This is a genomic window from Petrimonas sulfuriphila (assembly GCA_038561985.1).
Lineage (GTDB): Bacteria > Bacteroidota > Bacteroidia > Bacteroidales > Dysgonomonadaceae > Petrimonas > Petrimonas sulfuriphila.
This window is the reverse complement of the sequence record CP073276.1, coordinates 807,401-865,071: the sequence shown is the minus strand read 5'-3', so window position 1 is coordinate 865,071 and position 57,671 is coordinate 807,401. Positions and strand designations below refer to the sequence as shown.

Annotated in this window: 43 protein-coding genes (2 of these 43 running past the window's edge); 15 read left to right on the top strand and 28 right to left on the bottom strand. The window is 46.4% G+C overall.

Annotated elements, in window-relative coordinates:
* On the top strand, window positions 1-1,091 hold the 3' portion of the coding sequence (locus KCV26_03465) for an RNA methyltransferase (GenBank protein WZX38311.1). Its footprint begins 346 nt before the window's first position; only the last 1,091 of its 1,437 coding nucleotides appear in the window; the start codon falls outside the window, past its left edge; it ends in the stop codon at window positions 1,089-1,091.
* Here KCV26_03465 and KCV26_03460 read toward each other — a convergent pair.
* The 13 genes from KCV26_03460 to KCV26_03400 form a co-directional block, all read right to left on the bottom strand.
* Window positions 1,088-2,173 carry an AMP-binding protein gene (locus KCV26_03460; protein WZX37459.1) on the bottom strand — a complete coding sequence of 362 codons (1,086 nt, stop codon included), beginning with the start codon at window positions 2,171-2,173 and terminating at the stop codon, window positions 1,088-1,090. The genes KCV26_03465 and KCV26_03460 overlap by 4 nt on opposite strands.
* On the bottom strand, window positions 2,166-3,218 hold the full coding sequence (locus KCV26_03455; protein WZX37458.1) for an o-succinylbenzoate synthase: 1,053 nt from the start codon (window positions 3,216-3,218) through the stop codon (window positions 2,166-2,168). Before KCV26_03455 ends, KCV26_03460 begins: the two co-directional genes overlap by 8 nt.
* Window positions 3,219-3,230: 12 nt before the next feature.
* Window positions 3,231-4,052 (bottom strand): 1,4-dihydroxy-2-naphthoyl-CoA synthase, encoded by an 822-nt coding sequence (gene menB / locus KCV26_03450; GenBank protein ID WZX37457.1) that lies wholly within the window; start codon window positions 4,050-4,052, stop codon window positions 3,231-3,233.
* Window positions 4,049-5,725, bottom strand: a complete 1,677-nt coding sequence (gene menD, locus KCV26_03445; protein ID WZX37456.1) for a 2-succinyl-5-enolpyruvyl-6-hydroxy-3-cyclohexene-1-carboxylic-acid synthase — start codon at window positions 5,723-5,725, stop codon at window positions 4,049-4,051. The genes menB and menD overlap by 4 nt, the downstream gene beginning before the upstream one ends.
* Window positions 5,726-5,735: 10 nt before the next feature.
* Window positions 5,736-6,809: an isochorismate synthase gene (locus KCV26_03440; protein ID WZX37455.1), complete on the bottom strand. Its 1,074-nt coding sequence runs from the start codon at window positions 6,807-6,809 to the stop codon at window positions 5,736-5,738.
* Window positions 6,806-7,219, bottom strand: a complete 414-nt coding sequence (locus KCV26_03435) for a PaaI family thioesterase (GenBank protein ID WZX37454.1) — start codon at window positions 7,217-7,219, stop codon at window positions 6,806-6,808. Before KCV26_03435 ends, KCV26_03440 begins: the two co-directional genes overlap by 4 nt.
* A 72-nt stretch (window positions 7,220-7,291) precedes the next feature.
* Window positions 7,292-9,604 carry a glycoside hydrolase family 3 C-terminal domain-containing protein gene (locus KCV26_03430; GenBank protein WZX38310.1) on the bottom strand — a complete coding sequence of 771 codons (2,313 nt, stop codon included), beginning with the start codon at window positions 9,602-9,604 and terminating at the stop codon, window positions 7,292-7,294.
* A gap of 170 nt (window positions 9,605-9,774) precedes the next feature.
* Window positions 9,775-11,139 (bottom strand): beta-glucosidase, encoded by a 1,365-nt coding sequence (locus tag KCV26_03425; GenBank protein WZX37453.1) that lies wholly within the window; start codon window positions 11,137-11,139, stop codon window positions 9,775-9,777.
* Window positions 11,140-11,141: 2 nt separating this feature from the next.
* Complete coding sequence (locus KCV26_03420; protein WZX37452.1) at window positions 11,142-11,954, bottom strand: LamG domain-containing protein; 813 nt, start codon at window positions 11,952-11,954, stop codon at window positions 11,142-11,144.
* 23 nt (window positions 11,955-11,977) lie between these two features.
* Window positions 11,978-13,516 (bottom strand): RagB/SusD family nutrient uptake outer membrane protein, encoded by a 1,539-nt coding sequence (locus KCV26_03415; GenBank protein ID WZX37451.1) that lies wholly within the window; start codon window positions 13,514-13,516, stop codon window positions 11,978-11,980.
* A gap of 103 nt (window positions 13,517-13,619) precedes the next feature.
* Window positions 13,620-16,676 (bottom strand): TonB-dependent receptor, encoded by a 3,057-nt coding sequence (locus KCV26_03410; GenBank protein ID WZX37450.1) that lies wholly within the window; start codon window positions 16,674-16,676, stop codon window positions 13,620-13,622.
* Between the two features lie 214 nt (window positions 16,677-16,890).
* Window positions 16,891-19,764, bottom strand: coding sequence for a sigma-70 family RNA polymerase sigma factor (locus KCV26_03405; protein ID WZX37449.1), 2,874 nt, complete (start codon window positions 19,762-19,764; stop codon window positions 16,891-16,893).
* A gap of 60 nt (window positions 19,765-19,824) precedes the next feature.
* Window positions 19,825-20,550: a hypothetical protein gene (locus tag KCV26_03400; GenBank protein WZX37448.1), complete on the bottom strand. Its 726-nt coding sequence runs from the start codon at window positions 20,548-20,550 to the stop codon at window positions 19,825-19,827.
* 177 nt (window positions 20,551-20,727) lie between these two features.
* Between KCV26_03400 and dut the strand changes: the two genes are divergently transcribed.
* From dut to KCV26_03365, 7 genes are all read left to right on the top strand, one after another.
* A complete protein-coding gene (gene dut / locus KCV26_03395) occupies window positions 20,728-21,162 on the top strand; it encodes a dUTP diphosphatase (GenBank protein WZX37447.1) in 435 nt (144 codons plus the stop codon).
* A gap of 89 nt (window positions 21,163-21,251) precedes the next feature.
* Complete coding sequence (locus KCV26_03390) at window positions 21,252-22,982, top strand: tetratricopeptide repeat protein (protein ID WZX37446.1); 1,731 nt, start codon at window positions 21,252-21,254, stop codon at window positions 22,980-22,982.
* On the top strand, window positions 22,979-23,824 hold the full coding sequence (locus tag KCV26_03385) for a DUF4292 domain-containing protein (protein ID WZX37445.1): 846 nt from the start codon (window positions 22,979-22,981) through the stop codon (window positions 23,822-23,824). Before KCV26_03390 ends, KCV26_03385 begins: the two co-directional genes overlap by 4 nt.
* Window positions 23,824-25,185 carry a peptidoglycan DD-metalloendopeptidase family protein gene (locus KCV26_03380; GenBank protein ID WZX37444.1) on the top strand — a complete coding sequence of 454 codons (1,362 nt, stop codon included), beginning with the start codon at window positions 23,824-23,826 and terminating at the stop codon, window positions 25,183-25,185. Before KCV26_03385 ends, KCV26_03380 begins: the two co-directional genes overlap by 1 nt.
* A gap of 56 nt (window positions 25,186-25,241) precedes the next feature.
* The gene (locus KCV26_03375; GenBank protein WZX37443.1) at window positions 25,242-26,528 is read left to right on the top strand and encodes a nucleoside permease; all 1,287 of its coding nucleotides are present in this window, start codon (window positions 25,242-25,244) and stop codon (window positions 26,526-26,528) included.
* Between the two features lie 55 nt (window positions 26,529-26,583).
* Window positions 26,584-27,102 carry a helix-turn-helix transcriptional regulator gene (locus tag KCV26_03370; protein ID WZX38309.1) on the top strand — a complete coding sequence of 173 codons (519 nt, stop codon included), beginning with the start codon at window positions 26,584-26,586 and terminating at the stop codon, window positions 27,100-27,102.
* Window positions 27,103-27,186: 84 nt separating this feature from the next.
* Entirely contained in the window at window positions 27,187-29,397 is a 2,211-nt protein-coding gene (locus KCV26_03365; protein ID WZX37442.1) for a copper-translocating P-type ATPase, read from the top strand.
* 61 nt (window positions 29,398-29,458) lie between these two features.
* Here KCV26_03365 and KCV26_03360 read toward each other — a convergent pair whose 3' ends face one another.
* The 5 genes from KCV26_03360 to KCV26_03340 form a co-directional block, all read right to left on the bottom strand.
* Window positions 29,459-32,257, bottom strand: coding sequence for an insulinase family protein (locus tag KCV26_03360; protein ID WZX37441.1), 2,799 nt, complete (start codon window positions 32,255-32,257; stop codon window positions 29,459-29,461).
* Window positions 32,258-32,301: 44 nt separating this feature from the next.
* Entirely contained in the window at window positions 32,302-33,168 is an 867-nt protein-coding gene (locus KCV26_03355; protein WZX37440.1) for a nucleoside phosphorylase, read from the bottom strand.
* A gap of 40 nt (window positions 33,169-33,208) precedes the next feature.
* On the bottom strand, window positions 33,209-34,201 hold the full coding sequence (floA, locus tag KCV26_03350; GenBank protein WZX37439.1) for a flotillin-like protein FloA: 993 nt from the start codon (window positions 34,199-34,201) through the stop codon (window positions 33,209-33,211).
* 77 nt (window positions 34,202-34,278) lie between these two features.
* Window positions 34,279-34,770 carry an NfeD family protein gene (locus KCV26_03345; GenBank protein WZX37438.1) on the bottom strand — a complete coding sequence of 164 codons (492 nt, stop codon included), beginning with the start codon at window positions 34,768-34,770 and terminating at the stop codon, window positions 34,279-34,281.
* A gap of 11 nt (window positions 34,771-34,781) precedes the next feature.
* Window positions 34,782-36,200, bottom strand: coding sequence for a PD40 domain-containing protein (locus tag KCV26_03340; GenBank protein WZX37437.1), 1,419 nt, complete (start codon window positions 36,198-36,200; stop codon window positions 34,782-34,784).
* 227 nt (window positions 36,201-36,427) lie between these two features.
* Between KCV26_03340 and guaA the strand changes: the two genes are divergently transcribed.
* The gene (guaA, locus tag KCV26_03335; GenBank protein WZX37436.1) at window positions 36,428-37,948 is read left to right on the top strand and encodes a glutamine-hydrolyzing GMP synthase; all 1,521 of its coding nucleotides are present in this window, start codon (window positions 36,428-36,430) and stop codon (window positions 37,946-37,948) included.
* Window positions 37,949-37,977: 29 nt separating this feature from the next.
* Here the strand turns inward: guaA and KCV26_03330 are convergent, their stop codons facing one another.
* The 6 genes from KCV26_03330 to KCV26_03305 form a co-directional block, all read right to left on the bottom strand.
* On the bottom strand, window positions 37,978-40,059 hold the full coding sequence (locus KCV26_03330) for an HDIG domain-containing protein (protein ID WZX37435.1): 2,082 nt from the start codon (window positions 40,057-40,059) through the stop codon (window positions 37,978-37,980).
* 36 nt (window positions 40,060-40,095) lie between these two features.
* Window positions 40,096-41,628 (bottom strand): glutamate--tRNA ligase, encoded by a 1,533-nt coding sequence (locus KCV26_03325; GenBank protein WZX38308.1) that lies wholly within the window; start codon window positions 41,626-41,628, stop codon window positions 40,096-40,098.
* 50 nt (window positions 41,629-41,678) lie between these two features.
* A complete protein-coding gene (locus KCV26_03320) occupies window positions 41,679-42,275 on the bottom strand; it encodes a WbqC family protein (protein WZX37434.1) in 597 nt (198 codons plus the stop codon).
* 8 nt (window positions 42,276-42,283) lie between these two features.
* Window positions 42,284-43,798 carry a S26 family signal peptidase gene (locus KCV26_03315; GenBank protein WZX37433.1) on the bottom strand — a complete coding sequence of 505 codons (1,515 nt, stop codon included), beginning with the start codon at window positions 43,796-43,798 and terminating at the stop codon, window positions 42,284-42,286.
* Between the two features lie 63 nt (window positions 43,799-43,861).
* On the bottom strand, window positions 43,862-44,584 hold the full coding sequence (dapB, locus tag KCV26_03310) for a 4-hydroxy-tetrahydrodipicolinate reductase (GenBank protein WZX37432.1): 723 nt from the start codon (window positions 44,582-44,584) through the stop codon (window positions 43,862-43,864).
* 114 nt (window positions 44,585-44,698) lie between these two features.
* On the bottom strand, window positions 44,699-45,712 hold the full coding sequence (locus tag KCV26_03305; protein WZX37431.1) for an NAD(P)-dependent oxidoreductase: 1,014 nt from the start codon (window positions 45,710-45,712) through the stop codon (window positions 44,699-44,701).
* 238 nt (window positions 45,713-45,950) lie between these two features.
* Here KCV26_03305 and rnr point away from each other — a divergent pair, with 238 nt between their 5' ends.
* The gene (rnr, locus tag KCV26_03300) at window positions 45,951-48,095 is read left to right on the top strand and encodes a ribonuclease R (GenBank protein WZX37430.1); all 2,145 of its coding nucleotides are present in this window, start codon (window positions 45,951-45,953) and stop codon (window positions 48,093-48,095) included.
* Window position 48,096: 1 nt separating this feature from the next.
* On the opposite strand, the gene KCV26_03295 is transcribed toward rnr, so the two are convergent.
* Together KCV26_03295 and KCV26_03290 are read right to left on the bottom strand one after the other, a co-directional pair.
* Window positions 48,097-48,804 carry a hypothetical protein gene (locus KCV26_03295; protein ID WZX37429.1) on the bottom strand — a complete coding sequence of 236 codons (708 nt, stop codon included), beginning with the start codon at window positions 48,802-48,804 and terminating at the stop codon, window positions 48,097-48,099.
* Window positions 48,801-50,252, bottom strand: coding sequence for a lipopolysaccharide biosynthesis protein (locus tag KCV26_03290; protein WZX37428.1), 1,452 nt, complete (start codon window positions 50,250-50,252; stop codon window positions 48,801-48,803). The genes KCV26_03295 and KCV26_03290 overlap by 4 nt, the downstream gene beginning before the upstream one ends.
* Window positions 50,253-50,389: 137 nt before the next feature.
* Here KCV26_03290 and queG point away from each other — a divergent pair, with 137 nt between their 5' ends.
* Together queG and ruvB are read left to right on the top strand one after the other, a co-directional pair.
* Window positions 50,390-51,325: a tRNA epoxyqueuosine(34) reductase QueG gene (gene queG, locus KCV26_03285; protein ID WZX37427.1), complete on the top strand. Its 936-nt coding sequence runs from the start codon at window positions 50,390-50,392 to the stop codon at window positions 51,323-51,325.
* A gap of 35 nt (window positions 51,326-51,360) precedes the next feature.
* Window positions 51,361-52,386, top strand: coding sequence for a Holliday junction branch migration DNA helicase RuvB (ruvB, locus tag KCV26_03280; GenBank protein ID WZX37426.1), 1,026 nt, complete (start codon window positions 51,361-51,363; stop codon window positions 52,384-52,386).
* A gap of 129 nt (window positions 52,387-52,515) precedes the next feature.
* On the opposite strand, the gene KCV26_03275 is transcribed toward ruvB, so the two are convergent.
* Together KCV26_03275 and KCV26_03270 are read right to left on the bottom strand one after the other, a co-directional pair.
* Window positions 52,516-53,898, bottom strand: a complete 1,383-nt coding sequence (locus tag KCV26_03275; GenBank protein ID WZX37425.1) for a DUF4270 domain-containing protein — start codon at window positions 53,896-53,898, stop codon at window positions 52,516-52,518.
* A gap of 141 nt (window positions 53,899-54,039) precedes the next feature.
* Window positions 54,040-54,858: a glycogen/starch synthase gene (locus KCV26_03270; protein WZX37424.1), complete on the bottom strand. Its 819-nt coding sequence runs from the start codon at window positions 54,856-54,858 to the stop codon at window positions 54,040-54,042.
* Window positions 54,859-55,071: 213 nt separating this feature from the next.
* Between KCV26_03270 and KCV26_03265 the strand changes: the two genes are divergently transcribed.
* The 3 genes in view from KCV26_03265 to ligA are tightly spaced (at most 38 nt apart) and all read left to right on the top strand, a layout consistent with a single transcriptional unit that may run on beyond the window.
* Window positions 55,072-56,394 (top strand): MATE family efflux transporter, encoded by a 1,323-nt coding sequence (locus KCV26_03265; protein WZX38307.1) that lies wholly within the window; start codon window positions 55,072-55,074, stop codon window positions 56,392-56,394.
* Window positions 56,395-56,432: 38 nt separating this feature from the next.
* Window positions 56,433-57,500, top strand: a complete 1,068-nt coding sequence (locus KCV26_03260) for a hypothetical protein (GenBank protein ID WZX37423.1) — start codon at window positions 56,433-56,435, stop codon at window positions 57,498-57,500.
* A 29-nt stretch (window positions 57,501-57,529) separates the two neighbouring features.
* Window positions 57,530-57,671, top strand: the beginning of a protein-coding gene (gene ligA, locus KCV26_03255) for an NAD-dependent DNA ligase LigA (GenBank protein WZX37422.1). It continues 1,928 nt past the right edge of the window; only the first 142 of its 2,070 coding nucleotides appear in the window; it begins with the start codon at window positions 57,530-57,532; its stop codon lies beyond the right edge, outside the window.

Below are 57,671 nucleotides of genomic sequence, written 5' to 3'. Positions count from 1 at the left end.
GGTTTTCTGAAAGATACGAAAAACGTCCGTCGGTGAGTGTGACCAATCCCGATATTGTTTTCAATATTCATATTGCACACAATAAATGTACATTATCGCTAGACAGTTCGGGAGAATCGCTCCACAAACGGGGCTATAGGATTGCGCAAACCGAAGCGCCTCTGAATGAGGTGCTGGCTGCCGGCATGATTCTCAAGTCGGGCTGGCGCGGAGAAAGCACTTTCGTTGACCCCATGTGCGGATCGGGTACATTGTTGATTGAGGCGGCCATGATCGCTTTGGGAATTCCTCCCGGCATCCACCGGCAGAGTTTCGGGTTCGAAAAGTGGAGCGACTTCGACGAAGACCTCTTCAGTGACATTTACAACGACGATAGTGGTTCGCGTGACTTTCCGTACAGGATTGTGGGTTCGGATATTTCACCTAAAGCGATTTCCGCTGCAGAAAAAAATATAAGGAACGCCGGATTGAAGAAACAGATTGATCTAAGTGTAAAGCCTTTTCAGCAGTATGTGGAGCCACCTGCCCCGAAAGGAGTTTTGATCACGAATCCGCCGTACGGGGAAAGGATAAAGGTGGATGAGCTTACGGAACTGTACGCCATGATTGGGGAGCGGCTGAAGCATGTCTTTACCGGATACGACGCCTATGTGCTGAGTTATCGGAAAGAATGCTTCGACAGTATCGGGTTGAAACATTCCAAACGTTTTTTTCTTTTTAACGGTGCGCTGGAATGTGAAATGCGGGGATATGAAATTTTTTCAGGAAAAAGGGATGACCGTCCTAAAAAAGAGGGATACCGCCATTCCAGGACTGCCGGGGAAGGGAATGAATTCAAACCAAAAGGCGAGTTTAAGTCCAAACGTGAGTACGATAAACCGGAGAAATCATTCACCCCGAGCAGGCGTCCCTCCGGAACAGAAAGCAAAACCGGAAGACCCCTCTTTGAGAGGGATGATAGGCCGGCTAGACATATGCCAGAGAGACGTTCTTCCGGTACTGAAAGCAGAAGCGGGAAACGTACGTATGGAGACGATAAAAAACCTCGGAGTTTTAATTCTTCCCGCGGTGAGAAAGGGAGGAAATCCTAAGATATACCTGGCATTGGAATCCGTTTCGATGCCATTCTTTTTGCTGCAGCCCGATCAGTTTTTCCGTTTCCGGTTTGTGGAATTGCCTCCACCATAAGAATATGCAACGGTTGTTGCAAGCGGGGTAAGTGGCGCGAGCATATCTCCCTGGCCCGGGCAATAGCTGATGCTGGTGTAATCAGCAACACCAATGCCTCGCCCAGCTTCGGGTGTGGTACGGAGGTAAATACAACCGGCCCGTCTATATGTGGACGCAATGTCGCTTCTACCGCTTCTATCTGTATTTTGATACCTCCGCTGATGACTACATTGTCTTTTCTACCCAGGATGCGGAAAGTTCCCGTTGTCCCTATCTCCGCGATATCGTTGGTAGTTAGTGGCTTATCGGCTACCCGCGGGGCATTGATCACCAGCGTTCCTTCGTCCGACAGTTTCACCTGAACGCCCGGTAGAGGAGTATACCGATCGTCGGCCTCTTTGCCGCTGATTCTGCGCAACGCAATGTGTGATACCGTCTCGGTCATTCCGTAGGTGGAGTAGATGGCGTTGGGGAGATCTTTCAGCGCTTCTTCCAGTTGCGGGTCGATAGCCCCTCCGCCAATAATCAGCCTGTCGATTCTTGTGAGCCGTTCTTTCTCCTCTTTCCTTTGCAGGGAGTTGTATACCTGCAGTGGAACCATTGCGGCAAAGTTGATCTGTTGCCTGTCTTCCGTAAGCGGATGGCCGGACGGATCTGCTACCAACAAATTGAAACCACCGTAGAGCGCGCGCACCACCATCATCTTCCCGGCAATGTACTCCAACGGCAGGCAGAGCAGTGCCGTGTCACCCGTTTTCAATCCCAGGTAATCGCAGGTGATCGCCGCGCTCTGCAGCATCTGATCCTTACGTACTATTATCTCTTTCGGTTTACCGGTGGAGCCTGATGTATGCAACGTGAGCAGTAGAGAGGGAGAGTACCACTCTCTCAGAAAAAGCGAGAGTTTATGGTGGAAGGGCGACCGTGTGGCAAACCTCGGAGGAGTTTCACTAACTAACTCTTCCCGGGGATAGCGGATCCCCTCAATCGTTATGCTATCCATACTCCTGCAGGGGTTTGTCGGGAAAGTTCCCTGACGTTTTAAACCATAGACTGTCGTCCCTGATCTCCAATGGTAGGGGGAGGTTGTTGAGGTATAGCGAGCCGGTGCCGAGTCCCTGAGGCAGGGGGTTGCCGAGGGTGGCGCACCACTGGGCGATGCTGTTGAGCCCGATATTGGATTCCAGGGCGGAGGTAATCCACCAGCCGATTCCCAGCTTTCGAGCCAGTGCGATCCATTCGTTGCAGCCGCTGATGCCGCCATGCAGTGAGGGTTTCAGGATGATATACTGCGGTTGTATCGTTTCCAGCAGTCTCCTCTTCTCATCCGGATAATGGATACCGATGAGCTCCTCATCCAACGCGATGGGCAGGGGTGTGGCATTACAGAGCTGGGCCATCTCCTCCCACTGCCCCGCCCGGATGGGCTGTTCGATGGAGTGAATTTTCAATGGAGCCAGCCTTTGCAGTTTCTCCCCTGCCTCCTGGGGTGCAAATCCACCGTTGGCATCCACTCGGAGGGTTAGACTGGGATGGCTGATACGGATATAACGAAGCAATTCAAGCTCCTGATCGAAGTCGATGGCCCCAATCTTCAGCTTGATGCAGCGAAACCCCTTCTCAAGCAGGTTCTTAGCCTGCTGCTTCATCCTGTCAAAGCTTCCCATCCAGATCAGTCCGTTGATGGGAATACCCTCCTCGCCGCGGCTGAAAGGGCTATTCCACAGTTGCCATGAATGTTGCAGGTAATGCCGTAGGGCTGTCTCCAGTCCGAAGAGGATGGAGGGGTAGCGGCGCAGCAGTTCAGTTTCCACCTGCTGCTGTTCCTCCGTGATCCGACAGAAGCGGCTGAGTGTCTCTGCGTAGTTGTCGTCATAGTCGCAACTCAGGTCCGGTAACGGTGCACACTCGCCGATACCCATGTGGGAAGGGTCATTGTTGTTACGAAACAGCACATACCAGACCCGGTGCTCGCGGTATACGCCGCGTGAAGTGCCGGCTGGTTGTTTGAACCGAAGTGTGTGAGGGATGATCTCGGTAGTAAACACGGTGTAAACGGATCAGGGTAGTTTGGGAAACTTTTTGAAATCGGGTTTCCGTTTTTCCAGGAACGCTTGTTTCCCTTCCTGTGCCTCCTCGGTCAGGTAGTAGAGCATGGTGGCGTCTCCCGCCAGCTCCTGGATGCCTGCCTGTCCGTCCAGTTCGGCGTTGAGCCCGGCCTTGATCATGCGCAGCGCCAGGGGGCTGTGTTGCATCATTGTCTCGGCCCATTCCACCACCTCATCCTCGAGGCGGTCGAAAGGCACTATCTTGTTCACCAGTCCCATATCGAGCGCCTCCTGTGCGTTGTACTGGCGGCAGAGAAACCATATCTCCCGTGCTTTTTTCTGTCCCACGATGCGGGCCAGGTATGAAGATCCGAAACCGGCGTCGAAGCTACCCACGCGGGGGCCCGTTTGTCCGAAGATGGCGTTCTCGGAAGCGATAGTCAGGTCGCACACTACGTGCAGTACATGTCCTCCGCCGATGGCGTAGCCGTTTACCATGGCGATCACCGGCTTGGGAATGGAGCGAATCTGTTTCTGTACATCCAGCACGTTGAGGCGTGGAACACCGTCCTTGCCGATATAGCCTCCCTTACCCTTTACGTTCTGGTCGCCACCCGAGCAGAAGGCTTTGTCACCCGCACCGGTGAGCACCACTACACTTACCTCTTCCATCTCACGACAAAGGCGCAGGGCGTCGCTCATCTCTCCGGTCGTGGTTGGGGTGAAGGCGTTGCGGTATCGCGGCCGGTTGATGGTGATTCGTGCAATTCCGTTGTAAAGATCAAAGAGGATATCTTCGTATTCTTTGATGGTAATCCATTCTCTCCGTATCATTTTCTGTTGTTTTTAAGTTGTTGATAATAGGATGCGATATGTTTGCTGTTCTCCTCCATAGAGGTGAACACCTCCAGTAGAACAGGCCGGTCTCCCTTATGGTTCATGAAGAGTGGCAATTGTTGCTGCAACTCTTCTGTGTTGCGGGCCGTGAGGCAAAGGAAGCCCCTCTGCTCTGCCCATGTTCGGGCCTCTGTAGTGTGCGCAGCAGCCACAAAACCATCCAACGCTTCTGACCGGTTGAGTCCGGGCAAGGTGTGGAAGATACCTCCTCCACCGTTGTTGTTCAGCAAGATGCGCAGGTGGGGTGATAAATGCCGGTTCCAGAGTCCATTCATATCATAAAAAAAACTCATATCACCTGTCAATAGAAAGGTGAGCCTTTCCGATGCGGCGGCATAACCCACGGCAGTAGAGAGCGAACCCTCGATACCGTTGGTGCCTCGGTTGCAGAAGAGGTCAACACCGGCTGGGAGGTTAAACTGCTGCGTCAGGTAGACGGCCTGGCTGTTGGCTAGGTGTAGGGCAGATCCTCCCGGTAGTTGTCGTAGGAAGTGACCGGTTATGCCGATGTCGGAGTAGGTCGCTTCCGGAGGTGTGATCGTCACTACGGCGTTCTCCCAGCGTTCCCGGTAGCGGTTTTCTATGCTTTCGGCCGACAATGTTGCTAGCCGTTGCAAGAAAGCGGCAGGGTCACACCGGATGACGTCAGTCAGTTTCTGGAAAGTGTCGCTCACTTCACCCGATGGAGTAACCTGCCAGAGTGCGTTGACGCCGGTTTTGCGGATAAACTGCTTCAGCCGTTTGGAGACAATGTGGCCTCCCAGCATGATTACCAGTTCGGGAACCAGCTCCAGCAACTCCTCTTCATCCGACGTACGAAGCATTGCGTCGAAACGGTCAAAAGGGCCGGTAGGTATATTGGAGAGCCGATCGGCCAGCACCACCACCCCCTGCTCATCCGATATTTTTTGCAGCAATTCTGCGAGTCCGTGGCCGGGAGGCAACTGTCCTACGATAATCATCTTTTTGGTTGCCAGTCGGTAACGGGTTGTGTAGGACTCTTCCTCCTTCTGTGGAAGGGTGAGTATTCCCTTTGAGCGGCGGATCACCCTTACTTGCGGGAGTTGTTTGTACCCAAACGAGAAGAGCGGCTCAGAGAGGGGAATATTGATATGCGCCGGACCGAAGATGCCATTATTGTCGAGGGACAGGATTGCCTCGTTGATTAGCCGGTTGCAGTGCCACTCCTCTTCTTCATCCTTAACCTCCGGTAGTTGTACCGACCGGAGTACCATCCCTTCAAACATGCCGCTTTGGGGAATGGTCTGTCCGTCGCTTTGGCCGATCCATGCCGACGGTCGGTCGGCAGAGATTACCAGCAGCGGTAGTTGCTGATAGTAGGCTTCTGCCACGGCAGGGCCCAGGTTGAGCGCTGCCGTGCCGGAGGTGCAGCATACCGCCACCGGTTGTTGCCGTGCCTGTATTATTCCCAGGGCAAAGAAGCCGGCGCTTCGTTCATCTACCACACTGTAGCAGGTGAAGTCGTTGTCTGCTGTAAAGGAGTGGATCAGCGGTGCGTTACGTGATCCGGGAGAGAGCACAAGTTGGGTAATGCCGTGAGCTTTAAGCAGGGCCACCAGTTGTAATACGCTCTTCTTGTCTGAATACATTGCGCTGTTTTTATTTAACGATGCTTGCCATTGTCTTGAGTTTCTGTTCCGTCTCCTTCCATTCATCCCGGAACGTTGAGGAGGCGAGCAGTCCGCTGCCAGCAAATAATGTGAGCCAGCTTCTTCCAATCTGCATGCACCGGAGGTTGACGTACAGGTTTGTCTCTGCCGACGGATCCAGTATGCCTAAAAAACCGGTGTAGTAACTGCGGTCGTACCCTTCATGATCCGCTATGAATTCAAAAGCTTTCTCTTTGGGAAGCCCGGATACTGCGGGAGTAGGGTGGAGCGCCTTTAACAAGGTTCCAATTTTCCGGTTGTCGGGAAGTGAGAAACTGAAGTCAGTCCGCAGATGGGCCAGGGCCCCTGCTTTGATGGTGTATGGGCCGTTTATTTCCGGAGCCAGTTGAAAGGACGTCAGTTGTTTCAAGATGTAGGATGTGACCAGGTGTTGTTCACGGAGATTTTTGTCGTCCCACGATACTTTTCCTGAATTGGGGTATCGCGTGCCCGCCAGGGCAACTGTTTTCCACTCGTTTCCTGAGCCTGCCAGAAGTATCTCCGGTGAGCTTCCCAGCCAGGTGCCGCTTTGGGGGGTATGGAGCAGGTATACAAAGGAGTGGGGATACTTTTCTGTCGCCCTGAAAAAGGATCGTCCCGGTGAAAAAGCCTCTTCCCTCTCCATCGTCCGATTCCTTGACAGGACCAGTTTTTCCATTTCACCGGTAAGAAGTGGTTCATGAAACCGCTGAAAAATAAGGCTGTAGTCGGATTTTTTGCTCTTTTTCTGTAACTCTGTATCTGTCTTCCCCCACTTTTTGTTCCTAAAGTTGGTGTTTGCCTCGCAGAGATCCGTACAATCGGGACGTATTAGGATGAGCGGCGACGAGGCCGTTATCCGGAAGGGTGCGATGACAAACCCGTGCTGACCGTTCAACTCTTCGACGTCGTTCAACAGCAGGGCATTTTCGCCGGTCTGCATCGCAAAACGGGGAGCCTGTTCTCCAGGTAGCCGGTATATTGCAAAGCAGGCATCCTGTTCAATCAGTGCATCCAGAGTCAGGTATTTCTCCTCTCCGCTCATTTTCGCTTCAGTATGCTATTCACCACACGGACAGTTGAAACCAACCTGCCTGCTGAAGTGAAGATGTCAATATTCCAAATGTGGGAGGAGCGTCCCTGGTGAACGAGCGTTCCTACGGCGTGCACCTGGTCACCTTCCTTTGCCGGTGAAATATGGTTGCCGCTGACTTGTATGCCTGCCGCCATCTCGTCCGGCGCACAAAGGGTTAACGATCCCTGTCCGGCCACCGATTCCGCAAGGGCCAGTGTGGCGCCTCCGTGCAACAAACCGAACGGCTGGCATACTCGTTTATCGACCTGCATTACTGCCTCCGTGCGGCCGGGAGACAGGTGTGTGAAGGTGATGCCCAGCGTATCCATGAGTGTACCCCGGTACGCGGCATTTATCGGATGTTGAGTCTTATCGTCCATGCTTTAATCTTTGTAACCTACAAAAATAGTGAATTCATTCGCATGAACATCTTAAGATTCATTAAAATGATGTTATCTCGCGTTATCCGGGGTGTTTGCAGAAAAACGAATTCTATTGCTGTTGTCTGCCGAACTCTGGGCTACCCACAGTACAAAATCGCCAGCCTCTGTCTTCTTCTTTCCGTCGGTACCGTAGAAAGCCAGGTCTTCGGATTTCAACTCGAAATTAACCTGCTTGGTTTCACCGGCTTTGAGGGCTGTCTTCTGAAACCCCTTCAGCTCTTTCACGGGACGGGTGACGCTGCCCACCAGATCGCGCACATAGACTTGTACCACCAGCTCTCCGTCAATGTCGCCTGTGTTTTGGACATGAGCCGTAACTACCATCTTGTCTCCGGTTGTCCTTATCGATGATTTATCTGCACTCACGTTGCTGATGGAAAATGTGGTGTAACTCAATCCGTAACCAAAGGGATAGAGGGGGGTGATGGAGGTGTCTAGGTAGTTCGACTTGTAATCGGTCGATTCGTTTGAAAGGTCTACCGGTCTGCCGGTATTTTTCTGGTTGTAATAGATGGGGATCTGTCCCACGTTCCTGGGGAACGACATTACCAGCTTTCCTGAGGGGTTGTAGTCGCCGGCTATCACGTCGGCAATGCCGTGACCGGCCTGTGTTCCCGGGAACCATGCCTGAAGGATAGCATCCATATTTTCATCTTCCCAGGACAGGTCGAGAGGGCGTCCGCTCAGGGAAATCAACACAAGGGGTTTCCCGGTCGCCTTTAACGCTTTTAACAGTTCACGTTGCGGCTCCGGCAGGCGGATGTCGGTTCGTACGGCGGCTTCACCCGACCAGTTGAAATCTTCTCCCATCGCGGCGATCACCAAGTCTGCTCTACGTGCGACGGACACCGCTTCGGCAATCTTGCCGGGCGTTGTTCCGGTGATGGAGGATCCTTCTGCAAAGAGCAACTTTACCGAAGTGTCTCTATATTTTTCCATGAGCCCTTTGAGAATAGGGACACTCTTATTACGGTCCCCCAGGCCGGCCCATTCACCGTTCAGGTTGATGGAGTCGTTCATCAGGGGGCCAATCAGCGCAACCGTCTTTCCGCTCTCTTTTGTGATGGGCAGTAGCCGGTTGTCGTTTTTCAGGAGCACCACCGAAGAGGTAACGGCCTTTCGTGCCGTTTCCATAAATTCCGGAGTCATTGTATTCTGTTTAGCGCGCTCTTCATCAAGATAGCGGTAAGGATTATCGAACAGTCCCAACAGGAACTTTATCTCCAGGATACGCCTTGCTGCGTTGTTGATCACTTCTTCTGATACTTTTCCTTCCCTCACCGATTGAGAAAGATATTTGATAAAGGTAGCACCGGTCATGTCCATGTCGATACCGGCGTTGACGGCCAGCTCTGCAGCCTGCTTCTCATCTTCGGCAACCCCATGAGGCACCAGCTCATTTATACCGGTGTAGTCGCTTACCACAAAGCCGGTAAAGTCCCATTCTCCGCGCAGTATGTCGGTCATCAGCCACTTGTCTGCCGTTGCCGGCACACCGTTGATTTCGTTGAAGGATGCCATCATCGTGCCCACCCCGGCATCTATTGCGGCCTTATAGGGCGGGAGATAAATATTTCTGAGGGTGTGTTCCGACAATTCGGCAGGGTTGTAGTCCCTGCCCGATTCGGCGGCACCGTAAGCTGCCAGGTGTTTTCCCGTGGCCAGCAGGGTGTGTAGCTCTCCCAGTGCCTTGCCGTCCGCTCCCCCCTGAAATCCGATGACGCGTGCTTCAGCAATCCTGCTGCCCAGGTAGGGATCTTCACCGGCACCTTCCATTACACGCCCCCAACGCGCATCACGAGCAATATCCACCATCGGGGCAAAAGTCCAGTTGATTCCGTCCGAAGCCGCTTCAATAGCAGCAATTTCTGCGGTTCTACGCATCATTTCCAGATCCCAGGAACAGGCTTCCGCCAGTGGAATGGGAAAGATGGTCTTGTATCCGTGGATTACATCCTGCCCGAAGAGGATAGGGATACCTAATCGTGTTTTTTCAACGGCAACTTCCTGCATTTTCCGTATACCCTCTACCGAGGTAGCATTGAAAATGCTGCCTACAAGTCCTTTTTCAAGGTAAGGCTTGAAGTCGTCCGACATAACCGGGCCCGTGATGGACCAATTAGCGGAGAACTGTGTCATTTGTCCGATCTTCTCCTCCAGGGTCATCAGGGCCAGAACCGAATCGACTCTTTTCTCTACATCTTTGTCGCCGCTGTAGCTCACCCACCTTCCTACACCTGATTTTCCGGCTGAGGGTGATCCGCAAGATGCGAACAGAATTACCGCCAACACACCTGTCATTGAAATAACGCTTAGCTTCATGATCTCTCCTTTCATCAATGTTACTAGTCTTGTATCTTATTCATTCAAGTTTTGCATATTTGTATGCAGCTGAATTTTCAACCGGCAATGTCTCTCAGAATGAGTTTCTCTCGAAACATTTACAGGTCTTAACTTTAACTGAATACGTTTCAATAAGAACACACGAAAAGTCAATTATTCAAAAATTCAAATCCCAGGTTTTGAAGGCCTTTTTGTATCTCAGGGGCACCCATGAAGAGGTTCCACAGCAGTCCGCTGCGGTGGTTCTCAATCATCGGGGCAATGGTCAGTTGGTCGATGGCCAGGTACCTCTGCGGATACCAATTGTCCTGGATGCTGAATGCATCGTAAAATCCGTATTTTCCCCAGATACTGTCGCCCAGTTCAACATAGAAATGTTTTAACGCTTTCATCGATTCTTCGGGCGTATAAGGAAAACTGGATAAAGCCGCCGTTGGTGTTATGACGCCCAAATCATTCTTTACAGGCATATGCGCCGAGTATCCGTTCACCGAGTAGCTGGCGGTCAACCCCCAGCAATTCTCCCCGTATCCCTGGAATCCTTTGGGATTTTGTTTACAATAGTTATAATTGATACGTGCCTGGTTTGTATTAACCTCCCAGTAATCGGCGTATTGGTCTTTTAATCCTTTCGGGTTCAGTCCTATATACGAATAGTGCGCCCAGAAAAGAGGGCCGCCGTACTCTTCAGCACCGTTGTGTTTGAGAATAAGTGGCAACCCGTAGGCCACGGCACTGCTCCGGATAGCTCCACCACGGGCCCAGCCGTTGTGATAGGCCGAAGCGGAGATCGGGTGTGTAGGTGAGGATGCGGCCAGGATATAGGTAATGAGGCACTCGTTGTAACCCTCCAGCGGAAAATTCATCTCCCATCCGTATTCGGGACTCCAATGCCAGTATAATACATCTTTGCCGTTGAGGTACCAGTTCCATTCCATCTCCCGCCAAAGTCCGTCGATTTTGGTGGCCAGTTGCTTCTCATTCTCACTCCCGTCCTTGAAATACTCCCGGACGCAAAGCAATCCCTGCATCAGAAAAGCACTTTCCACCAGGTCGCCACCGTTGTCTTTTAGCCCAAACGGTTTCACTTTGCCGGTTGGGCCATGAATCCAATGAGGCCATATGCCGTGGAATCGGTCGGCTTTTGCCAGGTAATCGACAATTCGGTGTAACCGTGCTACGCCGTCGGTACGTGGAATAAACCCCCGCTCAATCCCGACAACAAGTCCGGCAATTCCAAAACCGCTGCCTCCGGTGGTAATTACATCGGCATCGTTTTCGGGATAGTTCCCATCAATATGCATGCGTTCCGGAGCTAATCCTGAAGTCTTTTCCGCTCCGTCCCACATATAATTGATGTGCGCTTGCTGGATAAAGTCGAGAAACGCCTCATCGGAAGCGAAAGTGAGCGGGCGTGTTTCCGGTTTGGGAGTTTCGTTTTGTTCGTTCTTCTTGTCGGAACATCCCGACAAGAGGATGAGCAGAGTGATAAGGGGTAAAAATATTCTGATCATGACTATTCCGTATCGTGATTTACAATTTCCTTGATCTGTGATGCAGTCAACGCCTTATTGTATATCCGCAGCTCATCGATCAAACTGTTGTCCGAGAGGTGCCCCCATTCGTTGAAACGAGGTTCTCCCGATCCGATAGACATTATGTCGCATCCGGCCCAGCTTACTTTTGATAAATCGGATGAGGCTACTTCCTCCCCGTCGATATAGAAAAACGCTTTTCCCTCAGTCAATACCAACGCAAGGTATTTCCACGGGGAGATGGTGGGATCGATGTCGGCTTTATCCCCTCCGTCAAGCCAGCCGTCTGCAGTTCCGTTGCCTACATTGGCTTTGATTCGTTGTTTTCCCCCTGCATTTTCGCGGAATATCCGGAAACCCGATGTCCTGTTGTTTTGCGCATTTGCAGGCGCTCCTTCCGATACAGGACCGATCACGATGATACCTGCTCTGTCGGGACTGGCATTTACTTTATACCAGAATCCTACTGTTACAGCGGGTCCAAGCGCTGCCGGCATATCGGATAACTTAAAGGTGAGGTAGCTGTCTTTAGCTCCGGCATAGGCTTTTTCAACCTTTCCCCCCGCAAATCCGGGATTTCCTGTTATGGAAGCCTCTTTATTACTTCTAGCATCCTTATAATTGTCGTTGAATGTCATGTAAAATAGTTGTCCGTCTTCACTGATGGGCGGTTTCGGAGGCTCCTCAGGATAGTCGAACGGTGGATTTTGGCCCAAGTCCTGGAAACAGGAAGAGATCACCAATCCTAAAACGGTTATCAATACAAGTTGATAAATAAATGTTCTTTTCTTCATAATCGTGAGATATTATTTTTAGGTTAATAATTGGGGTTTTGTACCAACACGCCGTTCGACTTATCCACTTCTGCCTGTGGCAAAGGCAACAGAGCGTGTTTATCCTGATAATTCGTCTTCCCTGCAGCATGCAGTACCTCCCTGGCAATACCCCAGCGGACAAGGTCATAGAAGCGGTCCCATTCCATGGCGAGTTCCACTCTCCTTTCGTGGCGTATCGCATCGCGCATTTCTGCTTGGTCCATCGTGGTTATCTTGGGTAAAATATCCGCATTTCCGCCGCGGGCACGGGCTCGAACCATTTCCAGGTACTCCATGGCGTCGCCGGTCTGACCGAGCTCATTGGACGCTTCAGCCGCAATCAGGTACATTTCAGACACGCGTATCATGCGAATGTTCATCCAATAGCCAAACCGGTTGAACTGCGTGCGTTTAGCCGGATCAGTATATACTTTTTTGTTGTAATAGCGGTTCATCACTTCCTGAGCTACCGGCTTTTCACCGTAAGGCTTATTGGCCTGAATAGAATTAGGATCTTCTCCAGGCTTGAGAAAATAGAGCAAGGTTTCGTCTTTTCTCGGATCTCCGGCCTCAAAGGTGCTGGCCAGGTTGGGAGTAGGACAATTCCATCCCCAACCCAGGTCCCACATCCCAGCACCCCTCACGCCTTGTACCTGTGCATACTGACTCCCTATATCGGTGCTGCCCGGTAGTGCTGCTGTAGCGGTGCACTGCAATTCGAAAATGGATTCGCTTGAATTTTCACCGCTTTCCCGGAATATTCTGTCGAAAGGCGTGTTCAGGTCGTACAGGCCCGATTGGATAACATCGGATGACGCCTGGAGCATGTTAGACCAATCATTCCTTTGCATATATGTTTTAGCGTGCAGGGCACGGGCTGCCCCCCATGTGACACGTCCCAGGTATTTCGATTCCCATTGTTCCGGCAACAGGCTCTCCGCTTCGGTTAAATCTGCATCGATTTGAGCGTATATCTCCGCCTCCGTCGATTTGGGGATATTTGTTTCGGCGGCATCCTTGATCTTGAAATTTATCAACGGAACCTGGCCGTATGCTCTTATCAAATTAAAATAGAGGAATGCGCGGAAGAAGTAAGCCTCGCCTCTGCAGGCCAGATCGATTTCAGTCAACTGGATGCCGCCCTCTTCCGCCTCCTTAATGTTTGCAAGAACAGTATTTGCCGTGTGGATAAGGGCGTAGTTGCTCGAGTAATAACTGGCTAAATTGCCGTCTGAAGCGTTGTAGTTAAAATTATCGTACATGGAGGCCACGTCGGAACCATCGGAAAGTGTGCTTCCCTTCTCCACGTCCTCGCTACGAATGCTGTGTACGGCAAATGCTGGTATGCCGCCGGTTACTCCCCATCCTTTCATGCGGGCGTACAACGAAAATACATCCGTTTGAAAGGACCCGCCCGGATTATCCCCGTCAACCCATTTCCCCTGCGGCTCCTGATCCAACAGGTCGCTGCAACCGATTTGCGTTAATGCCAATAATCCCATAACGCAAACAGCTATTGATTTTTTTATTCTATTTTTCATACGATTCGTTTTTATTTCTTGTTTAAGTCTTGCGGGACTTGCGGTGACCCTTTGCACGGAAGCAACTGATTTACTCGCACGTTCCCTAATGTCCTGTTGTAGTTTAGAATGTTAGGTTTAATCCGAATGTATAGATTGCCGGCATTGGATAAGTGCCTCCATCAATTCCCGATCTTACAGCGCTTCCTCCAATTTCCGGAGTATATCCCGTATTTTTGTGCCAGGTCTTCAAGTTCTGGACATTGGCATAGATACGCAGTGATTTCAGGTAAAGCTTGTCCAGTAAAGATCCAGGAAAGGTGTATCCCAGTTGAAGGTTACGCAGGCGGAAGAAACTACCGTCTTCGATGTAGTAACTTGAATAGGCCCGGTTGATAGCTCTGCTTGGATCCAAAATGGGTTCCCAGTTGGACGTCCCTTCACCGTTCCACCTGTTCATGCGTTTAGTCAGATAATTGAATTGAGCAAACGATGAGGTGTCCCAATCGCGGTAGACCTCATTTCCGTAGACACCCATCATATCAACCCCAAAGTCAAAACCCCTGTAAGCTAGATTAACGTTCAAGCCGTAGGTATAGTCGGGAGTCGGCTTCCCAATCATGGTCCTGTCATCCTGATCAATTTTTCCATCTCCGTTTACGTCTTTAAATTTTAAATCTCCGGGTTTTACGGCAAATACATTGTTCGGTTCTGACTGCCTGATATCTTCGTTGTTTTGATAAATACCGTTTACCTGATAGCCATAAAAATAGGCAATGGGGTATCCGGCGACCGTTCTTGCCATACCCTCATAAATGGCATCCCCTTCATCACGACCAAGGGACAGAACCTTGTTTTTGATGCTGGTAAGGTTAGCACCGACGGAATAGGTAAATCCCGATTCTCCGATCTTATCGTTCCACAAAGCGGTTAACTCCAGTCCCTTGTTTTCGATATCTCCCAGGTTTTCCAACGAGTTAAAGGCTCCTCCACGTGAATCGAGCAATACAATAATATCCTTTGTCCTCTTGTTGTAGTAAACCGGCTCGATCCTCAATCTCTGGTTGAGCAGATTTATTTCAATCCCTGCTTCCCAGGAATAGGTTTTTTCCCATTTTAAATCCTGAACATTGTAGATTTTCGTGTATCCAGGGATTATGTTTTCGTTTGGACCAAACACAGCGCTCCCCACAGAAGTGAGTTCCGGATAAGTAGGATAAACACTCCTCCCGGTATTTTCTGTTCCCAAGACTCCCCAGGAGCCTTTCAGTTTCAGGTAGTCAATAACCCGTTGCTCTTTCATAAAATCTTCTTCAGACACTACCCATGCGGTTCCGAAGGAATAGAAGTTTTCCCACGTATTTCCCACTCCGCGGAACACCGATGAACCGTCGCGCCGGAAAGAACCGTTCAATAAATAGCGGTTGTCGTAACTGTATAATCCCCGCAGGAGATAGGACATTGTGAACCGTCTCCATTGATGGTTCTTATCGGTGTCGTATTGATTTTTAGCTCCATCTGAATTTAATGCCGTCAACCACCATTTGTCGTAATTGTCGTTGGGTACCGAAAAATATATTTTATCCAGTAACTCGCTGCGTTCACCCTCCAGCAATGAAAATTCACGATAATTGGTCGTTATACCACCCATCACAGTCAGCGAATGTACGTCGTCAAATGTGTTCTGATACGTCAAGATATGATCACCTTGCGCGGCATATTCCGTTGACTTTACTTGTGAGATGGATTGCCTGTCCTGAACATTTTCCTTGCCTGGAATATCGGGATTATAAAAATAGACGACCGGTGAAAAAGCACGCGCTTCGTTTATCGCATAATCCAGAGACAACGTTGTTTTGAAAGTGAAGTTCTCAAGGAGTTTCAATTCACCGTAGATATTTCCCGCCACCCTGTGGTTCACCCCCAGGTTGTGATTGCCTCTGATGTATGTCTCCACCAGTGGATTCCACAGTTGAGCGCGCTGAAATTCTGGCATGGTGTGCAGCAGACGCTCTGTCTTGTCGGTCAACGGATCTGTATAGTCGTAAAATGTTGGAGCAATGGGAGCTGCTCTTACAATGGACCCTACTCCCTTAGCGTCGGGAGTCTTGCTCTTCGCGCCGTTTACCTGGAACCCGAACTTCAGAAAATCGGTAACGTTGTATTCGCTGCTGAGGTTTACGGTGATTTTCGAAAATTTCTCCGTTTGGATGGAGCCTTCTTCCGAAGTGTATCCCAATCCCATGTAGAACCTGCTCCTATCTCCGGATCCGGTTATACTGATGTTGTTGTTCGTGATAAATCCGGACTGAAACATTTCATCCTGCCAGTCTGTGTCTGCACCCCAATAGCTGTAGTTATAAGGCTGCGCACCCTGATTATTTCGTTGCTCATCATACAGCTCCTTAAACTGAGCAGCATTTGTCAGATCGATTCTATCGTAAATCTCTTTGAAACCGAAAGAAGTATTCAGGTTGACAATGGTTTGACCCGCCTTTGCCTTTTTCGTAGAGATTATAATAACTCCATTGGCGCCGCGTACTCCAAAAATGGCCAGCGATGACGGGTCTTTTAATATCTCCATAGATTCAACGTCCGATGGATTAATATGGCTGATGTTATCCGAAAATAGCCCATCTACAATGTATAGAGGTTTGTATCCGTTAATGGAGTTTGTCCCTCTGATGCGAATTTCAGGATCTTGTCCAGCTCGCCCGGTGTTTACAATTTGCACTCCAGCAACCTTTCCTTGCAGCGATGCTAATGGATTTGCCGATGGTCTGTCTGCTATTTCACCGGCGCTCACACTGACAATTGAGCCGGTTAAGTCCCTTTTACGTGCGGTGCCGTACCCGATTACCACTACTTCGTCCAGGGCCTGAACATCTTCCAGCATCGAAATGTTGATGACGGATCGTCCGTTTACACTCTCCTCAACGGTCAACATACCGATATAACTGAACATTAACGTCGCATTGGCGGGTACATTAGACAGCGTATAATCTCCACCGATACCGGTAACCGTTCCGTTGGTTGTACCTTTCACCAATACGGTAACCCCTATCGCAGGGTCGCCTGTAGCTCCTTCTGTTACTGTTCCCGAGACGGTAATTGGCTGTTGGGCGGATAGGCCAACAAGGAATAACAGAAAGCAAAGAATGAGGATAGTTTTTAATTTCATGGATTCAAATGCTTTTAATTTGTTATTTAAATAATCAAGTTTCTGAACCAAATTAACGTCATTTTTATGCGCATACATAATAAAGCACCTCATTTAAATTACGTTATGTTGTATAACATGTTTTTAAAGGGTACTGTTTATATACGTTTTCATACATAAAATACAGTATATGAGCAGTATAAATAAGTGTTATTAATACGATAAAACGAAGTGGTTAAGTGAAATTAATCACAAAAGATACCAGGTTTTCTTCTTCTTCGAGGTTAAGTTTCTTTCTTAAACGGTATCGGGCGGCTTCAACTCCACGCAATGTCAGATTCAGCATCTTTGCAATTTCTTTTGATGAGTAGTTAAGGCGGAGAAGGGCACAAAGGCGTAAATCACCCGGTGTTAATACGGGGTATCTTTCGGTTAATTTGCGAAAGAAGTTTTCGTGGATAAGGTCAAAATTTTCTTGGAAAAACGCCCACTCGTCTTCTCCAGACAGGTTACTGTCGATCATTTTAACGAGACTGGAGCCGTTGGAGCGATATAATTTTCCGGTTCTGATGTTTTCCTGTATTTCCTTTTTCAGTTTATTGAGCAGTTCCTGGTGGTTGATGACCATCAGGGTGGCATTCGCCAATTCTTTACTCTTGTATATCAGCTCATTCTGTAGTTTTTCGCTTTTCATCTCTGCAATAAGTTTTTCCTGGCAAGCCAACTGAGCGATTCTTTCTTTTTCCCGTTGTGCAAATATTTTATTCTTTCTCTTGATAACCATCCGGATGTATATCCGGATAAGATAAGTGAGCAACAATCCGGCCAGTGTCAGGTAGACCATAAGAGCCAGCGTAGTTTTGTACCAGGGATTTTTAATTTGAAACGGAACGGAAAGAGTTGAGAGAACTTCTCCCATATCATTTAACACCCTTGAATTCAATATATAGGAGTTAGCTGGCAAATTGGGATAGGTAATGGTGAAATCCGGAGCGGTTGCTATCCAACGGGTATCGTAATTTTCCAGAAAGCACTCTATGGTGAATTTTTTTTTGCTGTAATCGGGATATTGAAACTCGAACGTAAGGTTGTTCTCTGAAAAATTAATAACATTCCGCTTGTTGACCGGCAGGTTGTTCGGAGTATCAATCTTACGGTTGTAACTCTGAATCTTTGAAATCTCTAGACCGGGCAAGTTAACGTGAAATTTGTCGAATAGATTGTATTTCCCGATGCCGCCGTTTAAACAGAAATAGGATACGTTGTTTTTATCCACGTACATGTTCCCTCTTCCGGTGTTGGGAGGGTTGTTCAGAATGCTGAAGGGAACTTTGTCGGATATGTGGTATTTTCCAGTTGAAAATTTAACCAGCGTGTATTCTTCGGGCCTGAGAAACCAAAATGAGGTATCGTTAATGGTGACGATGTTCCTCGTGTCGGTAAGCTGTGGAAGTTCCTGATTCAATGGATCAAAAGGAGTGATTTTTTGTGCAATATCATCGTACGTGTAAAAAGAGTTACCATTAGTAAACACCATCCTTCCCATTAATTTCATGGTGCGGATGGGTTTTGTTGCCGTGGCGGTGCTGTCCAAGGCCGGATAAAACTCCCGCAATACTACCCGTTGTAACCGATCATCGAGCCGCAATCGGTAAAGACCCTTGTACATATGGGTTGCCCAAATGTTTCCGGCATGATCCTGTTCGACCTGATTGATCAGGTCGAAGAAATTATCAATCTTGTGGCTGTATACCCATTGGCCTTCAGTATTCCGGAGGTAGACCTGAAGGGCTGTATAGGTTGACTCCAACAAAAAATCCCTGTTGTGAATTCTCATGGCCTTTATATCCGTACCGCCGGTACTTTCTTCAGGAAGTTCTTTTTTTCTATTGTTTACGATAAAGGCTGTTCCTGTATTGTTACCGGTAATTATCTGGTTATCAAAATTCCGTATAAACCATGATTGGATATTGAAATCGGGAAGCAGGTAGATTTTTTTTTGTTCGTTAGCATAGGTGTAAATACCCTGATTGGTGGCTACATATAATTGATTGTCTTTTACAAGAATATCTTCCACGAGCCCTATATGGATATTTTTTGGTTCAAAAAAAGAAAGAGGGGAACTGGTCCGGATATGGGAAACGCCGTTGTCCAGAGCTGCCCAAAGGTTTTTATCTTCGTCGGTAAACAAACCCAATACCGTGTTGTTGTAAAGTCCGTTGTCCCGATTTAGTTGCCAAAGCAGGGATCCGTCTGTTTTCAAAGCATAAAGGCCATGTTTCAGCGTGCCCAACACAAGTACTGAATCTGATAATGAAGTTACCCGGTTTACGGTTTCACTTTTTAACTCATTGTCTACGGTCGTTTTTCGGCGGGATAGTTTTTGGGTCGTGAGGTTGAAAGAAAAAATCCCGCTTTTTGCAGTTGTCAGGTAAATTTCTCCGTTAAAAGGCAAAACCGAGACAACCTGGTCGTTATCGAATTTGTCTTTTGTCAAGAGTAAACGGAACCGGGTCCCATCGAAAACATAGAAGTGCTCGTCGATGAATTGCGCGTAAAGCGTATCCTCTGCCGTGAAAAAGTAGAGAGGAGCCGGAAAGGGTTTCTCAACTGTCAGAGAGTTGTCGGATTCGTTGTAAATAAAATAAGACGAGAACGTCTGAAAGAAAATGCGGTTTCCTACCTTGTTAATAGTCCAGACTTCATCGTTGTAAAACGTAAAGTCCTTTATCAAATGTTTCAGGGAGTGGTACAGAAGTTCGTTTTTTTCGTCTCTTTGAAAGAATCCGAATTCTTCAAAAGACCCTACATAAATCTTTTCCTTACCGGACGCATGGTCTATAAATATAGATTTAACAGACAAATGACTGGGCAACGGGGTCAGTTTCCAGTTCGCGCCATCAAAGCTCAGCAAGCCGTAATCATTGCCGACGTAGATCACTCGGTTTCTCCCCTGTGCGACAGCCCAGTTCTGATTCCCGGCGTTATAGTTATGAGTTGTGTAGTTAAAAGCCGGAGGAACAAAGGGTATGTCTTGCGCGAAACATGCCTGGAAGGTGCTTATCGTAATGAGCAGCAGCGCAAGTTGTTTGACAAGAAAAAATTTCATATTTTTCGCGCATAATTAGTTCCTTACTCGTTGCAGTCGGGAATAACCAAGGTGTATCGCCTATTTTTTCTCCAGTAACTGCTCTATTTCGCTGTCCGACAGTATTTTTACGTTTGTAAATAAAAATTTAGGATCAAGGAAGTTGCCGTATTGGTTTATTTCGTTTACGGCGGCGTTAATGCCTGAGCGAACGTCGGAATCGAGAGGAAAAAGCATTAACAGAGTGAAATAGTTATCCTTCATGTCGAATCTCTCAATTTCCACATCAGCCAACTTAAGCTGGAAGCGAAATTCCCGGTCCACAATCTCTTTTTGCAAATCGGTCAGGGGACGACGGTCGGTTGTGGTAAACAAGCCAAAGAAACGAAGTTTTTTCTCGTGGCCGCCCAGTCCCGAAGAGACATAGATTTGTTGTTGTCCGGACAGGTCGGAACTTAAGATTATCCGGCTGCCTACCAACGACATCGATGACCAGTTGAACAATTCCGGCTCGAGCGGGCTGCTGTGATAGGTCTCTATTGCCCGGTACGCGCCTACATCAGGAATGGATGCTAGCCTCGACAAGCTTTTTTTCTTCCTTTCAATGGTTTCATCGGCAGAAAAAAGAATAGCAATCTCTTCATCGCGTACAAAAGGAGTATTCTCCCGCCTCAACCGGTCGAAGTAACGGAAATACTCCATCTGTTCTTCAATAGGAACCAGGTCTTCCAGCACGTGAAACGACTCAATACCTTGTTCGCTGAGCGTCTGGCGTAAATTCTTCAATAAATCGTCTTGTTGGCTCATAGCGTTACAAAGATATGCAATTTTTTACTCCACGAAAATAATTGCTCCAAAAATTAAACCGTTTTTTGAAGGCCCAATTTCCTTAAATTTTATCAATTCGACAAATATTTGCGCATAAATGACTAAATTCGCAGGTTTAAACAAAATCCGTTTTGAGAGTCTATTCCTTAGGATATTATGCAGGTTAAAATTGTCAATAAATCGAAGCACTCATTACCCGAATATGCTACGGCTTTGTCTGCCGGCATGGATTTGCGGGCAAACATAGACGAACCGGTTACGTTGAGGCCGTTGCAACGGTCGCTTATCCCCACCGGGATATACATTCAGCTTTCCGAAGGATATGAAGCACAGATCCGTCCGAGAAGCGGACTGGCAGTTAAACACGGAATCTCCATTGTAAATTCTCCGGGGACGATTGATGCCGATTATCGGGGTGAAATTCGGGTGATCTTGGTGAATTTATCGGACGAAGACTTTATCATTAACGACGGAGAGCGTATTTGTCAGATGGTAATCGCCCGGCATACCCGGGTAGAATGGTTGCAGGTGGATGATTTAGATGAGACTGAAAGAGGCTCCGGCGGATTCGGACATACAGGTAAGCATTAGATGATTTGTAATAAGGATCAAAACGCGTGTTATGCGGAGGCACAATGTCTTGTGCCCTGCAATAGAGGGACATTATCAGATTAAAAAGAATGAATTACAACAAATACATAAGCGGTATCATCGTTTCTCTTGTGCTTTTTCCGGTAAGCCTTTTTTCGCAGGTAGAAGGATTGATCCTGGATGAGACAAGCCGGCGGAAGTTTGATTACTTTTTTTATGAGGCGGTCAACGCCAAGACCCTGGGTAAATATGCCGAATCTTTCGATTTGCTTCAACACTGTTATTCCATGGATTCCACTAACGCCAGCGTGCTGATAGAATTGGGTGCTTACTACAGTTCCCTGGAGGAGAAAAACAAGGCGTTGGATTTTTTTCGTAGAGCAGTGAAACAGGATCCGGCCAACTATTACTACAACATGATTCTTGCCGGATTGAGCAAAGAGCTAGACCTGAAAGAAGAGGTCATAGAAATTTACAACTATTTACTGAAAACGTATCCCGAAAAAGTAGAACTCTACTTTGAGCTTGCCAATGTATATGGCGATAACGGAGAACTCGACAAGGCCATTCAGTCGCTCGACTCGCTGCAAAAATATACCGGAGTTTCGGATGCCATAACGCTCAATAAGTTCCGATTGTACAACATGATGGATAAAAAGGATCGGGCGTTTGAAGAAATCCAGTCGGTTATTGACAAAAACCCCGATAATATCCGCTACAAACTTCTTATGGGCGATTTGTATTTACAGGATAATCAGGCAGATAAAGCATTGGACTATTACCAGCAGGTAAAGCAGATTGCTCCGGATGAGCCTTCGTTAATTCTCTCCATGGTGAATTATTACGAAAAAACCAACAATAAACCGGCTGCTGTAGAGGAATTGCAAAAAGCCATCACGAGCAGTAAGATGGAGGTGGAGACAAAACTACAACTGTTGGCCCGTTACATTACTTTATTACGCCAGAGTCAGCAGGATATTAAAACGGCCAATCCGCTTTTTCAATCGATGTTTGAGCAGCATCCCAACAATACCCGCATCAACATGATGTACGGTGATGTGTTGTTGTTGCAGGAAGATAAAAAAGGAGCGATGGAGCAGTTTGAAATTTACACCAAAGACAATCCAGCCGATCCTGCCGGATACGAGCAAATGCTTCGCATCGTTTTACCGGACACCCAGGCGCTTGAAAAAGTGGTCGAAATTACCCTGACTGGAATTGAGCATATTCCGACTGCCCCGCAGTTCTACTTTTACCTGGGACTGGCTAAGTTTCAACAAAAAAAATACGGGGAAGCATTGAGTATCTACGAACAGGGCCTGGCGAATGCCGAATTTCAAAGTCCGGTGATCGAGTCGGACTTTTACGGGCAGATCGGAGACATCCACCATTTCCTGAAAAACAACGATACCGCTTTCGAAAATTATGAAAAAGCCCTAAAGCTGAATCCGCAGAACCTGCCGGTACTTAATAATTACAGCTATTATTTATCGCTGGAGCGGAAAAGTCTGGATAAAGCAGAACAGATGAGCGGAATAACCATCAAGGCTGAGCCTACAAACCCCACCTACTTGGATACTTACGGATGGATTCTGTTTGAACAGGGTGCCTATACGATGGCGAAAATATATATAGAGAAGGCGATTGAATATGGGAAGGAAGATCTTACGGCAGAAGTTCTTGAGCATTATGGCGATGTGCTTGCCGTAACGGGTGAAAAGGAAAAAGCCGTGGAACAATGGAAAAAAGCCAAAGAGTTGGGAAGCGGTTCCAAAACATTGAATAAAAAAATTAAAAGAAAAGAATACATAAAAGAATGAATTTCAGAAAACAGATCATTATCTTTCTGCTTGGCATAACTGTTGTTATTCTGGGATTGCATTCGTGCAAATCCAAAAAGCAAATTGTTGCCGCTGCTCCTGTCGAAGAGAAAGTGAATGTCGATTTGTTTACCGATATTTTAAACAATCAGTTCAGTTTCAAGACGTTTTCATCGAAACTCAACCTTAATCTTTCATCGGGAACAAAGTCGCTGAGTTCCAAAGCTAGCCTCCGGATAGTGAAAGACAAGGCCATCCAACTCTCTGTCCAACCGTTGTTCGGCGTGGAGATGCTGCGCTTGTATGCTGACAGGGACAGCCTTGTGCTGTTGGACAGGATGAACAAACGTTATGTAAAAGAGTCCATCGAGGATGTTAAAAGAATGTATCCTGTGGGGTTTGATTATAAGACGTTGCAATCGCTTTTAACCAATCAAGTGTTTGTTTCGGGACAAACGGACGTTATTTATTCCGATTACGATAAGTTTTCAACCGACCAACTCTCCGATATGCATTACCTGTTGAAGTCAGTTGACAAGAAATCGGGCATCGAGTATAGCTTTACCATCGATGGCAACGACCGCATCGCATTAACGCATTTGATAGAACCGAAAGATCATTATTCGATGAACTGGAGGTACGATGATTTTGTTATGGAATCCCATAAGGCTTTCCCTCGCAAGATGGATGTTGCGTTGGCTTCAACCAGGCGAAAAGTAAATGTTGGACTGGAGTTTTCAGGCATCACACTTGATGAGGATTTCGATCTTCAGGTCTCGGTTCCAGGGAGTTATACGCGGGCGACCCTTTCGGATATTGTTAAAATCCTGACAAACAATTGATGAGGAGAGTTTTTACGATAGGATTGTTTCTGACGCTTGCGAGTACTCTTTTCTCGCAAACTCCGCAAATCGATCAGCTCCAGAAGCAACAGAAGATGTTGTTGGAAGAGATCAAAAGCACCAACAAACTCTTCCTCGATGTAAAAAAAGAAACCACTACCCTCCTTCAGCGCATTAACCTTATAAACAAACAGATTGCTTCCCGGAAAGAGATGATGACACTGCAAAACCAGGAAATTGCAGCGTTGGAGAGGGAGCAATTGCGGTTAGAATCGGAAATAAATCGGCTGGGTGAATCGTTAAAACAGAAACAGGAGAGCTACGCAAAAGCTGTTCGTGTGATGCAGGCCAGCCGAAGTAGGCAGAACGAGTTGTTTTTTGTCCTTTCCGGAAAATCGTTGGGTGAATCGTTGCGCAGGATGCAATACCTGCGTGATTATTCTAAATGGCGCAAAAGTCAGGCCGAAGAGATCAAGCAACAAAATGTACAGTTAAGCGCTCGAAAAGATGAGCTTGCCAAAGCCCGGACCGGCAAACAGGCTGCGCTGGATGCCTTGAAAGCGGAACAGCTCCGGTTGCAGGAAGAAGAACACGTCCGTCAGTCTGAAATGACCGAAGCGCGAGGAAAACAAAGGGAGTTGCAGAGGATGCTCCAGGATAAGCAGCAGCAAGCCCGAAAACTAGATGCCCAGATCGAAAAGTTGATTGCTGAAGAGGTTGCCCGTCAGGAAAGGGAAGCTGAAGCCCGTCGTTTGGCGGCTGAAGCCGAGAGAAAACGAAAGGCCGAAGAGGTTGCTGCCCGTGTGCGCCGAGAAGCAGAGAAAGGAAGAAAAACCGAGGAACTGGCTAGAAAAGAACCGGATAAAACCGAGGACGTAAAACCTGCCGTCAAGCAACCTGAACCGAAAATAGAATCGGCAACAACAGCTGACGAAACGTTCAATCTTTCTAAGAATTTTGTGTCTAATCGCGGAAATCTGCCTATGCCTGTTACTGGAACGGCATCCATTGTGGGAAGTTTCGGACAGCGAAAACACAGCGAATGGAACGTTACCACCAATAGTAATGGTATTGATATTCAGGCGCAACAAGGCGCCAATATCCGTGCGGTGTTTGAGGGTGAGGTCTCGAAAGTGTTCTCCGTTCCCGGTTACAACACCTGTGTGATTGTCCGTCACGGAGATTATTACACATTTTATGGCAATATTTACGATCTGTTTGTAAAATCGGGCGATAAACTAAAGTCTGGTCAGTCACTGGGCAGAATTTATACCGATCCGGACACCGGTGTAGCAACCATGCATTTTCAGTTGTGGCAAAAAACCACCAAGCTAAATCCGGCGCCGTGGCTGAAACGATAGTACATAGAAGAGACTGGACTGCCGGGTCTCTACCTAAAATATCAAACATTTAAATCATGAACATAAAAATCAGACTCATCGTGATGAACTTTCTCCAATACGCCATTTGGGGAGCGTGGCTAATTTCGTTAGGTGCATATCTTGGTGGTGGATTGAAGTTTACGGGTGTGCAAATCGGGAGTTTTTTTGCCACTATGGGTATTGCATCGCTTTTTATGCCTGGTGTAATGGGTGTGATTGCCGACCGATGGATCCCGGCACAAAAATTACTCGGTATTTCTCATCTGATTGCCGGTTTTTTCCTTTTTTTGGCTGCACCGCAAACGGAGTATGCTCCATTATATACCTATGTTTTGCTGTCGGTTATGTTTTATATGCCCACTATTGCATTATCTAATTCAGTGGCATACACATCGTTGACCTCTTGTGGATTGGAAACGGTGAAGTCGTTCCCGCCTATTCGTGTTTGGGGAACTGTGGGTTTTATAGTATCGATGATTGCTGTGGATTTAATTCGCATAGATGGCTTTCAATTATCCAAAACATCGTATCAGCTTTATTTTTCAGCAATACTCTCGCTTGTGCTTGGAATTTACGCCTTTACGCTTCCCAATTGTCCTGTAAACAAAGAATCTGAAAATAGGTCTTTGATCGATAAACTGGGATTACGTGCTTTTGCACTTTTCAAGCACCGACAGATGGCAGTTTTCTTCCTGTTTTCCATGTGTTTGGGTATCGCGTTGCAGATCACCAATGCTTTTGCCAACGATTATCTTACCAATTATTTCGGCAACATTCCCAAATTTTCAGGAACTTTCGGAGTGGAACATGCCAATATTCTCATCTCACTTTCGCAAATGTCTGAAACTTTGTGCATCTTGCTTATCCCATTCTTTTTGAAACGTTACGGCATTAAAACCGTTATGCTGATAAGTATGTTTGCCTGGGTGTTGAGATTTGGATTATTGGGAGCCGGTGATCCCGGAGGTGGTGTTTGGATGCTGATTCTTTCTATGCTGATTTATGGGGTGGCATTCGATTTTTTCAATATTTCGGGCTCACTGTATGTTGAAAAAGTTACGCGGCCTGCCATCCGATCGAGTGCTCAGGGAGTTTTTATGATTATGACCAACGGTTTCGGAGCTTTCATCGGTTCATATGCTGCAGGAAAGGTGGTTGATTTGGTCGGTTGGCCGAACTCGTGGTATGTTTTTGCCGGGTATTCACTATTGGTAGCATTTTTGTTCATGGTTTTCTTTCAATACAAACACGAAAGTGAGACAGGGCGACAGGGTGACTTGGCGACAGGGAAAGAGGATGGTGATGGTGTGATTCTAAACTAAACTTCAGAAATTTATGAAACTATATGTAAAAAATATGGTTTGTAATCGTTGTGTGATGGTAGTTCACAACGAAATGGAAAAATTGGGTTTCAACCCGAAAGACGTTGTGTTGGGTGAAGTTTTGCTTGAAGAAGAATTGTCTGACGAGCAGAAAGAGAAAGTTCGTGCAGCAATTGAACCGTTGGGTTTTGAACTGATCGATGACCGGAAAAGCCGTATTATTGAGAAAATAAAAAATGTTATTATCGATTTGGTGCATCGCAAAAACAGTCATCTGCAGACAAATCTTTCCGACATGTTGAGTGAAGAACTTAATCACGATTACAGCTACCTGTCCAATCTTTTCTCTGAAGTGGAAGGCACCACCATCGAAAAATATTTTATCGCACAAAAAATCGAAAAGGTAAAAGAATTGCTGGTTTACGACGAACTATCACTCAGTGAGATCGCTTATCGACTCAATTATTCAAGTGTTGCTTACCTGAGCAATCAGTTTAAAAGAGTGACAGGCCTTACCCCCGGCCATTTTAAACAAATTAGAGAAATAAAAAGGAAACCGCTCGACGAAGTGTAAATCTTACAAATCTATTCAAAAAAACTGCAATACTCTATTGAACTTTTGTTGCTAATTTTGCATTCTACTTAAAAAGAAATGGTTATGGCAACAAACGAAAATCAATCTATACAAAAGAATTTTCCCGTTCTACAAATGACCTGTGCCGGTTGTGCTGCAGGCGTAGAAAACAAACTCAAATCACTGAAGGGTGTGAAAAATGCTGCCGTGAATTTTGCTACAGCAACTGCACTGGTAGATTTTCAACCCGGTGAGATAGATGCTGAAGGTATTCAAAAAGCCGTTCAATCCATCGGTTACGACTTGGTTCTCGAAGAAGAAAATCAACAGGATCTGCTCGATGAAATTCATGAAAAGAATTATAGACAACTAAAAAACAAAACTGTCTGGGCATTGATATTATCCCTACCGGTTGTGATTGTAGGGATGTTTTTGATGAACATTCCATATGCTGACCTTATCATGTGGGCTTTTGCAACACCGGTGGTTTTGTGGCTGGGAAGAGATTTTTTCATTACTGCTTGGAAGCAGACCCGGCATCGTACTGCTAATATGGATACACTTGTGGCATTAAGTACGGGGACAGCGTACGTTTTCAGTCTCTTCAATATGCTTTTTCCCGAATTCTGGCAGAGCAAAGGATTGGAAGGTCATGTTTATTTTGAAGCCGCAGCGGTAATTATCGCTTTTATTTTGTTGGGGCGGCTGTTGGAAGAAAAAGCCAAAGGCAGTACTTCGTCTGCATTAAAAAAACTGATGGGTTTACAGCCGAAAACGGTCACTGTTATTCGTGACGATAATAATCAGGTTGAGATAGCTATCGAAAAGTTGGCGGTTGGTGAAATCGTGCAGGTGAAACCGGGAGAAAAAATTGCCGTGGACGGCACGGTAATTTCGGGTGACTCGTTTGTTGACGAAAGTATGTTAAGCGGAGAGCCGATGTCCGTGCGTAAGGTAAAAGGAGAAAAAGTGTTTGCCGGAACGATCAATCAAAAGGGCAGTTTCAGGTTTAGGGCCGATAAAGTAGGTAAAGAAACAATGTTGGCACACATTATTAAAATGGTGCAAGACGCACAAGGCAGCAAAGCTCCGGTACAGAAACTGGTAGACAAAATTGCAGGTATATTTGTGCCGGTAGTTATAGGAATCGCGATCATTACGTTTATCGTTTGGTTAATTTTTGGAGGAGACAATGCGCTCACACACGCGCTAATGGCTTTTGTTACTGTACTGGTTATTGCCTGTCCTTGTGCGCTGGGGCTGGCAACACCAACCGCTATTATGGTTGGGGTGGGAAAAGGTGCCGAAAAGGGTATACTGATAAAAGATGCTGAAAGTCTGGAATTGTCACAAAAAGTGAATGCCGTTGTATTGGATAAAACCGGAACCATTACCGAAGGTAAACCGCAAGTTACAGATGAACTCTGGATGGATGAGTCTGCAAAAGCCTTGCTTATGGCTTTGGAACAGCAATCAGAACATCCGCTGGCTGATGCTGTTGTTGCGCATTTGGAAAATGGTAAGGAGATTTTGGTTTCCGGCTTCGAAAGTCTTACGGGAAGAGGAGTAAAAGGTATTGTTAATGATAAAATGTATTTTGCGGGAAACCGAAAACTGATGTCGGAAAATAATATCTATATTTCGCAGGAGTTACAGGCTAAATCCGATGAGTGGGGCCAATTGGCTAAAACCATCATTTGGTTTGCCGATAACAAAAAAGCCTTGGCTGTTCTGGCAATTTCCGATAAAATTAAGGAGACATCAGTTACGGCTATCCGAAAGATGCAGGAAATGGGTATCGAAATGTATATGCTCACAGGCGATAACGTAGCAACATCCAAAGCCATCGCCGGGCAAACCGGAATCAGGCACTACAAAGCGGAGGTGTTACCGCAGGAAAAATCGGAATTTGTAAAAGAGTTGCAACAACAGGAAAAAGTTGTGGCTATGGTGGGCGACGGCATCAACGACAGCGCCGCTCTTGCACAGGCTGATGTGAGCATTGCTATGGGGCAGGGCAGCGACATTGCCATGGATGTGGCAAAAATGACCATTATTTCGTCTGATTTGACTAAAATTCCGCAGGCCATCCGATTATCCCGCCAAACCGTTCAAACTATTCGTCAGAACCTGTTCTGGGCATTTATCTATAACATTATCGGCATTCCCATTGCTGCGGGGATACTCTATCCCGTAAACGGTTTTTTGCTTAATCCGATGATTGCCGGAGCAGCCATGGCACTGAGCAGCGTGAGCGTGGTGACCAACAGTTTAAGGTTGAAGTGGAAAAAATAATGTAGAGACGGTGTGCGACACCGTCTCTACACATATAAAGTTCAAAGCTTTCGTGTCCCGATTATTCCTTCGGTAACATCACCACGACAGCCTCGTTGCCTTGCGACAGGAATTCTTTCACAAAGTTTTTCACGTCGTTTGCTGTAATGGAATTCAATATCGTTAAATAATTGGAGTGATTGTCTTCTCCATAAAAATAGTTGGTGTCGAGCACGTTCATCCAGTAACTGTTTTCCTTCAGGTTTTCGTTGTACTGCTTCAACATATATTCTTTCACTTTGCTGAAATCCTCGGCGCGGGGACCGTTGTCGGCTATTGATTTCAGTTCGCGATGGATGATGGCATTCAGGTTTTCCATTTTGGTCGGGTCCGTATCGTAAACAATCTGCAATGTACTTTGACCCTTCGGATAGCGTGAAATGCCGCCTTGTGTATAAACGCCATAAGTTCCTCCTTCATCTTCACGGATTTTTTCGGTGTAAACGATGTCAAGAATCTGGTCAAAAATACTCATCAGCAGGGTATTCTTCTGGCTGCGTTCCATGTTTCCTGTGGAAGCAATGAATACCGATGCTTTGGGATTTTGCATTTCACGTTGGAAGATGTTTTCCGACTTTCCTTTCAGGTAATCCATCGGTACATGGATAAATTCACCTTTCACGGCTTTTCCCGGAAGCGAAGCGAGGTATTGCTCGATAACAGGTTTCACCTTTGCCTCATCGATATTACCGACAAACGTGAAAACAAAACTGCCGGGATTACGGAACAGTTGTTTGTACATTTCCATGATGCGTTTGTAATCTATCCCTGCCAAGTCCTCCACTTTGGTGCGTTTTGTCAGCGGATTGTCGCCATAAAGAGCTTTCGTCGCTGCATCACTGAAGGCCACCATCGGTTCGGCTTCCTGATTTTTTAACTGTGTTTCCATGCGTTGAATAAACGATTGGAAGGCATCGTCGTCGCTTCGGGGAGCTGTGAAATAGAGATATACCAGTTGAAGCATGGTCTCAAAATCCTTTATGGAAGACGAACCGTTGAAATCTTGTGTGGTAAGCGAAACACCTGGCCGGGCCGATGCCGTTTTTCCGGCAAGCGCTTTTGTCAGATGAGTGGCACTGAAATTACCTACCCCCCCCAGCGTGATGATGTTGTTCATCATTCTTGCGTTGATCGGATCCTGTACGGCATATTGTGAATATCCGCCGGTACTGGATCCGGTCATGACAATCTGGTCGTCCTTAAAATCGGTAGTTTTCAGGATTACTTTCATGCCATTCTGAAGCGTCCAGACCGTTGCGTCCAGCGCTTCATTTTTTTCCACTAGTGCGATCTTTCCGGGTGTGGGAGGCGTCGCGATAAGCGGTTCGTTGGATACTTCTTCTACGTAGGCTTCAATCTTTTCACTCTTCACGTTGTTGATTGCCGCAACAAGTTCGTCCTCCGTTGGATAAACCAACCCTTCCTTTTCAGGACCTGATACAGAGATGACCATGTTTTTATCGCCGATAAGCTGCGCGATAGTTTGGTTGATAGCCTCAACCGGAATGTTGGGAGCTATCATGTTCATCATGTTGTACTCGTACTCAATACCGGGGATAGGTTCGCTGTTGATGAAGCTACTTACGTACTCTTGTGAATAGCGGCTGTTCCTCTCTTTATCGCGGTTGTTATATCCGTTTTCGTATTGTTTCAGGATATTGGAACGGGCACGTTCATATTCCGAAGCGGTGAAACCGAAGCGTTTCACACGTTCCGTTTCGCGAATCATGGCGGCAATTGCGTCTTTGATCTTGTCATCCGCAGAACCTCCAACAACCGTCCATGCATCTTTGGTCTTGGCTACAAAATATTCACCGTCGTAAGCGTAAGCAGAGGTGAACGGAGCATTCGGTTTTTGGACTATCTCCTGAAAACGCTCGTTGATCATGGTGGCAGCTGCTGATTTGATGTAATTTAAAACCAGGCCGGCCTGCGACAGTTTAATCTCGTTGGGTATGGGTTCGTGTTTGTAAAAAACCATCAGTTGTGTACGTGTCGCTTCCGGGTCGGTGGCAATGGAAACGATGGGCGTATCGTTATCGGGGACAGGAAAATATTCGCGGGTAGCGGGATTTTCCTGAGCCGGTATCTTGTTGAAAAGTTCCTTTACTTTGGTTTCCATATTGTCGAGGTCGAAATCACCCACAACGATGATTCCCTGTAAATCGGGGCGGTACCACTTTTTGTAGTACGCGCGGATTTCTTCGGGCTTGAAGTTGTTGATAACATCAATACTCCCAATAGGCAAGCGATTGGCGTATTTGCTGTCTTTATACATTACGGGAAGCATCTTTTTCCACAACCGGAATTGTGCCCCGCCGCCGGTACGCCATTCTTCACGAATAACACCGCGTTCTTTTTCCAACTCTTCGTCTTCCAGCAAAATGCCATTCGACCAGTCGTGAAGGACGAGAAGCACCGAGTCCACCAGGTTTTCATGGGTGGTGGGGACGTCGGTCAAAAAATAGACGGTTTCATCAAGCGAGGTATATGCGTTGATGTTTGTTCCGAATTTAATTCCGTTATCTTGTAGGTAATTGAGCATATCCTTGCCCGGATAATTTTTTGTTCCGTTAAATGCCATGTGCTCCAGAAAATGCGCCAGTCCCGACTGATTGTCTTCTTCCTGCATTGACCCTACTTTTTGAGCGATGTAGAAATCGGCCCGGTTTTCAGGTAGTTTATTCTGACGGATGTAGTAAGTTAACCCGTTTTCCAATATGCCTTTCCGAACATTCGGATCGATAGGCTGAGGTGGATTCTGTTGCGCCGTTGCTGTTATCCCCAGCAACACCAACGACAATAATAAAATTTTTTTCATTGTTGATTGTTAATTAAATAGGTGGTTTGTTCAATCGTAGATAGTTATATCCTTTCCAGTACAACTTTTATTAGATCCTCGATCGATCCTTTGTAGTCAGCATTCGATTCCAGGGCTACCCGGTTGGCAATGATGGCGCAAACGGTCATGCATTTGTGGCCCATCATTTTACCCAAGCCTGCGATGGCCGAACTTTCCATCTCGTAATTGGTGATGGAGTAATGGCTGTAACGGAACGACTCGATTTTTGCATTCAACTCAGGATCAGCAAGGGGCAGCCTCACGTGTCTGCCTTGTGGGCCATAGAAGCCGATGGCGGAAATGGTTACTCCGCGAATCATGTCGTATCCGATGCGTTCCACCAGCTCTTCGTCGGCACTCACCACATAGGGCGAACAGTGGTAGGGTGACCAGTTTACCTGTTTCTGAAAGGCTTCTTCAAAATCTTCTTCCCGTACATTCTGCGAATGGGCATAATAGTGAAGCAACCCGTCAAAACCGATCGATTTTTCGGAGACCACATACGATCCGATAGGGCAGTGCGGTTGCATGCCGCCCGATGTTCCCACGCGGATCATGGTCAATTGCCTAAACTCCGGTTTTACCGTTCGGGTATGAAAATCGATATTGGCCAAAGCATCCAGCTCTGTTACAACAATATCAATGTTATCGGTTCCGATGCCGTGCGAGAGTGCGGTAAGACGTTTCCCCTTGTACATGCCTGTAACCGTGTGGAATTCCCTGCTGCGCACATCGCACTCGATACTGTCGAAAAAGGAAGCGGTCAGTGTTACGCGGTCAGGGTCACCCATCATCACGATCTTGTCCGACAGTTGCTCGGGCCTGATGTGAAGATGAAATACACTGCCATCGGGATTGACAATAAATTCCGAATTAGGGATTATTCTCATAAAAGTAATGGTTTAAGACTTCTTTACTTTCGTTCTCTATTTATTTCGAACTTTCTTCTTTCGCTCCGCCTTGAGGCTTGGCAATCGCATCGCGCATATCGGTATCCGACTGGATGTTCTTCATCCGGTAGAAATCCATAATGCCCATATTGCCACTGCGGAACGCTTCGGCCATTGCCTTGGGTACTTCAGCTTCGGCTTCAATTACCTTCGCACGGGCTTCCTGGGCCTTGGCTTTCATCTCCTGTTCAAGGGCGATAGCCATGGCGCGGCGCTCTTCGGCGCGGGCCTGGGCGATGTTCTTGTCGGCTTGTGCCTGATCCATTTGCAGGACGGCACCGATATTTTTACCTATATCGATATCAGCAATATCAATAGAGAGAATTTCGAATGCAGTCCCGGCATCCAATCCTTTTCTTAACACAAGTTTCGAAATGGAGTCGGGGTTTTCGAGCACCGATTTGTGCGAAGCTGCCGAACCGATAGAGGATACAATTCCTTCACCAACGCGGGCAAGGATGGTCTCTTCACCGGCACCACCCACCAATTGCTTGATGTTGGCCCGGACCGTAACGCGCGCTTTGGCAATTAGTTGAATACCATCGATGGCTACTGCCGAAACCGGCGGTGTGTCAATAACCTTGGGGTTTACCGACATCCTTACGGCTTCCAGTACGTCACGGCCTGCGAGGTCAATGGCTGTGGCCATCTGAAAAGGCAGTTCGATGTTGGCTTTTGATGCCGAAACAAGCGCATGGACAACTTGTTCCACGTGCCCTCCGGCCAGGTAATGCGCTTCCAGGTTGTCCCGGGTAACGTTTTTCAATCCGGCCTTGTGCGCTTCAATCATCGCGTAGACGATGGTGTGAGGCGGAACCCGGCGTAAACGCATCAAGAACAACTGGACAAGCGATATTCGGACGTTTGCCGAGAGAGCGTTAATCCACAAAAAGAAAGGCACATAGTGGAAAAAAATCAGTACGAAAATTACAATTAATGCAATCCCAATAATCAGAGGAAAAGATAATTCCATAATTTAATTTATTTGGTGTTTAAAGTTCAATATTTAAAGTTCGACGTTCTTGTTTGAGTATCTGAGAGCCTTCTGTCTTATATCTTTGCTTCTTGTTCTCTCTTTTTAACCGTCACATTATACGATTCTACCCGTACAACTTCTATTTCTGTATCTTCATCAATAAGTTCCCCATCGAAGGATTTCCCTTCAACAGTTACTTCGTTTATCATCACCTTTCCGATAGGATTCAACCGGGAAACCGTTATTCCGGTATCACCAGGCTGAAGGCTTTTCAGGTCGCTGTTGTCCACCGTTTCACGAATGTCGGCAGTAAGCGCTATCTTTTGCAGTGATTTGGATTTTAGCAGCCACACAAATGCCAGTGCAAGCAAAATTAACGAAAGGGCCAGTGTAATGTTGCCGGCTGTAGAACCTAGGTAGATGTAGGAGTAGATCACGCCGCCTACCATAAAAATAGCGCCGCCTACTCCGGCAATACTGATACCCGGTAACAGAAAAAACTCAATGAGAAGTAGTAAAATTCCCAGAACGATTAAAACGGCAACAATGATTACATTGAAAGTCATGATGTAAAGAATTAAAAACTGTTTCTGATCTCTTCATTGCGCGCCCGTAATTCCAGCGATTCAATCTCTCTGAATAGATTTTCGGTTTCCTTTTCAAGATTTAATATGGACGCCGATAGTGCAGATGAGTTGGAACTTCCTGCAATTTGCCGGCGTTTTTCCGATAGGTCCTTTTCCTGTTGATTCAGTCTGGTCTTCAAGTTGATGGCTTGAGAAAAGAGCGACCTGGCCGTTGCATTTTTAAAATCTGTCAACGTATAGTAGGTTTTTTCGTCGTTAATAACAAACGTAAAATCTTTTTTTTGCGTAGTCTTTTGTGGAGCAGTTGTTTTGTGTGAACGTTGCAGCAAGGCTGAATAGTCAATATCTGGTTTCCAGGATTCCTTTATGGAGGATATCCTTGCCCGGTTTGCCAGGTAAGACGCATCTTCATTCTCCAGCAGCACAACTTCAGGAGAGGGAACAAACGTATAAACACAAACGGAGTCTTTCGGTTGAAACCGGTCGCTGGCGAACCAGCCGATACCTTTTTCTTCATCGATAGCCATCATGTAGTCGTTGAAGGGGGAGTTAAACGGCATGTTCAGCTGATTAGGGGTTAGGTACGAGTTTGTGGCCAGGTTGTATCGGGTAACAAACAGATCATAGCCACCCAAAGAGCCGTGCCCGGTGGAGGAGAAATAAATGGTAAGGCCATCGGGCATAACAAACGGGTAAGCTTGATTCCCCTCTTGATTGATCGATTCCGATAACCGTTTCTCATTGCCGAAGCTGTCCAGTAGTTTTTCCATGGTATAGAGGTTGCTTCCTGAAATCGAATCGTCTTGCGGATAATAGATCTTATCCTGACGTTCGTTGAGGAAAAGCACCTGATTGTTGTTGGGTTGATCCCGGAAAAAACCACTTACAGGCTGCAGCGATCCGGCAGATGCACTTAGTTTATAAACCAAGAGAAAATCGGATTTAGGGACAACTATGCTGTCAATGATCTGAACATCCTCGGTGCGGTTTATCAGTCGTTTCAGCTTATCGGCATATTCTTTGTGCGGGTTGAGTAATGCAAGCGCTTGCTTATTTCTCCGGTTGGCTTTTTCGTACCGGGTGAACTCCTTTTCAGCGTCGGCAAACCGGTACATTTTAGTGTAAAGCTGTCCCAGTTGTAGGTACGACTCCTGAATATTCTTTAGCGAAGCAAACTCAAGGTATTGCAGGGCTTTTTGATAATCGCTTTCAGCAAGCGATATTACACCAAGCCATAGATTAAGCTGGGCATTGTTGGGATTAGCCCGATATTCAGCTTCAAAAACAGGTTTTGCTTGCGTAAAGTCCCCTTCCAGGTACCATTTTTTCGCATCATCAACCGATTGACCCATCGATAAAACGGGAACGATTAAAAGAATGAATGCAAATAATCGGTGGTGTACTTTCATTATCAGTCTGAAATATGATCTTCAAAGATTCAAAGATAGGAAAATAATTTGTAAAATGATCTTCTTTTGTTAATTTATCTGTCCGATGCTTATCCCATACGTCTTGCTGTTTTTTTCCATACTTTTCGTATCTTTGCATTGCAAAAAATACAAACATCACGCTGTAGCTGCTTGTGTGTTCATGCTAAATTCTGGCTTCTAATTTCTAACTTCTTTTTTAAAAATATATGCACGAAAAAATAGTCATTCTCGATTTCGGTTCTCAGACAACTCAGCTTATTGGCCGTCGTGTGCGCGAGCTGAACACTTATTGCGAAATAGTGCCCTTCAATAAATTCCCTTTCGGAGACAAATCGGTAAAAGGAGTAATTCTCTCCGGAAGCCCGTTTTCGGTCAACGACGAAAATGCTTTTAAAATCGATCTCCATGAAATACGGCGTAATTATCCGGTACTGGGAATTTGTTACGGTGCCCAGTGGATAGCACAATCATCGGACGGTACGGTTGACAAGAGCGATTCGCGCGAATACGGGAGGGCACACCTGAGCGTGAAAGAAACAGGTGACCTGCTATTGGGGAATGTCCCGCAACAATCGCAAGTATGGATGTCGCACGGAGATACCATTGTGCGGATTCCCGATAATTTCTCGGTTATTGCTTCCACCGAAGAGGTGGAAATCGCTGCCTACAAAGTGAAGGATGAGCCTACATGGGGAGTGCAGTTTCACCCGGAAGTCTTCCATACGGAACAGGGTAACAAGATACTGGATAATTTTCTGGCGATCTGCGGATGCCGGAAAGACTGGACGCCTGCATCGTTCATTGAAGCGACAGTAGCTGATCTGAAAGAAACACTGGGGGGCGATAAGGTGATTTTAGCCCTTTCCGGAGGTGTGGATTCTTCCGTGGTAGCCGTTTTACTGAACAAAGCCATTGGAAAGAACCTGACCTGTATTTTCGTAAATCACGGATTGTTGCGTAAAAATGAGTTTGAAACCGTTCTCGAAAATTACGAACACCTAGGACTGAACGTCATCGGTGTAGATGCCCGTGAACGCTTTTACAAGGAACTTGCCGGAGTAACCGACCCCGAGCGCAAACGTAAAATCATTGGCAAAGGGTTTATTGATGTCTTCGACGAAGAAGCGCATAAGCTTACCGCCATAAAGTGGCTGGCGCAGGGAACCATTTATCCCGATATCATCGAGTCGCTTTCCATTACGGGAACCGTTATCAAAAGCCACCACAACGTAGGCGGACTCCCCGAGAAAATGAACCTGAAACTGTGCGAACCGTTGAAATTGCTTTTTAAGGACGAAGTGCGGAAAATTGGGTTGGAGCTCGGAATGAAACCGCATCTTATTTATCGTCATCCCTTTCCTGGTCCGGGACTGGGTATCCGGATCCTGGGCGACATCACGCCGGAAAAAGTGCGCATCGCACAGGATGCCGATGACATTTTTATTTCGAACCTCCGTGCAGCAGGGTTATACGACAAGGTTTGGCAGGCAGGCGCAATCCTTTTACCGGTACAATCGGTGGGCGTAATGGGTGACGAACGCACTTACGAAAACACTGTTGCTTTGCGTGCCGTAACTTCCACCGATGCCATGACTGCTGATTGGGCACATCTGCCTTACGAGTTTCTGGCAAAAGTATCGAGCGAGATTATCAACAAAGTTAAAGGGGTGAACCGCGTGGTGTATGACATCTCGTCGAAACCACCTGCAACCATTGAATGGGAATAAACCCAATGAAGAATATTCTTTTTTTATATTTATACTGATTCTGGTTGAGTCTGGGGCTTGTCCAACGTTGGATAGGCAATCCGCGTGTGGTAGATGGTTTGGAGCTTTTGAAGAAAAACCTCCTTTATGGCTGCAATATCACGAAAAGTGATGGGAGCCAGCTTGAAGTACCCTTCTGCTACCTGCGAATCGATCAGCGAGTCCACCAGGTTCTGTATGCTCTCTTCGTTATATTCCGGTAAGCTTCTTGAAGCAGCCTCCACCGCATCGGCCATCATCATGATGGCCGTCTCTTTTGAGAAAGGATTAGGACCGGGATAGCGGAACAGGTCCTCGTTTATCTCTTTCCCGGGGTTGGCATTTTTCCAGGAAATGTAGAAATATTTTGGCATACTGGTGCCGTGGTGCGTTTCAATAAAATCGGTTATCTGCTTCGGCAGGTTGTTTTTTTGCGCTATTTTCACTCCGTCCCTCACGTGATTGATGATGATGCGCGCACTTTCTTCAAAAGGAAGTCCTGCATGGGGGTTCATTCCCGGCGATTGATTTTCAGTAAAAAAAGCAGGATTCATCATTTTTCCGATATCGTGATACAGTGCTCCAGTCCTTATTAATGAAGCATTGGCTCCGATTTTTACTGCAGCGGCCATGCCCAGATTTGAGACTTGCAACGAATGCTGGAAAGTTCCCGGTGCTTTTTCGGATAGCTCCTTCAATAACGGCTTGTTGATATTCGACAATTCAATCAGGCTTACCCCCGATATGAAGCCGAAAGACTTCTCGATGAGGTACACTAGCGAATAGGAGAACAATATAAAAATGAAATTGATGAAAAAATAGATAAATATGATCGGGTCAATCTTGTTGATGTTTCCTTCCTGATGCATAACTAAGCCGATATACATCAAGCTGTAGGCGATCAGGATAAAGAAGGAGCTACGTATTAACTGGTAACGTTCCGAAAGCTCTTTCAGCATAAATACCGACACCATCGCAACGGCAATCTGTATTACAATAAATTCAAACGGAAAGGGAACCATTAATGAGCTGAGGATAATGGTAATCAAACTGGCAAATAATGCGGTACGGGAGTCAATAAATGTTCGTATCAGAATAGTGACTATGGCATACGGGATAATGTACACGTTGAAAAGGTCAAGCTGACTGGTAATTGCTGTCAGGGCTACAAAGGAGGTCACCAGCAACACCATGAACGTGACGTGCTTCCTGTTTCGGTATTCATGCGGCCGAAAGAAAAGCAGGTATGCATAAAATGCCCCAAACAGAAGGACGACCAGCAAGAGTTGTCCGAAAATCATCCATCCGTTTTTGCCGGTCCTCCCGCTTCGCTCTTCAGTGACCCGTTTTAGTGAGTTCAATACCTGGTATGTTTGGGAATTGACTATTTCCCCCTGGTCAATAATGCGCTGTCCCGTTTGCACCATCCCTGTGGAGGGGGAAACCTGCTGGATAAATTCCTCCCTGGCCTTTTCAGACGTGGAAGCGTCGTACACGATATTTTCACGAATATATTTGTTTACGTCTGCCAAACGTATCAATTCGGCGTCCATGCTTTTGGGTGTATTATCGAGGAGTTGTTCGTATGCCGATTTAATGGTGCTGAATGTTTCCACACTTTTTGACTCGGCCAGGTTCCCTTTTCTTAATCGCATGGATTGAGTCTCGGAACTGAAAACCTTGTCGTAATCTTCCGAACGCATGATTCCCGACCGGTATATTTTCTGCAAACTGTTCCTCAGATAAAGGACATAATCAGGAGACAGGCTGCTGAGCTTCGTGTTCAGGTTAACATCGGCGTCGAATTCAGCCATTGCGTTCTTTTCAACACTTTCGTCGATGGTATAGTAGGGTTCGTAAAAACGCAGGATACTGTCTCGTTCCGCTTTCAGTTGATCGGCAGGTTTGTAAATAGGGAAATCGAACGGAGCAGTCAGAAGCCCGTACTGCCAAGGTCTTCCTTCGCTGAAAGAATACTTGAAGTCTCCCTGGCGGGGAAACAGCAGTGTAACCAGAGCAATTGCCAGGATGAAAACAGCAGGGACAAAAAAACGGGTTCTTAGTCTGAATTTTCTTTTTGACTTCAGGTTCATAACTTCGAATAGTATTTGGTTGTACGAATATTGGGTTTATGTATTCTCCGGAACAGGAATATTTTTTATAGCTGTTGTTAACCGGCCTATGGTTTCCTGTTTGCCCAGGAGTGAAGTAATGTCGAACATGTGAGGGCCTTTGCTCTCGCCTACTACAGCCAGACGGAAAGCATTCATAATGTTTCCGAGGGGATAGCTTTTCTCTTCAATCCATTGCTTAACGATGTTCTCCTGATTTTCGGAAGAGAAATCGTCGATACCTTGCAATACGTTGGTAAGCTCGGTAAGTTGTACGGGGCTTTCTTTTTTCCAGCGTTTTCTTACCGTTTTTTCGTCGTATGAAGCCGGTGCAATGAAGAAAAACGAGGCTTGGTCCCACAATTCCTTCACGAAATTCACCCGTTCTTTCACCAATCCGATAACGTTGGCGGCATAGTTCTTGTCGTGAGGTATGTTCTTTTCTGCCAAAACAGGTTGAAGCATCTCTGCAAGGAGTTCGTTGGATGTTTCCTGAATATATTTGTGGTTGAACCATTTGGCTTTTTCGAAATCAAATTTCGCACCGCTCTTGCTGCACCGCTCGAACGAAAAGGCAGTAACCAGCTCATCAAGTGAGAATATCTCCTGCTCTGTCCCCGGATTCCATCCTAGCAAAGCCAGAAAGTTGACGACTGCCTGAGGCAAGTATCCGCTTTCGCGGTATCCTGACGATGTTTCTCCTGATTGGCGGTCTTTCCATTCCAGCGGAAAGACGGGAAATCCGAGGCGGTCCCCGTCGCGCTTGCTCAGCTTTCCGTTGCCTTCGGGTTTGAGCAGGAGCGGCAGGTGGGCGAACTCGGGCATGGTATCTTCCCATCCAAAACTTCTATATAGCCACACGTGAAGGGGAGCCGACGGCAACCATTCTTCACCACGGATCACGTGCGTGATCTCCATCAGGTGGTCGTCCACCACGTTGGCAAGGTGGTACGTCGGCAGTTCGTCGGCCGATTTGTAAATGACCTTGTCATCGAGCACAGAGGAGTTGATTACCACTTCTCCACGAATTAAATCGTTTACGGTGATATCGATACGGGGCTCAATCTTTATGCGTACCACGTATTGCGTACCGTTGTCGATCAGCTTTTTCACCTCTTCGGTGGGTAACGTCAGTGAATTCCGCATCTGAAGCCGTGTGGCGGCATCGTATTGAAAGTTCGGAATTTCGTTGCGTTTGGCTTCTAGCTCCTGGGGGGTATCAAAGGCAATGTACGCCTTGCCTTCGTCCAACAGTTTGTGGACGTATTTTTTGTAAATGTCTTTTCGTTCCGACTGTCGGTAGGGCCCGAATTTCCCTCCTTTTGCGGGACTTTCGTCGTAGGGCAGTCCCAACCAGTCGAAAGCTTCCTGAATGTATGCTTCTGCTCCGGGAACAAACCGAGTGGAGTCGGTGTCTTCAATCCGAAGGATAAAGTCTCCGTTTTGTTGTTTGGAAAACAGGTAGTTGTATAATGCCGTGCGAACTCCGCCGATATGAAGCGGCCCGGTAGGACTGGGGGCGAAGCGGACTCTTGTTTTTCTGCTCATAATTTTGATGTTGAGGCTACAAAGGTAAGAAAAAAATAAGACCCGGGTATGATTCACAACCACAACCTCGCTTCGTTGCCCATATTGAACACCAAATCGATGATACTTGCATTCTGGATGAACCCTAGTTTATCGCGAAAAACCTGGTAGTAAGGCCTGGTCATGAAGCCGGAGGGCCTTTTGGGATGAATTGTTTCTCTATGGTCCGCTACCCCTTCAGGTATTTCGGCAACGTATTCCGGAGATAGATTAGTTGGTTGCTCTATCCGCAGCCATCCGCAGATGAGTTCGTGAAGCTGAAGGTTAAAATCGACGAGAAAAGGAATCCTCTTTTCGTAGAACGGCTGTAGTTCGTCTGCATAATACTCAAAAAAAGGTGTGGAGCTGTATGCCGATACAATGGCGTTCCAATGCAGGTGCCGCCAGTTTCCGTGATCTGCAATGCGGACATCCTTCATCCGGCATTTTACTGCAGAAGGTTTTTCGACAGGAATGCTCAATGCCATCGATCCGTTGGCCCCAACAATGTTACACCGGTTTCGGTAAGATTGTTTCTGGTAGTTTTCGTAAACCTCTATAACGGTGCTGGAGGCGCGAAAAAATACCGAATAGTATTCGACGGGCGCCAGGTAGAAGGAAGAAAGCAACACTCTCCCGGTTATTTTTTTGCACTTCGAAATAACCTGTTCCACCGGATTTTTCCGTTAAGCCAGCCGTTGTCTTTTTCCAGAGAAAGCCATATCAGCATCGGTTGTCCCACGATATGGTCTTCGGGAACAAATCCCCACACGCGTGAGTCGGCCGAGTTGTGGCGGTTATCCCCCATCATGAAGTAGTAATCCATCTTAAAGGTATACGAGTCTGCTGGCTCCCCGTTTATGTATACTTTTCCGTCGCGAAAGGCAAAATCGTTCCCTTCGTAATTCTTTATACAACGTTCGTAGGCTGCCGCTTTAAAGGCCACATCAGTGTCGAACGTGAGGGTGGCACCTTTCTCCGGAATCCAGAGCGGCCCGAAGTCGGCGCGGGTCCAATGGGTCGGATAGTCTAAGGGATAATAATAGCTCGAACCAGGCTGCTCCACGTCTTTTACCACCTCCCATACGAAAGGTTTTTCCTTCAGCTTAGCGGCCATCGCTCCGGTTAACGGGATATTGTAATAGATCTTTCCGTTGTTTCCGTTGTGTTGTTTCAATCCGGAATGGGCCATGGTCAGGCTGTCTATACCCGTTAAATCCTGCATCTTCAGGGAGACCTGCCCGTAGCTGTTCGGCATCATGTAGTCGTCCTTGTTGATGCCCAGTTCCTGGAAAATTTGTTCCGATATAACTGTTCCGTCCGTATGGATCATGTAGGTCAACTGCGATAATTTAGGGCTCGGGATGAGTTCCCCATCGATGTAAACACTGTCGTCGCGCAATTCGATGGTTTCCCCGGGAAGTCCGATACAGCGCTTTACGTAATTCTCGCGCCGGTCCACCGGGCGAAAAACCACTTCGCCGTAGGTCCTTTGGTCGGAACGTATTCCGGCGCTTCCGTTGGTGTTGTACCTGGAGAGGGTATAAAAATCAACACCCTGCTGGTTTAAAGCAACCGTATCCCCGGCGGGGAAATTAAAAACGACAATATCGTTGCGCTTTACTTCTCCGAGTCCCTTCAGCCTGCGGTATTTCCACTGCGGCTTATCGATGTATGACTTTCCGCCGATTACCGGCATGGTGTGCTGTGCCAGCGGAAACGACAGGGGAGTGATGGGTGCGCGGGGCCCGTAGCTGACCTTGCTGACCGCCAGAAAATCGCCGACCAGCAAAGATTTTTCCAGTGATGAAGTGGGGATCTGGTAGTTCTGGAAGAAAAAAGTGTTGATAAAATATACAGCTATCAACGCAAACAAGATGGCATCCACCCATTCCATGGTTTTGCGGACGGCCTTATTTTCGGTTTTCTTCCACCATGACCACGGTACAAACTTCGTGATGTATACGTCGAAAAAAAGCAGGATGAAGAGCAGGATCCACGGGCTCCCGGCCCAAACGGCGAAGAGGACTGTGGAAAGTGCCCATACGCCAAACCACATCCATTGATGCTGTTGGGCAGAGGAAATGCGCGCCTTCAAATTTCCCGAAGGAGACTTGTGGAAAGAGGCATTGTTGTTGTCGGCGGTTTGATTCATCTTTTTTGTATTTTTTGCAATTGTTTCAATCGGTTGATGCTGTTTATGCTTCTTTTGAAGCAATCAGGGATGAAGGTTAAGCATGTCTTTCATACCCAGAAAACCTTTTTTCCCTTTCGTGAATTCGGCAGCTAAAACGGCACCGAGGGCAAAACCCTTCCGGCTCTTGGCATCGTGGGTGATTCGTATGCTGTCGGCTTCCGATTCGTATATGACGGTATGAATGCCGGGAACTTCCCCTTCACGAAAAACCTTAATTTCCAGTTCATTCTCATTGCCGGCTTTGTTGAGTGACCATGTTTCTTTCCGTCCCAGGTTTTCCAAAATACCTTCTGCCAACGTGATGGCTGTTCCGCTGGGTGCATCCAGCTTATGGATGTGGTGTGTTTCTTCCATCCGCACGTCGTAATCGGGAAATTGGCTCATTATCTTTGCCAGGTAATTGCTGAGTGCATAAAAGATGTTTACACCCAAGCTGAAGTTGGAAGCATAAAAGAAGGTTTGCCCCTCGTTTTTACAAGCCGCTTTTATTTCGTTCAGGTGTTCCAGCCATCCGGTAGTTCCGGATACCACGGGAACGTTTGCTGCAAAAGCTCTACGGTAATTCTGCAGAGCACTTTCGGGAGAGGTGAACTCAATGGCGGCCTCGGCGCTCCTGAACTCGGGAGAATCAAATTTACCGGTTTCGTTGAGGTCGATGGTGCAAACGATTTCGTGCCCGCGTTGCAGGGCGATTTTTTCAATTTCGTGCCCCATCTTGCCGTAACCGATTAATGCTATTTTCATCTGTTTAATTGTTAAAACGCAAAAATACAAAAATAGAACTGATTGTGAATCTGTTTTGCGTTATTTGTTCTTAAATTGTACGTACGGTATCGTTTCGGTTACCAAGCCGCGAGCTTACAACCATCCTCTTTCCCGATACCACTTTACGGTGGCCTCAACCCCCTCTTTTAACCGGTAGCCGGGCCGGAAGTCGAGGTCGCGTTGTAGCGGAGTGGTGTCGCACGACCAGTTCCGTTGCTTCATGATCTTGTATTTGTCGGTATTGAAGGCAGTCGCTTTACCCAGCAGGCCGGAAATTCTTTCGCTGATGAATGCTGCCGGCTTCACCAACCACAGAGGAACGTTAACCCTGAAAACGCGCTTTTTCTGCAGCGCTTGTTGTACAATGGTATTGAACTCCGAATCGGTATAAACATCCCCATCGGCCACGAAATATTCCTTCCGGTGAGTGTTCTTTTCAATACAGTTGAAAATGACCCTTACCAGGTCACCGACATAGATAAATGTGAGGATCTGTTTCCGGAATCCGGCACCAACATTTATTCCGTTTTTTACGGCACGCATCAAGATCAGGTAATCTTTGTCGCGCGGCCCATATACTCCCGTAGGGCGAAGAATAACATACGGGAAACCGGGTAGCTTTTTCAGATAATTTTCGGCTTTCAGCTTACTTTTGCCGTAAGCCGTATTTGGATTAGGAGTACAGTCGCACGACAAAGGGGTGTATTTTATTTCGTCGCCCGCACCTACGGCTCCCAGTGTGCTCATAAAAACGAATAAATCGGGGACGGCATCGGTTTCGACAAGTGCGTCTACAAAGTTCCGTACTTGTTCGTAATTTACCCTGTCGAATTCCGCTTTGTGAAGAGCCTTGGTAATTCCGGCGCTGTGTACGATGTAATCGAACCGTCCGTTTTTATCGGTGAAATTCTGAAGCTGCTCTTTTAGTTTTTTCTTATCACCGTAGTTTAAATCAATAAATTTTATCCGTTCATCCTGCAAGTAAACTTTGTTACTGCTTGCACGGATTCCTGCCCAGGTTTCGTAACCCAACTCCAATGCTTTGTCAATGGCTGCGCTGCCAATAAAACCGCTAGCTCCGGTGATAAGGATTTTTTTTTGTTCCATTCCTTCCAAAATTCAATCACAAATTTAATCATAACCACGCATTTTAAAAACAATATTCCCTAAAGATGTCCGATAAAAGTCCTGTCCGTTGAAGTTAAATATCTGAAAAACGAATATTTTTTGTTACTTTGTACTAAGAAGCAGTTTTGAGTTTTTATGAAACTAAACCTAAAAATTCAAGACAATTTCTAACTAAAACAGGATTTCGTTGTTTAATATTGTAAACGAAACAGATTATATGAGTAAAAGAACATCAGTTGCAGAGACTGTATCAAAACCGAAAAAGAAAGAGCTGGAACAGCTCGTTGTCGATTTTCTGACCGAAAATAAAGACAAGCAGTTTAATTATAAGCAGATAGCTGCTGCATTAAATATCCGGGGAGAAGAAGGCCGCCGTGTATTGGTAAAAGCGCTTGACCGGCTTCGCGATTACGATGTGTTGCTGGAGACTTCTCGTGGGAGATACAGGTTAAATAACCGCGGATTGATCCTCGAGGGACGCTTTGAAAGAAGAAGCAACGGTAAAAACTTCTTTGTGCCCGATGACGATGCCAACATTATCTATATTCCCGAACGGAACAGCAAACATGCGATGAACGGAGATCGGGTACGCGTCCAACTGCTGGCAAAAAGGAAACGGGCCGACACCGAAGGGGCGGTCGTTGAGATTCTGGAGCGTGCACAAACCCGGTTTGTAGGAGTACTGGAAGTGCAGAAATATTTTGCTTTCCTGGTAATGGACAGCAAGTTTCTAGCCAACGATATATTTATTCCGACGGACGAGCTTAACGGGGCCGGGAACGGAGATAAAGTACTGGTGGAAATTGTGGAATGGCCCGAAAAAGCCAATAATCCGGTCGGGAAGGTGATTGATGTATTGGGAAAGCCGGGAGACAATACTACCGAGATGCACGCTATCCTGGCACAATACGGATTACCGTACAGGTATCCCGGGGATGTGGAAAAAGCGGCGGAACTGATTCCTGAAAAAATCGACGAGAAGGAGATTGCCCTGCGGGAAGATTTCCGCGATGTGTTTACCATAACCATCGACCCGAAAGACGCCAAAGATTTCGATGACGCTTTGTCGCTACGTAAAATTTCTCCCACACTGTGGGAAGTGGGTGTGCATATTGCCGATGTAACCCATTACGTGAGACAGGGCGACATTATCGATAAAGAAGCGGAAAACAGGGCGACATCCATCTACCTGGTCGACAGGACTATCCCTATGCTGCCCGAAAGGTTGAGCAATGGGTTGTGTTCCCTTCGTCCGAAGGAAGACAAACTTTGTTTTTCGGTTATTTTTGAACTTAATGAGTATGCGGAGATTAAAAAATCACGCATTGTCCGCACCGTCATAAATTCCGACAGCCGGCTCACGTATGAGGAGGCACAAACCGTGATAGAAACCGGGAAAGGTGATTTTTCATCCGAGATCCTGGTCATGAACAGCCTGGCACAGAAATTACGTGAAAAGCGTTTTGCAAGCGGAGCCATCAACTTTGAGCGCTACGAAGTGAAATTCAACCTCGATGAGAAAGGCAAGCCGCTTGGAGTTTATTTTAAAGAATCGAAGGAAGCAAACCACCTCATCGAAGAATTCATGCTTTTGGCCAACAGGACGGTGGCCGAATTTATCGGAAAGGTTCCGAAAGGTAAACATGCTAAGGCATTTGTTTATCGCATTCACGATATACCTGATTCCGAAAAACTGGACACCCTGAATGCCTTTATCCTTCGTTTCGGCCATAAAATAAAAACCGAAGGGAACAAAGTAGAGGTGGCAAAGAGCATCAACTCATTGTTGGATAAGGTCCAGGGCCGTCCCGAAGAAAACCTGGTGGAGACCATTGCCATCCGCACCATGTCCAAAGCGGTTTATTCTACCAAAAACGTGGGGCATTACGGGCTTGCGTTTGACTATTACACACACTTCACATCTCCCATCCGGCGTTATCCCGACATGATGGTCCACCGGTTGCTTGAACGTTACCTGGACGGTGGCCGATCCGTTGATCAGACAGAGCTGGAGATGGAATGCAAGCACTCTTCCGATATGGAACAGGTGGCAGCCAATGCCGAGCGCGACTCCATCAAGTACAAACAGGTGGAATTTATGGCCGACAAAATCGGGAAAGTGTACGACGGTGTTGTTTCCGGGATTACGGAATGGGGTATTTACGTGGAAATTAACGAAAACAAATGCGAGGGTATGATCCCTATCCGTGAACTGGACGATGATTTTTACGAACTGGACGAGAAGAATTACCGCCTGGTCGGCCGCCGCACTAAACGTGAATACCGCCTCGGACAACCGGTTTCCATACAGGTTGCAAAAGCCAACCTGGAAAGGAAACAACTGGATTTTGTACTGGCCTAGTTCAGGCCTTTTTGAAGAACGAAGTCTTGCTGAATGCGTGCTGGAAAAAGACCGGACCTTGAAATTCGGTCTTTTTCCATTTGGAAGGATCCTGAAGCTCGGGAAAAGGGGCAAGGTAATAGCTCCTGTCGGTATTGTCCACAATCAGGTAACCTCCTTTTTTCACATGAGGAATTGCTCTTTTCACACAACAGTTTCTAACCCTTCCGTCCACAACGACCAAATCGAAATATTCTTCCGGAAAAGTATCAATTGCTTTTACGTAGTCTTCGAAGGAGAGTCCTGCTGATTTTTTATCTTTCGATACAAAATCGTCGGGGTTCCGGTAGTCCCTTTCGTTGAAGTCAGCAATAGGCTTTCCCGCGATTTCCTGGATACTTACGTTTTTTAAATCCAGTTCTTCGATTTTCTTATTCAAAAAATCTTTCCAGTCCGGATCGTGCTCAACGGTGTGCACCTGTTTGCAGCGTGAAGCAAAAAACAGGGTGGACCCGCCCGACCCCCATTCAAAAACGCTCATGCCGGGCCGGCATGTCGCCGAAAGAAAATCAACGGCATCGTAGGTCATCCAGGGTGACCGGCGGTTCAAGGTAGTGTCACCTGATTTTTTATCTTTATACCAGCGGATGAACTGTTTTATGTGCGATAATGTCTTGTTGTTTAATGCATAATCAATCGCGAAGCGAACATATAACAAAAATTCTTTCATTTTTTTTCTTTTTTTCTTTTTTTGAACCAATACTCAATCTCTTTCAGCATCTCCAGTTTAAATAGCTTACAGAGAAGAATGTATGACGTGCCCGTGATAACCAGGTTGAGGATTATAAAAACAACGTTGTTCCCTATTTTCATTGTAAGAAGGAAGGACACGGCAGAACTGATAATTGCCAGGAGTAAATAAGGCCCTATATCCTTAATCAGGTGAAAAAGGGTGTATCGGATAAGTTTTCCCGTCAACATTACGGAAATTATCAGTGAAATAACCATGTAGATTATCCAGCTAACGGCTAAAGCGGTGATTCCATGCGGAAAAAGAAGAACGATCAGTAAAATCAGCAAAACCCCTTTTGCCACTTCAATGCCCAGAAAGAACTTGGAGTTCTCCTTAGCTATAAACAATTCCTGAAAGATAAAAATAAAAGGAGAAAGCATTCCTGCGAACGTAAGAATTTGAAAATAAGGAACAGCTGCCAGCCATTTCTCTTTGAAAAGGAGGTGAAACGTTGGTTCTGCAATCACAATCATGGTAAGTCCAATAGGGAATGATAGGAATGCTATGGATTTTATGATCTTACTGACCACTCGCTTTAACCGTTCCGTTTGTTCGTTTATCTCCGATAAAATAAGCATTGCTACGGTACGAAAGGTGTTTGCCAGTGTAAGAAACGGAATGTCCTGGTACTTTTTTGCCTGATTGAAGTAAGCCACCTGACTCATCGGGTAGAAAGCTGCGATCAAACTCGGGTAAATGTTGTTTACCGTAGTTGAAATAACCGATGCGGACAGCAATTTGTTGCTGAAAGCAAAAAATGTGCCCAAGCTCTTTCTGCTGAAACGGGCGATAGGCCGCCAGGGGGAGTAGACCCACAAAAAAAGGGAGCGGAAAAAAGCATAGAGAAGTGTCTGGGCTACCAGTGCCCATACACCGTACCCGGCAATGGCCATTACAACGGCCACTACATCGGAAAAAAGGAGTGAGAGTGTATTTACCTGGGTGAGCCCCTTGAAATTAGCTTTTTTCGTGAGAATGGTTTGGTGGATTAAGCCAAATGCGTTAAAAATGAGCGACAAGAACAGGATCCGGACAACGCTTGTGATTGCGGGGGCATGGAACATCTTTCCCAGCAGAGGGGCGGTAAAGAAGAAGAGCAAATAAAGGACAAAGCTCAGTGAAATGTTGAAATAAAAAACGGTGGTGTAATCCGTTTGCGTCAGGTCTTTCCGGTTCAGAAGTGCTCGCCCGAATCCGCTGTCGATCAGGATGGTAGAGAATGCCACAAAGACTGCCAAGGAGCCAACCAAGCCGTAATCTTCAGCGGCAACGATATTCATCAGTATCAGCATACTGGCAAAGTTGAGCATCTGCTGCCCAAACTTATCGAGAAAGCTCCAAAAAAGAGAGACGGTAGTTTTTTTCTTTAAGGCTGAATCTGCCATATCGGGATTAAGTTTATGCAAAAGTAAGGTTTTTTTCAGACAAAAGACTTTTTGTTGATGTGCTTATTCATTAATACTATAGTTTTCTTATCTTTGATTTTTAGAAACTGTTCCTGGCTCATGGTTCTTATCTTTAAATGACTTTTTCCGAAGAAATAAAACAGCATGCCCTCTCGCTGGGTTTTGATGCCTGCGGTATTTGCCGCGCCGAAGAGAGTGAGCAGGAAGCCCATTACAGGAGCTGGCTCTCAGAAGAATGTCATGCCGGAATGGATTACCTGGAGCGGAATATTGATAAGCGAATGGATCCCCGGCTGATGGTTGAAGGAGCCAGATCAATTATCTCGGTTGCGTTGAATTACTTCCCCCATCGTTTTCAGCATGAAGATGCTCCCCAGTTTGCGTATTACGCTTACGGTGAGGATTATCACGATATAGTCAAAGAGAAGCTCAGCCGGCTTTTCGATTTCATAAAGCTTCGTTTTCCCGGGGTGTCGGGGCGTTATTTCTCAGACTCTGCTCCTGTATTGGAACGTTTCTGGGCGGCACGTTCCGGATTGGGATTTGTGGGCAAAAACACCTTGCTGATCATCCCCGGAAAAGGGTCTTATTTTTTTCTGGGAGAGCTTATTGTTGATCTTGAACTGGATTACGATTCACCCATATCACAAAATTGCGGGAAGTGCCGTCGTTGCCTGGACGCCTGTCCTACCGGAGCCATTGAAAAACCGCACTGGGTGAACGCCCGGAAGTGCATATCGTATCAAACCATTGAAAACAAAGGGGAAATTTCGCCCGAAATTGTTCCGCGTTTAAGTAACAATGTATACGGTTGTGATATCTGTCAGGTTGTCTGTCCCTGGAACCGGTATGCCCGGCCGCACAGTACGCCGGAATTTAATCCCTCGGATGAATTCCTTTCGCTCGATTACAAAAGGCTGCAGGAGATGGATGAAGATACCTACCGGCGGATTTTCCGGAGATCGGCGGTAAAAAGAGCGAAATTTGCCGGATTAAAAAGAAACCTCGACGCCTGGAAAAGTTCCCAACAAACGGAGGGTGGAATTTCCTAAAATCACTATTTTTAGCTACTTTTGCACATTCAACTATGCAAGAGCCATTCGACATACACGTAAATAAAAGCTTTCAGGAAAACGACCGGGAATACGAAAACGCGTTGCGTCCGCTGACATTTAACGGATTTAACGGGCAGGATAAAATTGTTGAGAATCTCAGGGTCTTTGTCAGTGCTGCGCGCATGCGCCGCGAATCGCTTGATCATGTGTTGCTGCACGGTCCTCCGGGATTGGGAAAAACCACCCTGTCGAATATTATCGCCAACGAGCTGGGTGTAGGGTTCAAGGTCACGTCGGGCCCGGTTTTGGATAAGCCCGGTGATCTGGCAGGGATTCTTACCTCGCTGGAAACGAATGATGTGCTGTTTATTGATGAGATTCACCGCCTGTCGCCTGTGGTGGAGGAATATCTTTACAGTGCGATGGAGGACTATAGGATTGACATAATGATTGATAAAGGACCGAGTGCCCGTTCCATCCAGATCGATTTGAATCCGTTCACGCTGATCGGTGCAACCACGAGAAGCGGGTTGCTGACCAGCCCGCTACGGGCCCGCTTTGGCATTAATATGCACTTGGAATATTACGATGCGGATACCCTTACGGGTATTATTCTCCGCTCAGCCAACATCTTGAATATCGCTTGTGCCCGAAATGCGGCTGAAGAGATCGCTTCGAGAAGCCGCGGTACTCCGAGGATTGCCAACGCGCTTCTTCGCCGTGTCCGCGATTTCGCCCAGGTGAAGGGATCGGGTAAAATAGACAAGGCCATTTCGTCCTATGCTCTGGAAGCGCTGAATATAGACCGCTACGGGCTCGATGAGATTGACAATAAAATACTTCTCACCATTATTGATAAATTCAAAGGAGGTCCCGTTGGGATTACGACCATTGCTACGGCCGTAGGGGATGATGCCGGGACCATCGAAGAGGTTTACGAACCGTTTCTCATCAAAGAAGGATTCCTTAAGCGTACGCCGAGGGGACGTGAAGCTACAGAACTCGCTTACCGGCATTTGGGACGAAAAAGGGACCTGGAGCAGGGTTTGTTGTTTTGAGAATCAAGGCTGTAGGTGATCTAGCTGTTGGAGAATGGTTTTTATTTGACCGCTTTTATAAAAAACAACGGGCTGCCAATGAAAATTTACAGCCCGCAGTCTTATATCTTCTTGACTCTCTTGTCTTAACTAAAAAGAGCTGTAGATAATGTCCAGTTTCAGTTTTTCCGGTTTATTCTCAAGCATTACCGCCGACGGTTTCATCTGGTTGTAAATAGCTGTAGGGGTACTTGTCCCCGATGAATAATAGGAGCTGCCTGTCGTGGTGAAAGTAATGTCTACCGGAACCAAGTAATAGGTGAGGTCGAACGCTTCCTTCTTCTGTCTTTTGTAGTAGTTAATCATTGCCGCAATATTCCCGAAATTGTAGGAATAAGTCTCTTTGTCAAAAGAAGCGTAAAAACTGGTTACGTTGTCGTGCAGTCTTCTGTTTTCAAAGAACCCTTTCAGCGAATCCTTATTGACCAGAAGCAAGTGGTCAGGAGGAGATAGTTTTACTTTCTCATCCTGGTTCGCTTCGGGCAAGGCGTAAACCATGAGTCGCGCCTGATTTAGCGATCGGTTGGTAAGTTTTGAGTATATCTCGGATATGGGGAAAATAACTTCAGTGTTTACTCCTGCCGGGCTCTTTATAAAAGTGCCCTTGTCGTTCGGTGTCAGCAATTGGTCATTGTTGTTTTGTATGTGATTGATTTGCGTCACTTCGGGAGTAATGTTCAACCGGAACTCGGAGGTGCGTATCGTATCTGTTTTTTCCGAGGATCCTTTTGGATCGAGGTACTTGTAGAAGATGTTCAAGGATGTCAGGTTTACGTTCAGGATCGTGCTGTTACCAAAGTTTGTCGTGATGTATAAACCCGGGAAAAATTTCCTGAAAGTATCCGTATTTTTCAGTTCACCGTGATCCGGTTTTTTAAATTCATCCAGAAACGATTGTCCTATAGATTTGGGCAACTCCGTATAAATCTCGTAAATCTTGACGGTTTGGGTGGTGTTACCTGTATAATATGTTTCTGTACGGTAGGTGTTGTTTTTGCCGGTAAACGTTTTTGTACCGAGCGGGTTGCTCATGTCCGATTTCGTCCTGGGATCGAAGTTGGTGTAATCCTTATTTTTAGGCAGTTCCTCAATGACCTTGTATACGGCCAGTCTCATGGGTGCCAGGGAATCACCGATTATGGAGGAGTAGGAAACTGTCAGCCGTACGGAATCAATGATAGCGCCATCTTTAAACGACTGATTTTCGGGATAATAAAATTCACCTACGTATTCAGACCGGATAGAACCGAAAACCGGATCAATATATTCTCCCAGAATGGGGTATTTGGTTCTGGAAAAAACAGAATCCACTTGTATGGTCCGGGATGAAACATACAACGTGTCCGTACCCACTGAAACCCTGTCGTTTTCCGGTTGAATGGTAAATCCTATTTTATCCAGGGTGTCAACGCAGGAAGCGAGAACGGTAACAATGGCAATGAATAATAGTTTGTATAAGGTTTGAAGTTTCATTCGTTTCAAAAAATTATGAGCGCAAATATCTGAAAAAAATATCTGAAAAAAAAGCCCTTAACGGGCTTTCTTGTGTTTTTTAATGATAATTGTCTATCAGAACAAAAAACACCCGCTTGACGGATTTTTTTTTAAGACAAATTAGGCGTCGATCTTATCGCAAAATTCGCCGATTTTTTCCACGTTATTCTCAAAATCGGGAGTATATCCCAAGTAGGGTATTTTTTTATCGATGATATACTTGTCCAGCTCTTTGTGAATGTTTTCACTGCCTTGAACAACTCCGTCCGAATAATCGATGGCCAGTTTTGTGAGGTTTACGAAATCCATTTTTCCCCGTTTTTTCACATCTTCGATTTCCTTGTCGCCAATGGTATCGAAACGAAGTTTTTCTGAAAATCCTTCGTTAAAAGGTTTTTCGAAGTTCTCGTCGTAAACGGAATAAATAACTTTGGCGTTCTTTAAGCAGGGATCGTCTTTGTATCCTTTCTTGATATAAATAGGCGCCAATGCGGTAAACCAGCCGTGGCAATGAATGATGTCGGGAACCCAACGCAGTTTTTTGATGGTTTCCAGTACGCCGCGGACAAAAAAGATGCTTCGTTCATCGTTGTCATCGTATTCCTCTCCTTTCTGATCAGTAAGCGTCTCACGGTTTTGAAAGAAATCGTCGTTATCGATGAAATAAACCTGCATGCGTGCCGACTGGATGGAGGCAACCTTGATAATCAGTGAATGGTCCGAATCGTCGATGATCAGGTTCATTCCCGAGAGGCGGATCACTTCGTGCAATTGGTTCCTGCGTTCGTTGATGTTGCCGAACTTAGGCATGAACGTACGGATTTCGTGACCTTTATCCTGGATGGCTTGTGGTAGATATCTCGATAGGTGCGAGATTTGTGTTTCCGGTAAATAAGGAAAAATTTCCTGCGTGATGTAAAGAATTCTTTTTTGACTCATTTAATTAATTTTCTTCAAATTCTTTACAAAGATAATAAAAAAAATCCGCATAACTGCAAAATGTTTTCGGCTGTTTTTTATTTATTTTTGATTTTCAGTTATTTATGCAAACGACAACCCGAAGATATTCGGTAAATGAATTGACGTTTCACTTTTTTTTTCCGCAAAAAATTCGTTGCTTTGCACGCTGAAATAAATGACGGAAAGAAACCGGTGTATTCCAATAGACATGTAGTAAAAATAAGTTTGCCTATCCTGCTCAGTTTGCTGGCGCAGAATATCATTCAGGTAATAGATACTGCCTTTCTCGGCCGGGTGGGAGAGGTGGAGTTGGGCGCATCTGCTCTGGCCGGGATTATTTACATTGCCATTTACACGATAGGTTTCGGATTCAGTATGGGAAGCCAGATCCTGATCGGCAGGAGAAACGGCGAAAAAAAATTCCACCAAATCGGTGAAATTGTCATTCAGGGGATTTTATTCCTTCTTGTTCCGGCGCTGTTGTTGATCGCGGTGTTCAAGCTTGGATTCTCCGATATGCTGATGCGTCTGTTTGAATCGGAAAATGTGAGTGAGGCTGTTTCCGATTATCTCGACTGGCGCGTCTATGGCTTTGTTTTCGCTTTTGCAAACAGCACTTTCCGGGCGTTTTACATCGGTATTGCCCGTACCAAGGTCCTTACGATAAATTCACTGGTCATGGCTCTGGTGAATTTGGTGCTCGATTACGGACTGATTTTCGGAAACTTCGGACTGCCTGAAATGGGAATTGGCGGTGCCGCGCTGGCATCGGTTATTGCCGAAGCGTCATCCACATTATTTTTCATTGTTTACACCCGGAAAACAGTCGACCTGGAGAAGTATGGCTTTCGGAGAATTACATTCAAGTGGGCGGTTGTAAAAAAGGTGCTGGATATTTCCATTTACATGATGCTCCAGTATCTGTTATCCATCGTGACCTGGCTGATGTTTTTTGTGTTTATAGAAAACTACCTGGGTGAGCGTTCTTTAGCCGTGACCAATATTGTGCGCAGCTTATACACCATCGTCACCATTCCGTCCCATGCGCTGGGTTCGGCAGTGAACACCATGGTAAGCAATACTATCGGTGCCGGGCGGCAGAATGAAGTGCTGAATTTGATCAAGCGGGTTACCCTTATCAGTTTGTTTTCGATGCTTGCCATTATCCTTATCGTTGCGGTTGTTCCGCGACTGATGATTCATATTTATACGAACGATACTTCTCTTATTGACGATACGGTAGCGCCGTTGTACGTGCTGTTGACCTCCCTGCCTTTTTATGCAATAGGGACGGTGTTGTTCAGTGCAGTTTCGGGAACAGGAAATACGCAAAGGGCACTGCTTTATGAGATCATCACCTTGTTAGGATATGTTTTTTATACCTGGATTATAGTTGTTTACCTCCGATTATCGGTCAGCTGGGCCTGGACAACCGAGCATGTCTACTGGGGGCAGCTGATGTTTTTTTCTCTGTTTTATTTGCAAAGCAAGAAGTGGGTGCATAAGAAGATATAGGGAATTTTCCTTATCTTTACCGTCGAAAAGCAAACAATATGAAACACAGGTTTCTCTTCTTTCTGGTGTTGATTTTTTCTTCTTCGGTTTATGCTCAGGAATATCGGTGGAAAGTGGAATTGGACTATTTTTTTGATAACACGGAGTACGGAAGATCATCGTTCACTGATTCCGAAACCATGAACGGAATCTGGCTTAAACCCATGGGGAGCATCGGTTGGGGAGAGAAACATTCCATCCGTTCCGGGGTAAACCTGCTGAAAATCCCCGGAATGGATAAAATTGTCGATAAAGTGGAAGTTTCTTTGTGTTATCAATATAAATCGCCGGCTATGGTGTTTCGCGCCGGTTCTTTTCCGCGGAGCGAAGTGTTGGGAAATTACAACAATTTCTTTTTTAAGGATTCAGTGAATCATTTTGTGCCGTTAATGCAGGGAGTGTTTTGGCAAATCGGAAGCAACCGGAATTTTCTCAACATGTGGTTCGACAGAACAGGATATGCCACACGCACCAGGCACGAACATTTTTTTGTAGGATTATCAGGAAAAATATCCAATGGACTTCTCTTTGCCGATTTTCAGTCGTACATGTTTCACTACTCCAACACAAAGCCTGCGACGCCGGGTGAAGGTGTGAGCGAGAATCTGCAGCTGCAGGCGACAACCGGGCTGGATTACGAAGGAGAGGACGGGTTTAAAGGATTAATCGCTGTGGGAACATTGATGGGATACGAAAGAGATCGTCGGTTCGAAAGCGAACGGTACAAGCCTGTCGGGTTCGTTGCCCGCGGCGATGCCGAAATGTGGGGAATCGGTACAAAAAATACGTTTTACCGGGGGGAGCCGCGCATGAGATTGGCCGGTACCTTTGGAGGGAACCTCTATTGGGGAACACAATTCCTTCGGGCAAAGTCGTATGCCGAAAGTGAATGGTACATCCGCCTGATAGAGTCGGATTTTGTAAAGGCACGGTTCAACTGCAACCTGCATTTCACCGAAGGCAACGTGTTGTTTCAGCAGATGCTTACCGTTTCTGCATCGATCGGTAATTTTACACCAAAGAATAGGAAAACAACCCGTTATCCTTGGATGAGAATATTTCATTAGAATCAAGAATCAAGATAAAAGATATTTTAATGAAGGATTTGTTTTCAAATAACAACATACAACCTGCAGAATCTCCATCGGTTGGCGGAAATTCGGCGGCTAAAGATAAGTTGGAAACCCTCCGCAAACAGTTACACGAGCATAATTACAATTACTACGTACTGTCGCAAC

Coding starts and splice junctions, on each gene's coding strand:
- KCV26_03460 (WZX37459.1), bottom strand. CDS start 2,173: ATGGATAGCATAACGATTGAGGGGATCCGCTATCCCCGGGAAGAGTTA.
- menB (WZX37457.1), bottom strand. CDS start 4,052: ATGATACGGAGAGAATGGATTACCATCAAAGAATACGAAGATATCCTC.
- menD (WZX37456.1), bottom strand. CDS start 5,725: ATGTATTCAGACAAGAAGAGCGTATTACAACTGGTGGCCCTGCTTAAA.
- KCV26_03440 (WZX37455.1), bottom strand. CDS start 6,809: ATGAGCGGAGAGGAGAAATACCTGACTCTGGATGCACTGATTGAACAG.
- KCV26_03435 (WZX37454.1), bottom strand. CDS start 7,219: ATGGACGATAAGACTCAACATCCGATAAATGCCGCGTACCGGGGTACA.
- KCV26_03430 (WZX38310.1), bottom strand. CDS start 9,604: ATGAAGCTAAGCGTTATTTCAATGACAGGTGTGTTGGCGGTAATTCTG.
- KCV26_03425 (WZX37453.1), bottom strand. CDS start 11,139: ATGATCAGAATATTTTTACCCCTTATCACTCTGCTCATCCTCTTGTCG.
- KCV26_03420 (WZX37452.1), bottom strand. CDS start 11,954: ATGAAGAAAAGAACATTTATTTATCAACTTGTATTGATAACCGTTTTA.
- KCV26_03415 (WZX37451.1), bottom strand. CDS start 13,516: ATGAAAAATAGAATAAAAAAATCAATAGCTGTTTGCGTTATGGGATTA.
- KCV26_03410 (WZX37450.1), bottom strand. CDS start 16,676: ATGAAATTAAAAACTATCCTCATTCTTTGCTTTCTGTTATTCCTTGTT.
- KCV26_03405 (WZX37449.1), bottom strand. CDS start 19,764: ATGAAATTTTTTCTTGTCAAACAACTTGCGCTGCTGCTCATTACGATA.
- KCV26_03400 (WZX37448.1), bottom strand. CDS start 20,550: ATGAGCCAACAAGACGATTTATTGAAGAATTTACGCCAGACGCTCAGC.
- dut (WZX37447.1), top strand. CDS start 20,728: ATGCAGGTTAAAATTGTCAATAAATCGAAGCACTCATTACCCGAATAT.
- KCV26_03390 (WZX37446.1), top strand. CDS start 21,252: ATGAATTACAACAAATACATAAGCGGTATCATCGTTTCTCTTGTGCTT.
- KCV26_03385 (WZX37445.1), top strand. CDS start 22,979: ATGAATTTCAGAAAACAGATCATTATCTTTCTGCTTGGCATAACTGTT.
- KCV26_03380 (WZX37444.1), top strand. CDS start 23,824: ATGAGGAGAGTTTTTACGATAGGATTGTTTCTGACGCTTGCGAGTACT.
- KCV26_03375 (WZX37443.1), top strand. CDS start 25,242: ATGAACATAAAAATCAGACTCATCGTGATGAACTTTCTCCAATACGCC.
- KCV26_03370 (WZX38309.1), top strand. CDS start 26,584: ATGGTAGTTCACAACGAAATGGAAAAATTGGGTTTCAACCCGAAAGAC.
- KCV26_03365 (WZX37442.1), top strand. CDS start 27,187: ATGGCAACAAACGAAAATCAATCTATACAAAAGAATTTTCCCGTTCTA.
- KCV26_03360 (WZX37441.1), bottom strand. CDS start 32,257: ATGAAAAAAATTTTATTATTGTCGTTGGTGTTGCTGGGGATAACAGCA.
- KCV26_03355 (WZX37440.1), bottom strand. CDS start 33,168: ATGAGAATAATCCCTAATTCGGAATTTATTGTCAATCCCGATGGCAGT.
- floA (WZX37439.1), bottom strand. CDS start 34,201: ATGGAATTATCTTTTCCTCTGATTATTGGGATTGCATTAATTGTAATT.
- KCV26_03345 (WZX37438.1), bottom strand. CDS start 34,770: ATGACTTTCAATGTAATCATTGTTGCCGTTTTAATCGTTCTGGGAATT.
- KCV26_03340 (WZX37437.1), bottom strand. CDS start 36,200: ATGAAAGTACACCACCGATTATTTGCATTCATTCTTTTAATCGTTCCC.
- guaA (WZX37436.1), top strand. CDS start 36,428: ATGCACGAAAAAATAGTCATTCTCGATTTCGGTTCTCAGACAACTCAG.
- KCV26_03330 (WZX37435.1), bottom strand. CDS start 40,059: ATGAACCTGAAGTCAAAAAGAAAATTCAGACTAAGAACCCGTTTTTTT.
- KCV26_03315 (WZX37433.1), bottom strand. CDS start 43,798: ATGAATCAAACCGCCGACAACAACAATGCCTCTTTCCACAAGTCTCCT.
- dapB (WZX37432.1), bottom strand. CDS start 44,584: ATGAAAATAGCATTAATCGGTTACGGCAAGATGGGGCACGAAATTGAA.
- KCV26_03305 (WZX37431.1), bottom strand. CDS start 45,712: ATGGAACAAAAAAAAATCCTTATCACCGGAGCTAGCGGTTTTATTGGC.
- rnr (WZX37430.1), top strand. CDS start 45,951: ATGAGTAAAAGAACATCAGTTGCAGAGACTGTATCAAAACCGAAAAAG.
- KCV26_03295 (WZX37429.1), bottom strand. CDS start 48,804: ATGAAAGAATTTTTGTTATATGTTCGCTTCGCGATTGATTATGCATTA.
- KCV26_03290 (WZX37428.1), bottom strand. CDS start 50,252: ATGGCAGATTCAGCCTTAAAGAAAAAAACTACCGTCTCTCTTTTTTGG.
- queG (WZX37427.1), top strand. CDS start 50,390: ATGACTTTTTCCGAAGAAATAAAACAGCATGCCCTCTCGCTGGGTTTT.
- ruvB (WZX37426.1), top strand. CDS start 51,361: ATGCAAGAGCCATTCGACATACACGTAAATAAAAGCTTTCAGGAAAAC.
- KCV26_03275 (WZX37425.1), bottom strand. CDS start 53,898: ATGAAACTTCAAACCTTATACAAACTATTATTCATTGCCATTGTTACC.
- KCV26_03270 (WZX37424.1), bottom strand. CDS start 54,858: ATGAGTCAAAAAAGAATTCTTTACATCACGCAGGAAATTTTTCCTTAT.
- KCV26_03260 (WZX37423.1), top strand. CDS start 56,433: ATGAAACACAGGTTTCTCTTCTTTCTGGTGTTGATTTTTTCTTCTTCG.